A 56,803-nucleotide genomic window follows, 5' to 3' on the forward strand; every position below is an offset into this window, starting at 1 on the left:
ACCGGATCGCGCCTCGCGGCCGCCGCACCGCATCGCTGGTGCAGCGCCGATCAACACAAGGGAGACCGACCATGAACGCATCCGTACAACGCGCCCCGCGGACGGGCGAGCGCGACGCGGCGACGCCGACCGCAGCTGAGTATCATGCCCGGCTCGACGCGCTGCTGCCGCTGATCGAGGCGAAGGCAGCGGAGGCCGAAGCGCTCGGCCATCTCACCGACGACGCGGTCGCGGCGATGCGCAAGGCCGGCCTCTACACCATGCTTTTCCCCAAGGACGTCGGCGGCGCCGAGCTGTCGCCGTTCGACGCCATGACGGTGATCGAGCGGCTGTCCTACGCCCACGCCTCCGCCGGCTGGTGCGTGATCGGCGGCAACATGGAAGGCACCACCATGGCGATCTACATCGCCGACGAGGGCGTGCGCCAGGTGTTCGCCAACGGCCCCGACATCACCATCGCCGGCAACGGCGTGCCGCGCGGCTTCGCCCGCCCGGTCGAGGGCGGCTACATGATCCGCGGCAACTGGGCCTATGGCAGCGGCATCCAGCATGCCGAGTGGATCCACTCCGGCTGCTTCCTCACCGATGCGGGCGGCAAGGACATGGTGATGGGCCCGAACGGCCAGCCCAAGATCATCGTCACCCACCATCCGCGGTCGACCATCAAGCTGCTCGGCAACTGGGACGTGCTCGGCCTGCGCGGCACCGGCAGCTTCGACTACACCATCGCCGAGGGCGAAGAGCTGTTCGTGCCGACCGCGATGACCTACGACTTCGACATCGGCGCGCCGCGCCGCGGCGGCCCGCAGGGTGCGCTCGGCCTCGCCGGCTACAGCGCCTGGGCGCATTCGAGCTGGGCCATCGGCGTCGGCCGGCGGATGCTCGACGAGCTCGTCAAGGTCATCGTGCAGCGCCGCGATCCGTTCGGCTTCTCCCGCGACAGCGCCAGCTTCAAGTTCCAGTTCGCCCAGGCCGAAGCGCGCTTCCGCGCGGCGCGGGCGCTGGTCTACGAGACCTGGCGCGACGTCTCGGCGAGCTGTGCGCGCGGCGAGCAGCCCACGCTCGACCAGGTGACCGTGATCAAGCTGGCGCTGCGCCACATCCACGACGTCATCTCCGAGGTCGGCACGTTCGCGCATCGCGCCTCGCGCGGCGCCTCGCTGCACAACACCGCGATGCAGCGCACGTACCGCGACATCCATGCCGGCACCCAGCACATCCTGATGGCCGACCAGATCGTCGAGGAGTGCGGCCGCGCGCTGCTCGGCCTGCCCGCGAAGGACGCGCAATGGACCGTGTTCGGCATCAACGGCTGACCGCGCGGCAGGAGCACGCCATGCCGCCCCGCGTCATCGGCTTCTGCGGCACGAGCTGGCGCCCGGCGAAAGCGCGGGCGCTGGTGGAAGCCGCCAGCGCCGGGCTCGCCGCGCGCCATGGCGTGACGGTCCGCATCCTCGACCTCGTCGACGCCGGCGCGGGCCTTGCCGCCTTCACCCGCGACGGCCTCGGCCACGCCGCGCGCGGCGTGATCGAGGCGATCGAACAAGCCGATGGCCTCGTGATCGGATGCCCGGTGTTCCAGGGCTCGTACCCCGGGCTGTTCAAGCACGTGTTCGACCTGATCGGGCCGGGCGCGCTCAAGAACCGCCCGGTGCTGCTGACCGCGGTCGGCGGCGGCCTGCGCCACTCGCTGGTGGTCGAGCATCAGTTGCGGCCGCTGTTCGGCTTCTTCGAAGCCTGCACGGTATCGACGGCGGTCTATGCCGGCTCAGCCGAGATCGCCGACGGCACGCTGCCGCCGATGATCGCCGCGCGCCTCGCCGACGCCGTCGACCAGTTCGCCGCCCATCTCAACCGCGACTGCGCGGACGCCGCCTGAGGCGTCCGCGCGCATTTCCGTCTCGCATCCAACGACACAAGGGGGATTCACCACCATGCAGCCCAAACGTGCGCCGTCCGGTCCGGACATGACCGGCTTCACCCGCTCCAACCACGACATCAACGGCGTCACCACCGTGGTGCACAGCATCGGCAGCGGACCGGTCATCGTGTTCCTGCACGGCACCGGCACCTTCACCGGCTTCGAAATGGCGCGCGCCTGGGCGGCGCGCCACACGGTGATCATTCCCTATCATCCCGGCTTCGGCGATTCCGACGACGCGCCCGCGCTCACGACCATCGACGACTACGTGCTGCACTATCTCGACCTGTTCGACCAGCTCGCCCTCGGCACGTTCGATCTCGCCGGCTTCTCGCTCGGCGGCTGGCTCGCCGCGGAGATCGCGATCCGCCAGCCGCAGCGCGTGCGCCGCCTCGCTCTCGTCGCGCCCGCCGGCCTCGTGGTCGATGCCGCGCCCGCGCCGGGCCTGCTCGACATCACGCCGCCGGAGCTGCCGGGCTATCTCGCGTACGATCCCGCGGCAGCGCTGCGCTACTTCCCCACGGCGCCGGACGAGGCCTTCGACGCCCGCCTCGGCCGCGAGGTGATGGGCTACGCCAAACTCGTCCGCGACAACCCGCAGGGCAATCCGAAGCTCGCGCACTGGCTGCACCGCCTGACCATGCCGACGCTGGTGCTGTGGGGCGCGAACGACCGCCTGCGCCCGACCGCGCAGGGCAAGGCCTGGATCGCCGGCCTGCCGCGCGGCGAACTCGCGCTGGTGCCAAACACGGGCCACCTCGTGTTCGAGGAAACGCCCGCCGCCGCCGGCCGCGTCACCGACTTTCTCGCGACCTGACCTTTCCCCTTCCCTCACACCACAACAGGATACGCTCATGATCACCATGCCCGCAGGCGTCACGCCGGCCGACGCCGGCTTCGGCGACATCGTCTGGAACATTCTCGGCCAGACCTACACGCTCAAGCAGGAGTCCGAGGACTCGATGGCCTGGCACGCGGTGTTTCCCGACGGCACCTTCGTGCCGCCGCACATCCATCCCACCCAGGACGAGTTCATCTACGTGCTGAGCGGCCGCTACGACCTGTGGCTCGACGGCAGGAATTTCGTGGCCAACACCGGCGACCTCGTGCGCATGCCCAAGGGACTGGCGCACGGCATCTTCAACAAGTCGGGCGCGACCGCGACCAGCCTGTTCTGGGTGGCGCCGACGCGCTCGCTCAAGGGCCTGTTCGAACGCATCCACAACGTGCCGGATCCGGCCGAGGTGGTCCGCATCGCCGCCGAGCATGACGTGAACTTTCTGCCGCCGCCGGCCTGACGCCACCGTCGCCCGCCGCGAAGCCCACCCCGACATCGACGAGGACGCGCATGACCATCACCGCCACCGCGGCCACCGCGCCGCACGCCACCTGGACGACCGTTGCCGACGCCGACCGCCGCCGCATCATCACCTGGCAGCGCTGGATGCTGGTGCTCGCGATTCTCTGCGAGATCTTTCTCGCCGCCGACTGGTACGCTTTCGCGGCGGTGCTGCCGTTCATCTCGCAGACGCTGAACCTCGACCCGGCGCAGGCCGGCCTCGCCCAGGGCATCTTCGCCCTGACCTACGGCATCGGCATGGTGGTGTGGTCGCCGGTCAGCCGCACCATGTCGGCGCGCCGCATGCTGCTGATCGGCCTCGCCGGCACCGGCATCGGCATGGTGCTGCAGGTGTTCGTGCAGGGCTATGTCGAGCTGGTGCTGCTGCGCCTGGTCATCGGCTTCTTCGACGCCGGCATCTTCATCGGCAACATGAAGCTGATCTTCGGCTGGTTTCCGCAGAGCCGGCGCGGCGCCGTGGTCGGCATGATCCTCGCCGCCTACAGCCTCGCCATCACGCTCGACTTCGCGCTCGGCATCCCGCTGACGCTGGCGACGAGCTGGCGGGTGTTCTTCGCGGTGCTGGCGGTCGGCACGCTGATCGTCGCCGCGCTCGACGCCCTCGTGGTGCGCAACGGCCCCGAGGAGATCGGCGTCGCCGGCTTCCGCTGGGACAGCACACCGCCGCCGGCGGCGCTGCCGCTCGGCGAGATCTTCCGCTCCAAGTGGATCGCGGTCGGCGGCCTCGGCATCGCCGCCTGCACCTTCGCCATCGCCGGCACGGCGACCTGGGTGGTGCCGGCCTACATCGCCGTGCAGCACATGCCGCCGGACGCCGGCGCCATCATCGGCACGGTGATGGGGCTGTCGCAGGTCGTGTTCCTGGTGATCGGCGGCTACATGGCCGACCGCCTCGGCAAGCTGTTCATGATCAAGCTCAGTGCGCTGCTCGCGCTCGGCACCGCCATCCTGTTCCTGTGGAGCGTGGTGACGCCGATGGCATTCTCGACGCTGGTGCTGTGCGCGGCGCTGAGCGGCACCGCGGTGCTCGGCGGCGGCGCGATCTTCGCGCTGATGAGCGAGAAGTACTCGGACGTGCTGGCACCGGCCGCGATCGGCTATGCCGAGGTGTTCGGCATCCTCTCCAGCTTCGTCTCGCCCTGGCTGATGGGCGCGGTCATCTCCGCATCGGGCGGCGCCTTCAAGGAGGCGTTCGTGGTGTTCGCGGTGATCGAGGCCGCGTTCCTGGTGCTGCTGATGGTGCTGGCGCGCGAGTCCCGCGGTGCGCCGGCGGTCGTCCGCCTCGCCGAGTAAGTCCGGCCACGGCGCGGGCGGCGGCCTCTGCCACGCCGCCCGCGCCGGCGCCTTGCCAACGATGGCGCTAAACGAGGGAATTTCGCCCTTTTCGCCCCTTGGCGACGCACCGCCGGTCTGCGACAGTCCGCCCGGACCGATCAGACGGAGCTGGCGCATGGCCCTGCAGCTGCGACCGAACTGCGAACTCTGCGACAAGGACCTGCCGCCGCATTCGGCACAGGCCGTGATCTGTTCCTACGAGTGCACCTTCTGCGCCGACTGCGCCCGCGACAAGCTGCACAACGTCTGCCCGAACTGCGGCGGCGGTTTCGCACCCCGCCCGATCCGTCCCTCGCACGAATGGCGGCCGGGCGTCTGCCTCGACAAGCAGCCGGCCTCCGACAAGCGCGTGCGGGTGCGCTACACCCCAGAAGACCTCGCGGCCCACATCGCGCGCATCGAGGCGATCGATCCGGCGAAACGCTAGGCCGGCGCCGTTGATCCGTCCTGACCTGTCTTGACCTGGTCCACCCTGACTTGATCCACCCTGACTTGGCCATCTTGACTTGGCCGGCCCGATCCCGAACATGCCGCCTCCGGCTCCAGAGGCGACAATCGATGGCACGCGACATTCCCGATATCGAGATCGCCCCGCAGCCGCTGGAAAGCTACTTCCAGCGCACCGATCCGATCGTCGGCCTGCGGTTCGAAAAGGCTGATATCGTCGCCTTCACGCTCCATGAGCTGCAGTTCGAACACTGCGAATTCATCGACTGCGTGTTCGACGAATCCACTCTCCGCGGCAGCAGCTTCGCCAGCTGCCGGTTCGCCAAATGCAGTTTCAAGGAAACGCGCTTCATCGACTGCCGCTTCAGCGACAGCACCGAAGCCGGCGCCTGCGCCTGGGAGCTGTGCAATCTGTCGGAGGCCGTGTTCGAGAGCTGCAGCCTCGGCCTCAACAAGGTCACGCGATCCGTCGCCTACATGGCGACGTTCAAGGCCTGCGCCGCCATGGGCCTTGCCTTCGACGCCGACGTCCATCGCAAGGTCAGCAACCGCCTGATCATGGGCGGCGTCACCTTCCTCGACTGCCGCCTGCAATACGCCGTCTTCGCCGGCAAGGACCTGTCGGAGAGCAAGTTCGAAAACTGCGACCTGCGCGACGCCAGCTTCGCGCGCTCCAACCTCACGGCATGCTCGTTCGTCGGCTCGGCGATCAACAACATCGATGTCACGGAGGCCTCGCTCGACCGCGCCGTGCTGTCGCGCGCCACCTTCGACGCCTTCGATTTTGGCGCGCCGCGCTCCTACGCCGGCCTGTGCATCAGCCGGGACCAGCAGGACACCGTGCTGCGGGCGTTCGGCATCGAGGTGATGGGTTAGCGCGCGATATCTCCGTTTCCCCGGCGACGACCAGGACGGCTGTCGCGGAGATGAGCGCGGCGATATCCGGGGCGCCACCTTTCGCAGCGCCGGTCCCGGGTGTCGCTTCGCTCACCCGGGCCACGGATCCCACCCACTGAGTCATTGCCGGCTCGACCCGAGCAATCCAGCTTTCTCATAGCACGGCCAAGCCCCCGAAGTTGGATCACCGGGTCAAGCCCGGTGATGACGCGGAATATGACGAGCTGCGCCTCCGCCTCTCACCCCTTCTTCAGCGTCGAGAGAATCCGATCCGCCTCGGTGCGCCAGTCGGCGCTGCGAGCAAAACCTGTCTCCCCGCGCGTGCCGAACACGCCGGCGTCGGCGAGATCGGCGACCCAGCCCTGGCGCTCGGCGGTGCCCGCCGCCGACCACGGGTTAAGACCGGCTTCACGCACGGTCTCGGCGACCTCGCGCACCTCTTCGCTGCGGCGGCGGCCATGCTCGATGACGCGCTGGAAGAAATAGGCGCCCTGCTTCTCCCAGTCGATGCCGGGAAACGTTTCCTTCAGCGAGGCCAGCACCGCATCCTCGACGCCATAGGCGCGCGCGGTGGTGAAGCTCTCGATCACCATCGCCTCCAGCCCCTTGATCATGACACTGCGGCACATCTTCACCGCCGACGCCACGCCGAGCGTATCGCTCGACACCCTGGCATCGAAGCCGAGCGCGACCAGCAGCGGCGCAAGCTCCGCCGCGCCGGGGCCACCGAGCAGCAGCGGCACGCGGATGCGATAGGGCGGCACCGAAGTCATCACCGCACCCTCGACATAGCGCCCACCGGCACCATCGATCCGTGCCGCCGCGCGCTGCTTGGCGCCGGGCGAGGCGGAATTGAAGTCGAGGAACCAGGCGCCAGCCCGGATCGCCCCGGCACAGGCGTCCGCGACCCGCTCGGTCTGGCTCGCGGTCACCGCCGAGATCACGAGATCCGATCCCGCCGCCAGTTCTTCATGCGAGCCCGCGAGCCGCACGCCATGCTCGCGCGCATGGGCGCGCAGCGGATCGCCGGCCGCGCCCTCGAGCTTGATATCGTAGGCGCTGACGGCAATGCCCTCCTTGTGGAGATCTTCGGCGACAATGCGGCCGACCTCGCCGTAGCCGATCAGACCGACCTGCCACTGTTTCGGGTTCGCGGACACGGAATTGGAGGATTTCAGATCGGAGGACATGCGGCACATCACCATCGGAGAGCGAACGATCGTGCCGAACCTAGTCGCTCGCGCCGGATGAAGCCATACCCGGATCGGCGACGCGGTTGCGCCGGGGACATGGCCTCGTTCTCGCAGCCGCCTTCGGCTCACGCGGCTGTCCCTTCCCTCATGGTGAGGAGCGGCTCGCAGAGCCGCGTCTCGAACCATGAGGCCGAGGCGTTGCCAAGGCCGCGCGGGCCTCATCCTTCGAGACGCCCGCGATGCGGGCTCCTCAGGATGAGGAGAAGGGCTGGCCGGGGAATGCCAACGACGTTTCGTAGCCCGGATAAGCGCAGCGACATCCGGGTCTTCCGCACCAACCCGGAATCCCGGGTATCGCTTCGCTCACCCGGGCTACGATGCACCACCTCATTCGGCTCGCCCGATCACGCAGGGTCCTCACCACAAGACGTTGCACTACAGCTTCAACAGCCGCTGCCGGTCGATCTTGCCCGTGCCGGTCTTCGGCAGTTCGTCGACGAACACCACCTGCCGCGGGTACTTGTAGGGCAAGAGCTTGTCCTTGACGTAGTCCTGCAGCACGCGCGTTGCCGCCTCCGGCTCGGCGTCGCGGTCGTTGAGCACGACGATGGCTTTGAGCGTCATGCGGCGGTCAGGCAATTCCAGCGCCAGCACCGCGCATTCGCGCACCGCCGGATGTTCGGCGAGGCACAGCTCGACCTCCAGCGGATAGACCCACTGGCCCGAGATCTTGATGAGATCGTCGGCACGGCCGCGGAAAAAATGAAAGCCGTCGCCGTCGCGCACGAAGCGGTCGCCGGTGTAGATCCAGCCGCCGTCGCGGATGGTCTCGGCGGTCTTGTCCGGCCGGTTCCAGTACAGCGGCGTGTTGGAATCGCCGCGCACCCACAGGATGCCTTCTTCGCCATCACTGACCTCGCGGCCATCCTTGTCGCGCAGCATCACCTCGTAACCGGGCACGCGCAGGCCGGCCGATCCCAGCTTCTTCGCGGTGACGCGGTTGGACAGATAGATGTGCAGCACCTCGGTCGAGCCCAGGCCCTCGACGATCTCCAGCCCGCTCAGCGCCTTCCAGGCGTTGAACACCTCCGCAGACAGCACCTCCGCCGCCGACAGCGCAAGGCGCAGCGACGAGAAGTCCGCGCCGCGCGCGCCATCCGCCTTGGTCAGTGCGGTGTAGAGCGTCGGCAGGCCGAAGAACACGGTCGGGCGGAAGCGGCCGAGCGCGGCAAAGATCGCTTCGGGTTTCGGCTGACCCGGCAGCAGCAGCGTCGCCGCGCCCGCGGCAAACGGAAACGTGACGGAGTTGCCGAAGCCATAGGCGAAGAACATCTTCGGCACCGAGAAGCAGATGTCGCCGGGCTTCAGCCCGAGCACCGGCCGCCCGAACGCCGCATCGGTGTAGGCCATGTCGTGCTGGAGATGGACGATGCCCTTCGGCCGCCCGGTCGAGCCGGACGAGTACATCCAGAACGCCATCTCGTTGCGATGGGTATCGGCTTCCGCCAGCTCGGCCGGAAAGCCCCGCAGCCAGTCGTCGGCCTGCAGCGTGTGTCCGACCGCGTGCGCCGCCGGCGCACCGTTGACGACGATGAGCCTCGCAAGCTCGGTGCCGGCACACGCGACGGCGTCGAAGCGCGCGGTGAATTCGGCATCGGCGACCGCGACGCGCGCGCCGGAATCGGCGAGATAAAACTGCAGCAGGTCCGGCGGCGTCAGGGTGTTGATGAGCAGCGGCACGAAGCCGGCGCGCACCGCGCCGAAGAACGCCGCGGGATAAGCCGGCGTGTCGTCGAGGAACATCAGGATGCGGTCGCCGCGCGCGAGCCCAAGCGACGCAAAACCATGGCCCCAGCGCGCGGCGTCGGCGCACAATTCGGCGTAGGTGCGCGTGCCGGCAGGGCCGGTGAGCGCCAGCGCGTCGCCGCGCCCGGCGGCGAGATTGTCAAAGAGGATGCGGCTGGCGTTGTAGCGCTCCGGCATCTCGAAACCGATCTCACGGACACCGGCGCTGTCCGCCGGCACCTGGTCGGCGATGAGCGTGGGCGAGCTGGTCATCGATTGTCTCCCGCCTGTCGCGCGCCAGCGTGCGCCGCGTCGTAGCGCGCCATGAACTGCGGCGCCATCGCCCGCAGCCGCGCGTCGTCGATGCGGCCGGAACGCGTGATGTAGCTGTGGCCGAAATCCGCCAGCGGCAGCGCCATATGCTCGGGGAAGCGGTCGTACCAGTCGGCGCTGGCGCGCGCGGCGGTGACCAGCTTGTGCACGATCGGCTTGCGCGCGGCCTGATATTGCGACAGGCCCGCCGGTAGATCGCCGTCCGCCGCCTCCAGCGCCTTCATCAGCGCGATGGCGTCCTCGATCGCAAGGCGCGTACCGGAGCCGATGGAGAAGTGCGCCGAGTGCAGCGCGTCGCCGATCAGCACGATGTTGCGAAACGACCAGCGCTCGTTCCAGATCCATGGAAAATTGCGCCAGATCGAGCGGTTCGACACCAGCGGCTGGCCGTCGAGCACGGTCGCAAAGACCTGCTCGCAAATCGCCTGCGATTCCTCCACAGTCTTGTCGGCGAATCCGTAAGCGTCCCAGGTGGCGCGGTCGCATTCCACCAGGAACGTGCTCATGGTCGGCGAGTAGCGGTAGTGATGGGCGTTGAAATGGCCGCGATCCGTGGCGACGAAGGTCTGCGACAGCGTCTCGAACCGTTTCGTGGTGCCGTACCAGGCGAACTTGTTGGCCGAGTACGACAGCGACGTGCCGAAATCGCCTTCGAAGCCGCGACGCACCAGCGAGTTGAGGCCATCAGCGGCGACGATGAGATCGAAGCCTGCGAGCTCGTCGAGCGACTGCACCGTGTGCTGGTGACGCATCACGACGCCGGCTGCCGCCGCGCGCTGCTGCAGCAGCGTGAGCAGTTCCAGCCGGCCGATGGCGGAAAAGCCGACGCCGTCGATCTGAAGGCTCTCGCCGCGCAGCGTCAGGGTGATGTTGGACCAGCGCTCCATGCGCGGGGCGATGGCGTCGACCGTTTCGGGATCGTCGGCGCGCAGGAAATCGAGCGCCTGGTCGGAGAACACCACGCCGAAGCCCCAGGTAACCCCGGTCGGGTTCTGCTCGAACAGCACGACCTCGTCGCCGGGGTGCCGGCTCTTCCAGAGATAGGCGGCGTAGAGGCCTCCCGGCCCTCCGCCCAGCACCGCCATGCGCATGTGCGCCTCCCCAAATTTTTGACATTGTGAAATTAATTCCTCAATATACAAAAACACACACCGAGGCAAGCCGATGTTCAAGACCAGCCTGACGATCGAATGGGGCGACTGCGACGAAGCCGGAATCGTCTTCTATCCCAACTACTTCTATTGGCTGGACAGCAGCTTCCAGCGGCTGTTGCGGGCGCGCGGCCTGAGCCAGCGCGAGGTGCGCAAGCGCTTCGGCGCGGTGACGCCGATCGTGCAGGCCCATGCCGACTTCAAGTCGCCGGCGCGCTACGACGACGTCCTCGACATCGAGGTGACGGTGGCGCTGGACCGCGAGCGACGGTTCAAGGTGGACTATCGCTTCAGCACCGGCGGCCGCCTCGTCGGCACCGGTCACGAGGTGCGCGCCTGGGCGCTGATCGACGCCGAGGGCGGCCTCAAGGGCGCGGCGGTCGATCCGCAGTTCTGGGCGATGCTGACCGCGGAAGACGCCGTGCCGACGGAAAGCTAGAGAAGGCAGTGCACCGTCATCCCGGGGCGTCGCGTCAGCGACGAAACCGGGATCTCGGCGAAGAGTTCTGCTGCAGCCACGAGATTCCGGATCGCCGTTGCGCGGCGTCCGGAATGACGAGAAACAAAGCAGGATATCAGCCTGTTTCCGAAAGCCCGACCATGCGCCCACCGAAGACGAAAGACCTCGCCGAAACCGCTGCCGACGACACCGCGGGAGCCGAAGGCGACGACGCGCCGGCGGCGCGGCGCGGCATCCAGTCGGTCGAGATCGGCCTGCGCGTGCTCGCGGCACTCGCCGCCGAACCGCAGGCCGCCACGCTCGGCGCCGTAGCCAAGCGCGCCGATCTCTCCGCCTCGCAGGCCCATCGCTATCTCGCCAGCCTGATCGCATCCGGCATGGCGCGCCAAGACGAAGCGTCCGGCCGCTACGACCTCGGCGCCCAGGCGATCCAGATCGGCCTTGCGGCGCTGGCCCGCACCGATGTGTTCGCCGTCGCCGATCCCGCCATCGCCGAGTTCACCCGCGAGACCGGCCGCTCGACGCTGGTGGCGGCACGCGGCCCGCTCGGCCCGACCATCGTGCGCTGGCACGCCGGCCGCACCCCGGTGATCACCTCGCTCGCGGTCGGCTCGGTGCTGCCGCTGCTCGGCTCCGCCACCGGCCATGCCTTCCTCGCCTTCATGGGCGAGGAGGAACGCATCGGCGCAGTGGCGCAGGCCAAAGCCGACGATCCGCGCGCACCCGACATCGACGTCGCCGCGATCCGCGACAAGGTCCGCCGCACGATGTCAGCATCAGTCGACGAACTGCTCATCCCCGGCCTGCGCGCCACCGCCGTGCCGATCCTCGACATCCAGGGCCGCGCCGCACTGGTGGTGACGATGATGGCGACGCCGGCGTTCGACCGCAACGACGATGCCGCGATCCTCGGCAAGCTGCAGGCGACGTGCAAGGCGCTGACCGAACGCCTCGGCGCGCGCTGGCAGTGACGGCTTGCGTTATGGGCTGAACGTATCGGCCTCAGCTTTCGTCGAGGACATACCACGCCTCCACATTTACAGCGTCATCACCGGGCCGACGCGCAGCGTCGAGACCCGGTGATCCAGCTTCAAAGGCGACGATGCGTCGCGAGCAAGCTGGATTGCCGGGTCAAGCCCGGCAATGACGCACAGAATGTGGTAAGCGACAGCGAAACCGAACGGATGCGGACTACCGCGATCAGAACACGCTGTAGCCACCATCGATCACGATCGTATCCGCGGTGTGATACGCCGACGCGCGGCTCATCAGGTAGACGGCGACCCCTGCGAAATCGTCCGGCGTGCCGAAGCGGCGCACCGGAATGCGCGGCATGACGTTGGCCATGAACTTGTCGTTGGCCTGCAGGCCGCCCGTCATTTCGGTGTCGATCCAGCCCGGCAGGATGGCGTTGGCGGTGATGCCGAAGCGCGCGTGCTCGACCGCGAGCGCCTGGATCAGCGAATTGATCGCCGCCTTGGAGCCGGCGTAGTGCTCGTTGCGCGCGGTGCCGAACAGCGACGCCATGCTGGAGGTCGCGACCAGGCGACCGAACGCATCGCCCTGCCCCGCGCGCGCGATCATGTGGCGCACCACCGGCTGGAACGCGTGGAACACGCCGTCGAGATTGACCGCGAACATCCGCCGCCAGTCGTCCGCGGTGCGGTCGGCGAACGCCGTGCGGCCGCCGCCGCCGATACCGGCGTTCGCGAAACAGCCGTCGATGCGGCCGAACGCATCGAGCGTCGCGTCGGTGGCGGCGACCGCGGCATCGCGATCCGACACGTCGCAGATCTGCGCCTGCACCTTGTCGCCGAGCTTGCGCAGCCGCGCCAGCGCAGCAGTATTCTTCTCGGCATTGCGGCCCCAGATCGACACCGCGCAGCCATGCGCCAACAATGCCTCGGCGATGCCGAGCCCGATACCGCCGTTACCGCCGGTAACCACGGCGACGCGGCCCGAAAGATCAAACATCTTTGTCATGAACCTGTCCTGTTTCCTCTCCGGCCCGCTTTATCCCATTGCCGCGCCGTGGCCGGCAAGCCTTTGCAGCGGCGAGCGCCGCATCGTGATAGACTGCGCCGATCACGTCCCCCATTGCCGGGCTTCGCCATGACCCTTGCCGCGCGTGTCACTTCCATCCTGCAGAATTTCGGCGTTCCCGCCGACCGCATCGGGGGCGCCGGCCGCGCCGTGCACTCGCCGTTGACCGGCGCGGTGATCGGCCATGTCGCCGACGCCACCGCGACCGAAGTCGACGTCGCCATCGCCGCCGCGGAACAGGCGTTCCACGCCTGGCGCGAGGTGCCGGCGCCGCGGCGCGGCGAACTGGTGCGCCTGATCGGCGCGGAGCTGCGCGCGGCCAAGAGTGATCTCGGCGCGCTCGTCACCATCGAGGCGGGCAAGATCGCCTCCGAAGGCCAGGGCGAAGTGCAGGAGATGATCGACATCTGCGACTTCGCGGTCGGGCTGTCGCGCCAGCTCCACGGCCTGACCATCGCCAGCGAGCGCCCGAGCCACCGCATGATGGAGCAGTGGCACCCGCTCGGCCCGGTCGGCATCATCACGGCCTTCAACTTTCCTGTCGCGGTGTGGGCGTGGAACGCGGCGCTGGCGCTGGTCTGCGGCGATCCCGTGGTCTGGAAGCCATCGGAGAAGACGCCGCTGACCGCGCTCGCGGTGCAGGCGCTGGTCGAACGCGCGCTGAAACAGTTCGGCGACGCGCCGAAGGGACTGTCGGCGGTGCTGACGGGCGGGCGCGACGTCGGCGAGCGCCTCGTCGACGATGCCCGCGTGCCGCTGGTGTCGGCGACGGGATCGACCGCGATGGGCCGTGTCGTCGGCCCGCGCCTCGCGCAGCGTTTCGGCCGCGCCATCCTCGAGCTCGGCGGCAACAATGCCGCGATCGTCTGTCCGTCGGCGGATCTCGACCTCGCGCTGCGCGCCATCACCTTCGCCGCTGTCGGCACCGCAGGGCAGCGCTGCACCACGTTGCGGCGGCTGTTCGTGCATCGCAGCGTGCATGCGCAGCTGCTCGACAAGTTGAAGCGCGTCTATGCCGGCCTGCCGATCGGCAATCCGCTCGACAATGCACGGGTGCTGATCGGTCCGCTGATCGATGGCGACGCCTTCAGCCGCATGCAGGGCGCACTGACGCGCGCACGCCAGAGTGGCGGCACGGTGACCGGCGGCGCGCGCGTCGCCGGTGACCTCGGCGCGGAAGCCTATTATGTGACGCCGGCCCTCGTCGAAATGCCGCAGCAGACCGGCCCCGTGCTCGACGAGACCTTCGCGCCGATCCTCTATGTCATGCCTTACGACGATCTCGGCGAAGCCGTGCGGCTGCACAACGCGGTGCGCCAGGGCCTGTCGTCGTCGATCTTCACCAGCGACCTGCGCGAGGCCGAGGTGTTCGTCGCCGCCGCGGGCTCGGACTGCGGCATCGCCAATGTCAACATCGGCCCGTCAGGCGCGGAGATCGGCGGCGCATTCGGCGGCGAGAAGGACACCGGCGGCGGCCGCGAGGCCGGCTCCGACGCCTGGAAAGCCTATATGCGCCGGCAGACCAACACGGTGAACTACGGGCGTGACCTGCCGCTCGCCCAGGGCGTCACGTTCGACATCGGCTGAAGCGTGGCGTCAGCGCTGCGGCGGCGCGACACGCGCCACCGCGTCGCTCGCCAGCGCCTGGATCAGCGCGCATGCCGCCGCCGTCGAGCGGCCGTCCGCGGTCAGCGCGGCGAAGAAAGCATGCCCGGTGAGCGCGAACAGCACGTCGACGAGATCGCGCGCCGCGCGGGCGCCGCTGCGGCCGGCAATGCGGCCGACTAGCACCGCGAGCGCCTGACGCCGCCGCGCGTTGCGCGCCGCGAGGCTGTCCGCGAGTTCGGGATCGGCGACCGCCTCGGCCTCCAACCGCGCCATCGCCGCACGGCGAAAATCCCAGAACGCGCAGAAGATCGCAATCAGCCGGTCGAGCCCGGCGCGCGGATTGCCGTCCGCCATCGCTTCCGCCAACTGCGCCAGCCCGCCGCGTTGCGCGAGGTCGTCGAACACCGCTTCCAGCAGCGCCCGACGCGAGCCGAACTGATTGTAGACGGTGAGCCGCGTCACGCCGGCAGCCTTCGCCACGGCATCGAGCGACACCGGGCCGCTGTCCGCCGCCGCGAGCAGAGCGGTCGCGGCGGCGACAAGGCGCGCGCGGGTCTGCGCGGCGGCTTCGGTGCGCTGCGGGCTGCGATAGGTCCGCGATGCCAGGGCGGTTGACTCCTCAAATTGACTATACGATATGTATATCTAAATTTGTGCAGGTTCAATGTCGGTTGCGTGGAGTGTTCAGATGCTGCGGTACCCGATCTATCCCGATCTCGCCGGCAAGGTGGCGTTCGTCACCGGAGGTTCCGGCGGCATCGGCGCCGAGACCTGCCGCTGGCTCGCAGCCAATGGCGTGCGCATCGCGGTCGGCGGCCGCGACACCGCGGCGCTAGCGCGGGTGATCAACGAACTGACGCAAGACGGTGCCGAGGCGTTCGCAGTCGAGGCCGACTGCACCGACGCCGCCGCACTCGACCGCGCCCGCATCGCGATCACCGCGCGCTTGGGTGCAATCGACATCCTGATGGCGTTCGCCGGCGGCGGCACCGCACGACCGGCTCCCGTGCATGAGACGCGCGAGGAGGACTGGCGCTCGGCGCTCGACCACAATCTCACCGCGACCTTCCTGACGCTGAAGGCCTTCCTGCCGGCGATGCGCGAACGCCGTTCCGGCGCGATCGTGACCATGGCCTCCACCGCCGGCCGTGCAGCGTCAGCGGCATCCTCAGCCTATGCGTCGGCGAAAGCCGGCGTGATCATGCTGACGCGTCACCTCGCGCAGGAGGTCGGCCCGTTCACGATCCGTGTCAACTGCGTGTCGCCGTCGGCGATCCTCACCGAACGCACCGCGCGCCACATGCCCGAAGCGCAGCGCGCGACCATCGCCGCGCTGCATCCGCTGAACCGCCTGGGCACGCCAGCGGACGTCGCCGGCGCGGCGCTGTTTCTTGCCTCGGACAGCGCGGCCTGGATCACCGGCGCGACGCTCGACATCGCCGGTGGCCGCTTGATGCATTAGTACGTCATTCATAAGCGCCGAGGTGACACCCTCACGACATCAGCCGTATCGCGAAATACCATAAGGACGCGACCATGATAACCCAGGTGTACAGCGCAAGAGATAGGATATAGGCGCGACGGCGATACCAGAGCCCTGTTTCGGTAAGCTCGCTGCGTGGTATCAGAACCAGCCTCGTCCTTGTTTTAACGTTCAAGCTTGGCCACTTTGAATCGGGCTTCAGATTGTTGGCGGCCTGCAAGCCGCAATAGAGGCCGGACCAGCCGATCACAAGCGCTGGTACCGTCAGAAGCGGAATACCGATGACGGTCAGCGTCTGTTCCGTGAGATGCATTTACCACACTGCAGTTGAGGATCGCCGGCTGGTCCTCATCTTACATGTTTGGCCGCATGCGCGATATCGCGTACGGCATCATGGCCGATATAAATGCCGGTCACTTCGCCGGCGCGGCTTCGGTCACTGTCTGCGGCACCGCCGCGTCGAGCACCTCGGCAAGGCGGTCCACCGCCCAGTCGATCTGGCGTTCGTCGATGATCAGCGGCGGCGCGAAGCGGATGGTGTTGCGGTGGGTGTCCTTGGTCAGCACACCTGCCTGCAGCAGATTGCGCACCATGTCACCCGCGTCGACATCGCGGCGCAGCTCGAGGCCGACGAACAGGCCGCGACCGCGCACCTCCGCGACCAGCGGATTGTTGATCGCCTGCAGCCGTCGCATCAGGTGCGCGCCCATCCGCGCCGAGCGCTCGACCAGTTGCTCCTCGACCAGCAGATCGAGCGCGGCGAGGCCCACGGCGGCGGCGATCGGATTGCCGCCGAAGGTGCTGCCGTGGTCGCCAGGCGCGAACACGTCCATCACCTCGCGCCGCGCGAGGAACAGCGACACCGGCAGCAGGCCGCCGCCGAGCGCCTTGCCGAGCATCAGGCCATCCGGGGCGACGCCATCGTGCTGGCACGCCAGCAGCCGCCCGGTGCGGCCGAGCCCGCTCTGCACCTCGTCGCACAGCAGCAGCACGTTGTGGGCCCGGCAGATCGCGGCAACCTCGGCGAGATAGCCGTCCGGCGGCACGTTGATGCCGCCCTCGCCCTGCACCGGCTCGACCAGGAACGCAGCCGTGTTGGGCGTGATCGCCGCGGCGAGCGCGGTGGCATCGCCAAACGGCACATGACGAAAGCCCGCCGGGAACGGTCCGAAGCCGTCGCGATATTGCGGCACCGACGAGAAGCCGACGATGGTGATGGTGCGGCCGTGGAAATTGCCGTCGGCGACGATGATCTCGGCGCGGTCGGCGGGCACGCCCTTGACCTTGTAGGCCCATTTGCGCGCCGCCTTGAGCGCGGTCTCGACCGCCTCCGCGCCGCTGTTCATCGGCAGTGCCGCGTCCATGCCGGTGAGCGCACATGCCCGCGCCAGGAACGGCCCGAGCCGGTCGTTGAAATACGCCCGGGAGATGGTGTCGAGGCGCCTGGCCTGGCCGCTCAGCGCCGCGATCAGGCGCGGATGGCAGTGGCCGAACGAGACGGCCGAATACGCGCCCATCATGTCGATGTAGCGACGGCCCTGCTCATCGAAGAGATAGACGCCGTCGCCGCGCACGATGGTGACTGGCAGTGGTGCATAGTTCGTGGCGCCGAACCGCGCCTCGAGGCCCGCGAGATCATGCACGACACACCTCCTTGCCGGGAGCGGTCGCATGGGCAGCCGTTTCGGGAAACCGAATCAGCTGCGGCTCCCTGACATCACTTATAAAGGAAATATAGGCAGCATGGTGCCCGCTGCGAGAGGTGACACCCGGGATTTCGCCAGCTCCGCATGAGTGGTCTGCGGCAGTGCGATACCAGGCCGCGCAACCATTCCGCGCCAGGGCATCCGGACGTGATCGAAGGCTCTTCCCTCCGGTCCGGAACAGGCGCCGGAAGCCGTCCATAAAAGCCGAGACCCCTGCGCGCCGTCATTCATTTACAAGGCGGACGACACCCTTTAATCGCATATCCCTGACCTCGCGCCGGCGTCCCGGGAGAGCCATGGCCAAAATCGTCCTCGACCAGTTCGATCGTCGGATCATCGCCGAATTGCAGAAGGACGCCCGCATCACCAATGTCGCGCTGGCCGAGAAGATCGGGCTGTCGCCGCCGCCCTGCCTGCGCCGGGTCAAGCGGCTGGAGGACGAGGGCATCATCCGCGGCTGGCGTGTCGATCTCGACCGCAAGGCGCTGGATCTCGGGGTGACGGTGTTCGTCGGCGTCAAGTATGACCGTCCCCAGGAGATCGAGGCCAGCGCGTTCGTCGCGGCGATCGGCACCTGGCCGGAAGTGCTGTCCTGCCAGCTGGTGTCCGGCGACATGGATTTCCTGCTCGAGGTGGTGGTCGCCGACCAGGAGGCCTACCAGCGCTTCCTGTTCGAGAAGCTGCTCAAGCTCCCGCATGTCAGGGACGTGCGCTCCAACTTCGCGATCAAGACCTACAAGAACACCGGCCGGCTGCCGCTCGCGGAGTGAGGCGGTCGAAAACGACGCCCGCCGTCACGCCACCATGGCGCGAGCTTCACCGTCCGCGCGCGCCATCGCCGCCAGCAGATCGGTCTGCGTGACGACGCCGATCGCGTGGCGGTGACGATCGACCACGATCACCGCATGGGTGCGCCCGTCGGTCAGCGGCGCCAGCAGCCGCAGGGCCGGCGTCTGTGGCTGCGCGGTGCGGGCGTCCGCCATCAGCTCGCGCACCTGGCGGCCGGGCCGGGCGAGCTCACGCAGGCCAACGGCCCCGACCACCCGCCGCGCGCGATCCACCACCGGCAGCGACCACACGGCATGGTCCAGCAGCAGCGCGCGTGCCGCAGCCGGGTCGGCATCCTCGTCGATGCAGATGACATCGCGCGACATGATGTCGGCGCAGCTGAGCGCGCCATGGGCGCGCTCCAGCGCGCGCTGCTCCACCCGCCGCAGCAGGCGATCGAGATCGGCGCGATCGATGTCGAAGGCTTCGCCGAAATCGTGCAGCGCGCCATCGAGATCCTCGGCACGAAAGCCGGTGCGCAGCGCGGCCGGGCGATCCGCCGTGCCGTGCGTGTTCTCCGGCGTATCGACCCGGTGCGGATAGGCATGGCGGGTGAAGCGGTGGAACAGCCAGCCGAGCGCCACCAGCACCACGCAGTTGAGCGCGACCGGCACCAGCGGAAACATCCACCCCGAAGCCACCACCGCCGGCCCGCCGAACACGGCCGTGAGCGCCATGGCACCGCCCGGCGGATGCAGGCAGCGCGCCAGCGACATCACCGCGATCGCGAGCGCAGCTGCGACAGCGGCGGCGAGCAACGGATCGCCGATCGCCCGCGCCACCACGATGCCGACCAGCGCCGACACGCTGTTGCCGCCGATGATCGGCCAGGGCTGCGCCAGTGGGCTCGCGGGCACCGCAAACAGCAGCACCGCGGACGCGCCGATGGACGCCACCAGCAGCGGCGCGCGGGCGTCATGGCCGAAGCCGACTGTGCACAGCAGCCCGGTGAGACCGACCGCGACCAGCGCACCGAAGCAGGCGATCAGCCGGTCGCGCAGCGTGGCGCCCGGCAGAACCGGAGCGACGGTTTCGAGAAAGCGAAGCCAACGCGACAGGCGCGATGCGCGCGGGAGCGGATCAGACGACACGATGTTCCGGAAATGAGAAATGCCCAAGACACTCGGGCGACGACACTCAGGCGACGACACCACAAGGCACGACACCAGGGCGACACGAACGCGATGCGAAGCACGATGGCGCGCCCACGACATCACCCGCACACGGCATGAGCCCGTTGGACCAACCTTGCGGTCCCGGCCCGCGGACGCGCGCCACGCTGCGCGCGGCGGGACCCTCTCCTATCCGCGCCGGGAACGCAACCGCAAAAACCGCGGCCCGCCACGGACACTTCGCATGAAACCCCCGCGGGGCACACGACCGCGGAGCGGGCTTCGTTGACGGTATCCGGGTAGACATCGACGGCAATCCTGAGCCGAGCACGAGCTCGGTCGGCGACTGTCACCACGGCGTCCACATCTTGGCGCCAGACGGCGTACGCGCCGGCCAGATCCGCCCGCCGGAAATCTGTGCCCATGTCGGTGCCCCAGCCTGTTTCGGCCGGCTCAAGCGTCGACGCGTGTCACGTCTGGGCCGAGGGCGAGCATCGTCGCGGTTGCGGCGGCCTGCTGCACCGCGGCACTGGACCGGCTGCCTTAGCTACGATATCTGTAGCGCTCGAGCGGTGAGTGCGGCATGCGCGGCACACGATGGGGATCGGCCGGGCTGAATCAGACCGACGGGTGCCCCGGGGATCACCGGAGCACCCGCGGTGCTGAAAATTGTTTGGTGATGAAATCGATTTGGGCCGTCGCAATACGGCCGCCCCTTATTGGCATCGTCCGGAAGGCCGCCACTTGCCCTTCGGACTGCCCGCCGCCCTATGTCCGGCGAGTGCCTTACCTCAGCAGGACTCTTGTACCGCAACCGCGTCCGCAGATCGTGAGGCCGGCGTCGCCGAGCGTCGAAAAAAGCGTGATAAAACCGTGAAAAATGTTAACCTCCGCAAGGTTCTGGGGACCTAAGGGGTATGTCGCGTTCACAGTACCAGCTGAGCTTGTTGGGTCCCTTCCGGTTGTCCGCCCCCGGCGGCGAACGAGTCGGTATTTCCAGCAAGAAGGGCATGGCGCTGATCGCCATGCTGGCGACGGCACGCGACGGCGAACGCACCCGCGCCTGGCTGCAGGACCGCCTGTGGGGCAGCCGCCAGACCCAGGAAGCGCAGGGCAGCCTGCGGCGCGAGCTTCTCAATCTGCGCAAGCTGCTCAATCACGCCGATGATCCGCTGCTGATCTGTGAGCGCGACGTCATCCGCCTGCGGCTCGAGCGCATCGACATCGATACCCGCGCCTCCCGTCTGGCACCAGGCGACGCCGCGGGCGGTGATTTCCTCGAAGGCCTCGACATTTCCGGCGAAGCCGCCTTCGAGGAGTGGCTGCGCGAGCAGCGCCACGACCGCGCCAGCCTGTTCAAGAAGCGGACCGCGCGCGGCGCGGCGGGCAATGGCAGCGCGGCGCAGGAGCCGGCGACGAGAACGCAGAAATCGGCCGCGGTGCCGGCCGATCCGTTGCGCGGCACCTTCAAGGACCGCCCGGCCCTCGCGGTGCTGTCGTTCGAGAATCTCACCGGCGACGCCGCGAACGACTATATTTCCGAAGGTATCAGCGAGGACCTGATCGACCGCCTGTCGTGCCTGCGCTGGCTGCCGGTGATCGCCCGCGGCTCGAGCTTCAGCTTCGCCGGCCAGGACGATCGCAAGGGCATCAGCCAGCAGCTCGACGCACGCTACCTGCTCGACGGCCGGCTGCGCCGGTTCGGCGGCAAATTCATGCTGCATATCAGCCTGACGGACGCCACCAGCAACCTGACACTGTGGTCGCAGCGGCTCGGCCTGCCCTCACCGTGCGGCTTCGAGCACATCGAGCAGGTGGTCGCCGAGCTGGTCGCCGCCCTCGACAGCCGCATCGACCATGCCGAGCAGCTGCGCGCGCGCAACGGGCGGCGCGACTCCCTCGACGTCAACGACCTGGTGTGGCGCGGCCGCTGGCACCTCAACCGCTTCTCCCGGGACGACGCCGAGAAGGCGCGGCGGCTGTTCGCCGAAGCGCTGGTGCTCGACCCGGAATCCTCCGAAGCCTTGATTCAGCACACCTTCTACCTGAGCTGGTCGATCTGGACCGGCCGGCTGCCCGCCAGCAAGATCCAGGAGATGCGCCGCTACGCCCAGCATGCCATCCTCGCCGACTGCAACGACGGCCGCGGCCACATGCTCGCCGGCATGGCCGAGATGTGGCTGCGCCGCACCGATACCGCGGAAGACATGCTGCGCCGCGCGATCGACCTCAATCCGAGCCTGGCGCTCGCCCATGCCGAGCTCGGCAGCTGCCTGATCCTGTCCGGCCGGCCGAAGGAGGCGTTCGCGCCGCTCGAGATGGCGCTGCGGCTGAGCCCCAACGACATCCATGTTTTCTATCCGCTCGGCGAACTCGCCATCGCCCATTGCATGTGCCGCGAATGGCCGCAGGCTATCGGATTCGCCGATCGCGCCTTGATGCGCCGCCCCGGCTACTGGTATGCATGCATGATCAAGGTGACGGCCCTGTTCGAGCAGGGAGACCTTGCCGCGGCGAAACAGGCATTCGCCGAAATGATGATTGCCAAGCCCGACTTTTCGCGCAGCTATATTGAATGGCTTCCCTTCACCGACCGCACCTGGACGGACTACTTCGCCAAAGCGCTGGCGTCGGTCGCCCGTTCGGCATCCGGTGCGCCGGTGAATCAATTCGATCCTGCTTGACGACTGCTTTTTCCGATTTCGTTTCCATCCGCAAATTGCGAGCGGAGCCATGCCCGTTTTCAAATATTTCGACACCATCAATGCCCGCCTGACGCAGAACCGCACCGGGCAGCCGCAGATCCCCGACTTCGACATCGACGCGTACGCCAGCTCCTCGCTGGCGTCGCGGACCGCCTCCTGGCTGTTCGCCAAGGCGGTGCTGATCGCATTCGCGATCTTCCGCGCCCTGTGGCCGAACCCGAAGTTCGGCCGCCTCGTCGTCGTCACCCGCGACGCCGATGTGCGCCAGGTGCTCGGCGACAGCACGACGTTCGAGGTGCCGTTCGGCCCGGAGATGACCCAGCTCGCCGGCGTCAACCTCGTGCTCGGCATGGACGGTCCCGAGCAGCAGCAGCAGCACGCGATCCTCGCCAGCGTGGTCAGGCGCGGCGACGTCGACGCCATCCGCAGCCAGACGGCGGCGCTGTCGCAGCGTCTGCTCGCCGCCTCGGGCGGGCGCATCGACATCATGAAGGACCTCATCACCCGCGTGGCGGCGGAGGTCGGCGCCGACTATCTCGGCATCGAGGTCGACGACTATGACAGCTTCGCCGGCTACACCATCGCGATCTCGCTGCTGCTGTTCGCCGATCCGTTCGGCAACGAGGACACCTACCAGCGGGCGCTGCGTGCCGCCTTCGACGTCCGCCGCACCATCGACCGCTCGATCGCGCGGACCAAGACACGGATGGTGACCGGCGATCCGCCGCCGGCCGACAACCTGATGACCCGCCTGCTGGCCCTGCAGGGCAGCAACCCGCAGGTCACCGACGACATGATCCGCTCCAACCTGATGGGGCTTGCCACCGGCCTGATCCCGACGCTGACACTGGCGGCCGGCAAGGCCTTCGACGTGCTGCTCGGCGAGCCGAACGCGCTCGCCGGCGCCATTGCCGCCGCCAAGACCGGCGACAAGACCAAGCTCGGCGAGTACCTGCTGGAGGCCGCGCGCCTCAGCCCGGCGCTGTCGCCGGGGCAGTGGCGCTACGCCAAGCACGACGGCGTCATCGCGCCCGGCACCTGGCGCGCCCGCAGGGTACCGGCCGGCTCGATCCTGATGGTCGCGACGTCGTCAGCGCTGCGCGACCGCCGCCGCTTCGCCGCGCCGAACCGCTTCGAACTCGGCCGCGCCAACGAGCCCGACCTGATCTTCGGCGTCGGTCCTCACTGGTGCCTCGGCAAATACGTCGCGCTGACCCAGATGCAGGAGATTTTTGGCGCGCTGTTCCAGCAGAAGGACCTGCGCCGCAGCACCGACGCCGCCGGCCGTCCCGTCTCGGTCGGTCCGTTCCCGCGCCGCCTCGATGTCGAGTTCGCGCCCACCGCATCGCCGCGCAGCCAGACCATGCTGGTGGTGTGCGCGCCGGTGCCGGCGGCCCGCGCGCCGCAGGCACAGGCGCTGATCGACACCCTCGGCAATCCGGCCAGCGACGATGTCGCGCGGACGCTCACGGCCGCCGGCATCGTGCACTTCACCTCGCTGTCCATGGTCAATGTCGGCAGCGATGCCGCGCCCGTCCACACCCTCGTGCTCGAGCTCAACCTCGATGGCGATCGCGCCAGCGCGCTGCCGCGCTATGCCACTGCGGCCCAGCCCTGGCTCGGACCGATCTTCGCCCTCGCCGACGGCGCCGAGCAGCTCTCCCTCGCGGAAGCCCTCGACCGTTTCGCGATCCCATTCGAGACCAGGCCGTGGGGCGCGACCGGCCTCAACTTCAACGGCACGCCGGAGTTCGCCGTCGACGACATCGCCCGGCAGACCGAGCTTGCCGCGTTCGCCCGCGACGCGCTGCAGCACTACCAGGACAACCATCTCGGCCTCGGCAGCCGCGCCATGGTGGCGCTCGACTATGTCCGCGGCTTCATCCGGCAGAACCCGCGTTTCGTCGCCTATGCCAACACCCCGTCGGTGCCGGAAGCCGAGCGCGCCCGCGTGCGTGACCTGCTGGCGCGCGGCAAGGGCTTCGCCGACTTCATGATCCGCCCGAGCCGCCGCACGCTCGCGATTTCCGACTGGACCGGCCGCACCGGGCGCCAGGCGCTGGCGGCGTTCCTCACCTGTGGCGCGCTCAATCCGGTGTACTGGACCCTCGCCGGCCTCTTCGTCGCCAGCGCGCTGATCGTCTATCTGTCGCTCGGCGCGAGCTGGTCACCGGCATTGCTCGGACGGCTGACGGTCGCGGCCGGCGCCGCGCTGACCGTGACACTGGTACTGGCCGGCGCTGTCGTCGCCGGCTTCCTCGCACTGCTGCGCTGGCATGAAGACCACGACCTGCCCGACGATCGCGAGGCGGTGTTCGCGCATATCCAGGAGGTCTCCGCGCCCGAGAACGCCAGCGGCTATGTGCAGAACCACTTCACCGCGGTGACCCCGCTCAAGCCCGGCTGGTTCCGCAAGCTGACGCTGGCGCTGTCGTTGTGGGGCATCAAGCAGCTGGTGGTGAACGCCTATCGCCCCGGCTTCGTGCTCGACATGGGCACCATCCACTACGCCCGCTGGTTCCGCCTGCCGGGCACCGAGAAGCTGATCTTCCTGTCGAACTTCGACGGCAGCTGGGAGAGCTATCTCGAGGATTTCGTGATGAAGGCCCATGCCGGCCAGTCGGCGGCGTGGAGCAACGGCGTCGGCTTCCCGCGCACCCGGTTCCTGATCTATGGCGGTGCTGAGGACGGCGACCGCTTCAAGCGCTGGGTCCGCCGCCAGCAGGTGCGCTCGCAGTTCTGGTACAGCCGCTTCCCGCGCCTCACCACCGACCAGATCCGCGACAATGCCGTGATCCATGACGGCCTGATGCGCGCCCGCACCGAGACCGCGGCACGCGCCTGGCTCGACTGCTTCGCGTCGCTGCCGCGGCCGGACTATGCGATCGAGACCGACGAGGTGCAGTCGCTGGTGTTCCGCGGCCTCGGCGAGCTGCCATTCATGGGCTGCGCGCTGGTGCGCCTGCCGGACGACGCCGCGACCTGCCGCGGCTGGCTGAAGACGGTGATGCCCGACATCGGCTTCTCCACCGCCGACCAGCAGTCCCGCACGCCCGCGGCGCTCGCCTTCGGCGACAAGCGCTTCAGCGCCGCGGCGACGTTCGTCGGCTTCTCGGCGAGCGGTCTTGCCAAGCTCGGCCTGTCGGCCGCGGTCGCCGACGAAGGCCTCGCCTCGTTCCCGAGCGTTTTCAACTTCGGCATGGCACGGCGCAGCCGCGTGCTGGGCGATGCCGCCGCATCCGGCCCCGATCACTGGCTGTGGGCCGACCAGCCGCGCCCCGAGGGCGACGGCGCGCGTGAGGCGGCCGACGCCGTGCTGCTCGTCTATGGCCAGTCGCCGGACGAATGTGCGCAGCTGCTGGCGCAGCACGCCACCCATCTCGGCGGCCGCGAGCGCGCCTTCCTGCATGTCGTCGAGACGAGCCCGGTCGCGCCGGACAAGCCGAGCTACAATCACTTCGGCTTCCGCGAAGGCATCTCCCAGCCGGTGATCAAGGGCACGCAGCGCTTCAATCTCGGCGCGCTGCCGCGCGACACGGTCGAGCCCGGCGAATTCATCCTCGGCTACCGCAACAACCAGAACTACTTTCCGCCGACCCCGACCGTCGACCCGGAGAGCGATCACGTCGATGCGCTGCCGAACGTGCCGGCGAGCGCCTATGCCCGCTATCCGGCGTTCGCCACCAAGCCGCCCTACACCCGCGACTTCGGCCGCAACGGCTCCTTCCTGGCGATCCGCCAGTTCGCGCTCGACGCCGACGGCTTCGAGGCCTTCACCCAGCGCAAGGCGGACGAGCTGCGCACCCGCACGGGCCTGTCGACCATCGACGGCGCGCCGGTGACGGCGGACTGGGTGGCGGCGAAGCTGATGGGACGGCAGCGCAACGGCGTGCCGCTGATCGCCGGCTCGACCTCGCCCGACGACAACGACTTCAGCTACGGCGCCGACGATCCGCAGGGGCTGACCTGCCCGTTCGGCGCCCACATGCGCCGCGCCAACCCGCGCGACAGCCTCGAGCCGCTCGATCCGACGCAGCAGCAGATCACCAACCGCCATCGCCTGATGCGACGCGGCCGATCGTACACCACGACCGATGCCACCGGCCGCGAAGAAAAGGGCCTGCTGTTCATCGGCGTGTGTGCCGACATCGAACGCCAGTTCGAGTTCATCCAGCAGTCGTGGATCTCCTCGCCGGTGTTCCACGGCCTCACCGACGAACCCGACCCGATCACCGCCACCGCAGTGCCGGGCGAGCCCCGGGTCTTCACCATCCCGACCCATGCGGGCCCGGTGGCGCTCGGCGACATGCAGAGTTTTACGACGGTGCGCGGCGGCGGCTACTTCTTCTTGCCGAGCCGCTCGGCAATGCGCTATCTCGTCAACCTCAGGGATGCGGCCCAGCCACCCGCAGCCGCGGCGCCGGCCGCCGAACAGGCGCCTGTCAGCGTCGTCGCCGAGATGGAGGCTCCGGTGCCCGCCAAATAGCGGGCGCCGGACTGCTCATGTCGGGCATGATCCGACAGGGCGCATGCTACACGCCCGGCTGCTACCATTTCCATTGATGCGGGAATGCAGAACTATCGCAGCAAAAAGAACGCCGCGGCAATCAGGATCATCGCGGCGACCGCGATGACATGCGCGAACAATCCTCCGCTGATGGTGCGGATGGGCATAGTCCCCCCTCGCACCGGCCGTATCAAGCCGATGCCACGAGATTGAGCAGGCGTCGTCGCGGCCCGAGCGGACCGACGACCCGACATGTGCATGACGCGAAACACCCCAAAAGACGTTGCGCGCGATCGCCGTGGATCTGCGTCCCCACGCAACGGCAATCACTTGATGAACGGTCGATCATCAATGCGGCATCAATTTGTCGTGTCGGGTTCCCTCTTGTGAGGCATGCGTGCGTATTCGCACGTGTCGCTCGCACGCAAATAATCTGGATTGATTCAAAATGTCGGCAATCGTGAAGGATTTTTCTCGCTTGCCACCGACACGACCATCACGCGAGACCCGCACGCGCTCCATGATCGCGTGACGATTCGTCAACTTCTATCGTCCACGCTCGCCGCAGGGAGACGCCAATCATGACGATCGTGCTGGCCATCGCCTTCGCCGCTGTCCTCACCGGACTGCTCGTGCGCGCGCGCCGCAACAGCGCCCGGCATGCCGCGAGCGGCATGCTGCGTTCGCCGCTGTACTGGTTGACGAGCCTCCTCACCATGACGCTGCTCGGCCTCGCCATGTACATGGCCTATCTGCACCAGCGCGCACCGATCCCGATCCTGCTGTGGATCATCGTCGCCGCCCTCGTGCCCGCCACTCTGGTGCTGCTCCGCGCCTTGAAATGGCGCTATCCCGTCTGAGGGCGCGACGCATCGTCGTCGCGAATGCTACTGCCCGAGCTCGTCGAAGGCGGCGAGCGCGTGGCCGGCATAGACCGAGCTCGGGCCGCCGCCCATCTCGACCGCGACTGCAAGCACCTCGGCGAGTTCCTCACGGCTGGCGCCGTGATTGCGGGCGTTGGCGACGTGGAACAGGATGCAATCACTGCAGTTCTGGTGCACGGCGAGCGCCACTGCCACCAGCTCCTTGAACTTCGCCTGCAGCACGCCGTCCTTCGACGCCTCGATCATCAGGCTGCGAAACGCCCCCATCGGTTGCGGCGCCGCCTTTGCCAGCGCCGCATAGCGGGCGTTCATCGCCTTGAGGCGATCCTTCGCCGAACCTTCACTCATGACACTCTCTCCCGATTGTCGTGATGTCGAGCAGTTCATGTGAAGACCAGGCCGCCGTCAACCGGCTGCGCTGTCCGGTCATCACGTCGGCTCCCGGCGAAGCAACGCGGCCCGCCGGGTGCTGTCGCGTTCAGTGGCCGTGATCGCGCCTTCAACGCGCGATGTGCGCACGGACGAGATCGTTGACCCGCCCCGCCTTCTCCATTTGCACCATATGGCCGGCACCATCGATGATCTCGACGGTGGCATGGCCGGCAACGCCGTCCGCGTGGGATGCCGGAATGATGCGGTCACCCGCCCCCCAGATCACCAGGACCGGCTGCTGCAGCGCCGCCATATCGCCTGCCAGAACGCTCGCCTGCCGCCCGTCGGCAAACAGCGCACCGGACAGCGCCGACAGCGCAGCGCCGACACCGTCGAGCCGCTTGTACTTGAGAAGGTCGTCGACGAGCTGGCGGCTGACGAGACCGGGGTCCTCGAACAGCTGCTCCAGCACCGGCTTGAGATCACGCCGCGAGGCCGCGCCGACGAAACCGGAGATGTAGCCGCCGTTGATCTCCGGCCCAAGACCGGCTGAGGCGATCAGCGACAGCGACCGCACCCGTGCCGGCGCATCGAGCGCGGTGCGCAGCGCCACCGCACCGCCCATGGAATGGCCGACGAGATCAGCGCGCGCGATGCCGACCGCATCCATGAAGCCGACCAGTGCCCGTGACAGCCCGGCGAGCGACGGCTCGGCGATGGTCTTGATGGACTGGCCGTGCCCCGGCAGGTCGAGCGCGTAGACTGTGGCGTCCGCAGCCAGCGCATCGATGTTGAACAGCCAGTTGTCGAGGTCGCCACCAAAGCCGTGCACCAGCACCACGGTTCTCTCGCCCTCGCCGCGCTTGGCGTAGCGCAGCGTGCCGGCCGGCGTCTCCACGAATTCAGTCCGCGGACCGGCCTGCGCCTCGTCGTCCTCGTCGGCGGCCGGCGTGACATAGCCGGCGACATAGGCGTCGATGTCGGCGTCCGGCACCTCGTCATCGGCGATGACGCCGAGCAGCGCCTTGACCGGATAGACCGTTGCGGGCTCCCCGATCACCCGCCGCAGCGTGCCACCGTCACCGGCCTCGACGACGCCGGCGATCTTGTCGGTCTCCACTTCGAGAATCTCGTCGCCGACCGAAAGGCGGCTACCGACCGGCCTCAGCCAGCCTGTGACTTTTCCTTCCGACATCGACAGCCCCCATTTGGGCATGACGATCGGCTTGATGCGCTCGTTCAACATCGCTCCGGTATCCTGCTTGTAGGCGCCGCACGGGCGCACGCTCGTGAATGTGGGCCGCCCCCGGGCGCGCGGGTCCGGGAGGGGGATTGGACCGCCGCGCGGTCCGGGGGCGGCAGCCGGCGGCGGCCACGGCGCGAACGCCGCGCCGCCGTCCGGGCATCAGGCCGCGAGCGCGGCCTGCGTGGTCCTGGCCACCGCCGCAGCGATGCCGTCGGCGGAGGGGATGTAGAGATCCTCCAGCACCGGCGAGAACGGCACCGGCGTGTGCGGCGCCGTCACCATCTGCGGCGCCGCCTTGAGCGCGCCGAACGCATGCTGGGTGACGCTCGCGACGATGTCGGCGGCGATCGAGCAGCGCGGGTTGGCCTCGTCCACCACGACCAGGCGGCCGGTGGCCTCGACGCTCTCGATCACGGTGTCGAGATCGATCGGCGACAGCGTGCGCAGGTCGATGACCTCGGCCTCGATGCGGTTCTTGGCGAGCTTCTCGGCGGCTTCCAGCGCACGGTGCACCGTGAGGCCATAGCCGACGATGGTGACGTCCTTGCCCTCGCGCACCACATTGGCTTCGCCGAACGGGATCGTATACGACTCCAGGGGCACGTCGGTCTCGAGGCCATAGAGGTTCTTGTGCTCGCAGAAGATCACGGGATCGTCGTCCCGGATCGCCTGGATCAAGAGCCCCTTGGCGTCATAGGCGTTCGACGGGCACACCACCTTCAGCCCCGGCACGTGGGTGAAGATCGGGGTCAGCATCTGCGAGTGCTGCGCGGCGGCGCGGAAGCCGGCGCCGACCATGGCGCGGATCACCACCGGCGTGCGCGCCTTGCCGCCGAACATGTACTTGAACTTGGCCGCCTGGTTCATGATCTGGTCGAAGCACACGCCCATGAAGTCAAGGAACATCAGTTCGGCGACCGGGCGCATGCCGCAGGCGGCGGCGCCGATCGCGGCGCCGATATAGGCGGATTCCGACAGCGGCGTGTCGAGCAGCCGCCCGGTGTGCTTGGCGTTGAGCCCCTTGGTGACGCCGAGCACGCCGCCCCAGGCGTCGTCCTCGCCGGGCGCACCGGCGCCGCCGACGATATCCTCGCCCATCACGATGACGGTCGGGTCGCGGCGCATTTCGAGGTCGAGCGCCTCGTTGATCGCCTGCTTGAAGCTGATCTTGCGAGCCATGTTGTTTCCTCCGGATGATGATGTTGCGTCAGTAGGTGACGTAGACGTCGGTGAGCAGGTCGCGCGCGGTTGGCAGCGGCGCGCCCTTGGCGGTCGCGACGGCATCGTCGATCAGGCTGGCGACCTCGCGGTCGATCACCGCGAATTCGGCGGCGCTGACCACGCCCGCGTCGGTGACGCGCTGGGCAAACAACTTGATGCAGTCGCGCGTGGCGCGGTTATGCTCGTTCTCACCCTTGGCCTTGTAGGTCTGGGCGTCGCCCTCGAAATGGCCGAAGAAGCGGATCATCTTGCATTCCAGCAGTGACGGGCCGCCGCCCTCGCGCGCACGCCGGATCATCTCGCCGGCGGCTTCAAACACCGCGAAGAAGTCGGTGCCGTCCACGGTGACGCCGGGCAGGCCGAAACCGGAGGCGCGGTCGACATAGCTGTCGACGGCGGTGGCGTAGTCGACCGAGGTCGATTCCGCATAGCCGTTGTTCTCGACCACGAAGATCACCGGCAGATTCCACACCGCGGCGAGGTTCATGCTCTCCAGCACCGTGCCCTGGTTGGAGGCGCCGTCGCCGAAGAAGGTGATGCCGACGCCGCCATCGCCGCGGAATTTGGCCGCGAGCCCGGCGCCGCAGATCAGCGGCGCGCCGGCGCCGAGAATGCCGTTGGCGCCCATCATGCCCTTGGAGAGGTCGGCAATGTGCATCGAGCCGCCCTTGCCGCGGCACGAGCCGGTCTCCTTGCCGTAGATCTCCGCCATCATGCCATGGACATCGACGCCCTTGGCGATGCAGTGGCCGTGGCCGCGATGGGTCGAAGCGATGCGATCGATGTCGGTGAGATGCATCATGATGCCGGTGGCGCAGGCCTCCTCGCCGGCATAGAGGTGCACGAAGCCGGGGATGTCGCCCTTGGCGAACTCGACATGCAGCCGCTCCTCGAACTCGCGGATGGTACGCATGGTGCGGTAGGCGTCGAGCAATTGCGCCTTGGACAGCGGGAAGGGATTCTCAGACATGGCTTGGTATCCTCCGTTGGGTTTCTTCAGGCGAACGATGCGGCCGGCGCGGGCACAGCCTGCCGCAGCAGGCCGCCGAGCGCGGCGAACTTCATGACGGCGGCGACGTCGATGGTGTGGAACGCGCCGTCGCGCAGCGTCACCGACACCTCGTCGTGCGCGGCGAACGACAGTTCGCGCTCGCCGTCGAGCGCGATCGATCCGGACCGCAGCGTCGGCGCGAACGGCACCCGCGCCGGCATCAGCCGCCAGTCGTCGATCCCAACCGGCGCGATCACGCCCGGCGCGATTGGCGCGTGCAGCACGGTCGGCGCGGTCGTGACCGGAGCGAACCGCACCATCAGCCCGCCGGACTGGCGCCGCGACACCGGCTCGATCAGCCCGGCGATGGCGGCAAGGCCGATCACCTCGGGATCGGCGAAGGTGACGAACAGCTCGCGCAGCGTGTCCATGCGCCACACCGCGCGGGCGCCGACATAGCCGTCGGTAACGAAGGCGACATCGACCAATGCGATATCGGTGCTGCCGCCGACTGCGACCTCGAGGATCTTGTTGGCCACGAGCGCGGTCGCGCGCGGCACCTGCCCGGTGGCGGCAAGGCCGGCAGCGAGGCCGGTGATGGTCGGCTCACGGTGCTCGGGAAAGGCGTTGTTGGTGCCGGTGGAGATGCCGGCGATCGGCACGCTGCCGCATTGCGACACCACCGCACGATGGGTGCCGTCGCCGCCCAGCACCACGATCGCGGCGGCGCCCGCCTTACACATCAGCTGTGCGGCGCAGCGGCTGTCCTCGGCGGTGCCGGTCACCGGCATGTCGAGCCAGCTCACGGCCGGAAAATGCCCGCCCTGCAGGCGCGCCCGCGCGATGCCGCGCAGCACATGGCCGGCGATGCCGCCACGCTCCGGCATCATCAGCACCTGCGATACGCCGCAGGCCGCAAGCGCCGCCAGCACCCGCAGCAGGATGTTGGCGCGATCAGCGATCTGCAGGCTCGATGCGTTCGCCACCACGCGGCGGATGTCCCGTGCGGAGACCGGATTGGCGATGATGCCGACAATGGGCGTCACGCGGCTTCCTCCCAGAGTTTGTTTTGCCAAGGGAAGAGCAAGGTCGATGCCAACTCACGCTGGCGTCACAACGCAATGATCGGCAAGGAGTTTTCGAAAGCGCTGCGATCAGCGGGACCTGTGGCGCCGCCACACCTGCGGCGCGGCGGATGCAACAGGTGTGGCGGTTGGTGACCGTGCACGCTGCGCTTCGATTTCCGTCGTTGCCGGGCTTGACCCGGCAACCCAGCTTCCCCACCAGCGAAGAATAAGCTGGATCACCGGGTCTCGACGCTTCGCGTCGGCCCGGTGATGACGCATCACCTTGTCACACCAGCTTGTTCGGCGCGGTCAGGCCGAAGCGGCGGATCTGGCGGTGGATGGTGGTGCGGTCGACGCCGCGGGCACGGGCGACCTGCGACACGTTCCAGTGATGGGCGCGCAGTTCCGCGAGCAGTTCGGCGGCGGGATCCGCCGGGGCGCTCATTGGAACCGATGCCTCGGGCCGCACCAGGGATTGAGCCGAGGCGTTCACCAGGGGCTGTGGCCAGCCGTCGCCATGCTGCGCTCGCGTAATCGCCTCGGGCAGGTCGTCGATCCCGATCTCGCCGGCGGCGAGCGTACAGGCATAGTCGAGGCTGTTGACCAGTTCGCGGATGTTGCCGGGCCAGGCGTAGCCGCGCAGCGCATCGCGCGCCGCCGCCGACAGGGTGACGCTGGTGCCGCGTTCGACCGCCAGACGGTCGAGCAGCCGGCCGATCAGCCATTCGAGGTCGGTGCGCTGGCGCAGCGCCGGCAGGCGCAGGATGGCGCCGTTGAGGCGGAAATACAGGTCCTCGCGGAACTGGCCGGCTTTGACGAGGTCGACAAGGTCGCGGTGGGTGGCGGCGATGACGCGGAGGTTGACCGGCACCGGCCGGCTGCGGCCGACCGGGGTCACCTCGCGCTCGGCCAGCACGCGCAACAGGCGCGTCTGCGATGTCAGCGGCATGTCGCCGATCTCATCGAGGAACAGGGTGCCGCCATCAGCTTCGAGAATGAGGCCCTTACGCCCCTTGGCCCGCGCGCCGGTGAAGGCGCCGGCCTCGTAGCCGAACAGCTCGCTCTCGATCAGGCTCTCCGGCAGCGCCGCGCAATTGACCGCGATAAACGGCCGCCCGGCACGGGCGCTCGCGACATGCATCGCCTTGGCGAGATGCTCCTTGCCGGTGCCGGTTTCGCCCTGGATCAACAGGCTCATCTGGGCGTTGAGCAGCCGCGCCGCCCGGCTCGCGACGTCGCGCATGGTCGGATCGCCGTGGAACAGGTTCTGCAGCGCTTCCGGCAGCGCAGGCGCAGCGGCCTGCGGGGCTGGCGCCGCCGGCATCCGCGCCGGCGGCGGCAAGGTCTGGGCGAACAGCGTGGTGCCGCTGCGCTTCAGCCGCACCGTGCGCTGGCCGGCCGGCCGCGAATGGGCGAAACGCGGCAGGTCGTCGACGCTGCAGTCGAGGAGATCGGAGACGCGCAGGCCGCCCGGCCGCAGCGGCATGCCCTCGCACTCCCGCGCCAGCAGCTGCCGCGCGCGGTTGTTGAAGCCGATGATCCGCCCCGATCCGTCCACCGCCAGCATGAAGTCGGGATCGACGTCGGCGAACTCCGCCGAACCCGACAGCTTGACGATCCACTCGCGGCGGAAGCGGTTGAGCAGGTTGGCGTTCTCGATCTTGTGGGCGAACGACTTGACGAGTTGCAGCGCCAGGAACTGGCTCGCCTTTGGCTCCGGCGAGCGCAGCGCCGAGATGTCGAGCACCGCCGCGAGCGCCCCGCTGGAATCAAACACCGGCGCGGCGGTGCAGGTCAGCGGAATGTGGGTGGCATCGAAATGGTCGCTCTGATGCACGGTGAGCGCTTCGCCGGTGGCGATGCAGGTGCCGACCGCGCAGGTGCCGGCATTGGGCTCGTTCCAGTCGGCGCCGAGATAGAGCCCGGCGCGCCGCAGATTGTTGTCAAAGGTCGGATCGCCGATGAAATCCACCGTGACGCCCCTGGCATCGGTCAGCAGCAGCACGTAGCCGAGGCCGGCGACCTGGCGGTACAGCATCTCGACGCCGAACCGCGCGGTGTGCAGGAACTCGTCCATGGCGTCGCGGTGCTCGCGCAGCCGGCCGTCAGTGACAATGCAGGCGTCGCGCAGCACCTCCGGGTCGAGCTTGTGCTCGGAGACGCAGCGCCGCCAGGACTGATGGATGATGGGATCGCGCTGCGACGGCGCGCCGACCGCGACGCGGACGAGTTCGTCCACGTGCGCAACCTGATCCTCCCGCACGACGATCCTCCGAGATCGTGATTTTGGCCGGGAGTGTGACCCGATCGGCTGATGCGATCAAGCGCGGCAGAGGAAGGTCAGCAAGGCTGGCTAATTCAAGATGTCGGTAATCCAGCCCGCCAGCGCATCCAGCACCTCGGTCCGCACCTGCGGATCGGTGCGGCCGCTGCGCACCGGCACATGGAAGCTGTGATCGGCGTCGGCGAACAGGATCAGGCTGGCGCGCGGCCCGAGTGCTGCGCATTCCGGCTCGAGCTCGGACAGCACGGCGAGCTTGTCCTGGGTTCCCTGCAGGAACAGCATGGGAATGTCGATGTCAGCCAGATGCTTCGCCCGCTCGCGCGACGGTTTGCCGGCGAGATGCAGCGGAAAGCCGAGAAAGATCAGGCCGCGCACGCCACCGAGCGGCGCCGCCGCCTGCGCCTGCGATGTCATGCGGCCGCCGAACGACTTGCCGCCGGCGAACAGCGGCAGGCCCGGACGCAGCCGCGCCGCTTCCGCCACCGCGGCACGAACGGTGGCATGGGCCAGCGGCGGCGCATCTGGCCGGCGGCTGCCGCGCTCCATGTAAGGAAACTGGTAGCGCAGGGTGGCAACGCCGCGCTCCGCCAGCTCGGCCGCCACCGCCGCCATGAACGCATGGGTCATGCCGGCGCCGGCGCCATGCGCCAGCACATAGAGCGCGCGCGGCTGCGGCGGCGCCTGCAGCAGGCCGGACACGGTGGTGACGTCATCGACAGTGATGGACACGGGGGCAACTGAAGACGTCGGCACGGAAACTCCTCGGCAGATCGCACGGCGGCGGCTCACGCCACATACCGCATTCCCATCACCACGTCATGATCGTGTCATCAGCACGGCAGAGCCCGCTCCCTGGCAAGCTTCATCCATCCACGCGGCGCACGCGAGCAGAACCGCTGCGTCGTACCGCGAACTTCAAAATTCCGTTTTCTTGACCCCGCCCCCCGCCGCTCCAATCATGACGTCCGCTGCCGCAACCAGACGAGGACGACCGCCATGACCGCGCCGGGCCATCCCTATGACGAAGTGATCGCGGCCAACGCCGCCTACGCCGCAGAGTTCGGCGACAAGGGCAAGCTCGCGCTGCCGCCGGCGCGCGGCTTCGCCATCCTGACCTGCATGGATGCCCGCCTCGATCCGGCGAAATACGCTGGCCTTGCCGAGGGCGATGCTCATGTCATCCGCAATGCCGGCGGGCGCGCCAGCGACGACGCGATCCGCTCGCTGGTGATCTCGCACAAGCTGCTCGGCACGCGGGAGTGGTTCGTCATCCACCACTCCGACTGCGGCATGGAGCTGTTCACCGGAGAGGTCATCGGCGAACTGCTGGAGGACAATCTCGACACCGCTGAGTTCGACGGCAAGGCCTGGCACAATCCCCATCACGGCGGCGGCTCGGTGGCCGGACGCTACGTGCACTGGCACACCTTCTCCGACAACGCCCGTAGCGTGGTCGAGGATGTCCGCCGCATCCGCAACCACCCGCTGGTGCCGAAGACCATCCCGATCTACGGCTTCATCTACGATGTCAGGACAGGCCGGCTCGACGAGGTCGCAGAGGCGAACGCCGCGGGCAAGGCTGCCTGACCCGCGGCGCGACGGCCGTCATGCCGCCGGCTTCGGCTCGGCCGCGGGTGCCGGCGTCGCCTGCGTGTCGTCCGGCGCCTTGATGCGGAACCAGGCGACATAGAGCGCCGGCAGGAACAGCAGCGTCAGAACGGTGCCGACGATGATGCCGCCCATCATGGCATAGGCCATCGGGCCCCAGAACACCTCGCGGGCGATCGGGATCAGCGCCAGGCTCGCCGCCGCGGCGGTCAGCACGATCGGCCGCATGCGGTGCTCGGTCGCCTCCACCACCGCCTCCCAGGGCGGACGGCCTTCCTCGCGCAGCTCCTCGATCTGCACGATCAGGATCACCGAGTTGCGGATCAGGATGCCGATCAGCGCCAGCACGCCGAGGATGGCGACGAAGCCAAGCGGCGCGCCGCTCGGCAGCAGCGCCGCGACCACGCCGATCAGCGCCAGCGGCGCCACCGCGAACACCAGGAACAGGCGCTGGAAGCTCTGCAGCTGCAGCATCAGGATGGTCGCCATGATGAACAGCATCAGCGGCACCACCGCGACGATCGGCGCCTGGCTCTTGGCGCTTTCCTCGACGCTGCCGCCGATGGCGACGCTATAGCCGGGCGGCAGCTTGGCGTCGAATGCGGCGATCGCCGGCTTGAGCTGGTCGACCACGGTGTTGGGCTGCACCTCGTCGAGAATGCCGGCCTTCAGCGTGATGGTCGGCAGCCGCGAGCGACGCCAGATCGTCGGCTGTTCGATCTCGTAACGCAGCGTCGCCACCGCCGCGAGCGGCACCGCCACGCCGCCATTGCCCGACAGCTGCAGGTCACGCAGCGTCTCGATCGAATGACGCTCGGCGGCGTTGGCGCGGCCCAGCACATTGATGAGATAGATGTCGTCGCGCACCTGGGTGATCGCCATGCCGTCGAGCACGCTGTTGAGCGCCGAGGCGATGTCCTCGGAGGTGACGCCGAGCTGGCGCGCCTTGTCCTGCAGCACGTCGACCTTGACCACGCGCGCCGGCTCCATCCAGTCGAAAACCACGTCGCCGAGATGGGCGTTGCCGCGCATCACGCCGGCGAGCGACTGCGCATACTCGCGCACCTTGGTGATATCGGGCCCGCTGACGCGATACTGCACGGGGCGGCCGACCGGCGGGCCGATGTCGAGCAGCTTGACGAAGCCGTCGGTGCCCGGGAACGTCTTCTTGAGATAGGCCTGCAGCTCGGCCGCGACCTTGTCACGAACCTCCAGCCCCTTGGTGACGATGATGACCTGGCCGTAGGACACGTCGGCGGGCTGGACGTCGAACGACAGCACGAAGCGCGGCGCGGAAGAGCCGACATAGGTCGACCAGTGGTCGATGCCGGGATTACCCTTGAGTGCCTCGCGCTCGAACTGCGTCATCTGGGCATTGGTGTCGGCGATCGAGGCGTTCTGCGGCAGGTTGAAGTCGACGACCAGCTCATTGCGGTCGGACGCCGGGAAGAACTGCTGCTGCACGAACTGCAGGCCGCCGAGCGACAGCACGAAGATCGCCGCGGTGACGATGATGGTCATCCAGCGCCGGCGCATGCAGACGTCGAGCAGGCGCGAGAACGCCAGCGCAAAGCGCCCCTTGGTCTCCTGATGGTGCGGCATGCTCGCCGGCAGGATGGTGACGCCGAGCAGCGGCGTGAACAGCACCGCGACGATCCACGACACCACCAGCGATACCGCGATCACCACGAACAGCGTGAAGGTGAATTCGCCGGCGCTGCTGCTGTTGAGGCCGATCGGGATGAAGCCGGCGACCGTCACCAGCGTGCCCGTCAGCATCGGGAATGCGGTCGAGGTGTAGACATAGGTCGCCGCCTTGCGCAGCGAATCCCCCGCCTCCAGCCGCGCCACCATCATCTCGACGGCGATCATCGCATCATCGACGAGAAGACCGAGCGCGATGATCAGCGCGCCGAGCGAAATGCGCTGCAGCGAGATCCCGACATAGGCCATCACCACGAAGGTGATCGCCAGCACCAGGGGAATCGAGATCGCCACCACGAGGCCGGCGCGCATGCCGAGGCTGATGAAGGAGATGGCGAGCACGATGACGACGGCCTCGAACAGCGCCTTGGTGAAGCCCGACACCGCCTCGTCCACGATCACCGGCTGGTCCGACACGAGGTGCACGCCGACGCCGATCGGCAGGTCGGCGACGATGCGGGTCATCTCCTGCTTCAGCGCCGCGCCGAACTCCAGGAGGTTGGCGCCGCTCTTCATGCCGATGGCGAGGCCGATCGCCGGCTCACCGTTGAAGCGGAACAGCGCCGTCGGTGGATCGACATAGCCGCGGGTAATGGTGGCGACATCGGTGAGCGGAAAGAAGCGGTCGTTGACCCGCAGGTTGATCGCCTTGAGGCTCGCCTCCGAGGTGAACTGGCCGTTGACGCGCACGCTGATGCGCTCGGGGCCGGCCTGCAGCACGCCGGACGGCGCGATCGCATTCTGCGCCTGCAGCGACGCGACGATGGAGCGGGTGTCGAGCCCGAGCGCGGCGACCTTGCGGGTGGAGAATTCGAGATAGATCACCTCGTCCTGGGCGCCGACGATGTCGACGCGCCCGACATTGGGCACCGTGAGCACCTTGGCGCGGACGTCCTCAACCCGGTCACGCAGCTGGCGCGGCGTGAGGCCGTCGGCGGTGAAGGCATAGATGTTGCCGAACACGTCGCCGAAACGGTCGTTGAAGCCGGGCCCGATCACCCCTTGCGGGAAGTCGCCCTTGATGTCGGCGATCATGTTGCGCACGCGCACCCAGGTCGGCGTCACCTCGCTCGCCTTGGTGGTCTCGCGCAGGTTGACGAAGATGGTGGTCTGGCCGGCGATGGTGAGGCTCTTGGTGTAGTCGAGCGTCTCCAGCTCCTCGAGCTTCTTCTCGATGCGGTCGGTGACCTGGCGCGCCATCTCCTGCGCGGACGCGCCGGGCCATTGCGCCTGGATCACCATGGTCTTGATGGTGAAGGCGGGATCCTCCTCGCGGCCGAGGCTGAGATACGAGAACAGCCCCGCCGCCATGAAGGCGATCATGAAGTACCAGACGAGCGAGCGGTGATCGAGCGCCCAGTCGGAGAGATTGAAATTCTTCACGGCTGCGCTTCCTGATCGATACGGACCTTCTGGCCCTCCGTAAGACTGTGCACGCCGGCGGTGACCACCCGCGCGCCCGGCTCGACGCCGCCGGTGACTCGCAGGCCGCCGTCATCCGGCACGCCCAGCACCTCGCGCAGCGACACCGTGCGGCTCGTCACATCGACCAGCCACACATAGGTTTTGCCGTCCCGCGTCAGCACGGCCGAAGACGGCAGGCGCAGCATGCGCGCCTCGCCCCCCGCCAGCGTCGCGGTGACCGTGGTGCCGAGACGGAAAGGCTCGGGCGGCTTCTCCAGGGTGATGCGCACGCGACGCGTGCGCGTAACCTGGTCGGCCTGCGGCGCGATCTCGCGCACCCTGCCGTCCGCCTTGATCGCCGGATCGAGCTGCAGGCTGACCGTGAAGGCCTCACCGATGTGCAGGCTCGCGGCGGTGTCCTCGGACACGTCGACCACCGCTTCACGGATGTCGGGCCGCGCCACGGTCACCACACTTTGCCCGGGCGACACCACCTGGCCGACCTCGGCGCCGACCGCCGTGACCACGCCGGCGAAGTCGGCCTTGAGGCGGGCGTAGCCGAGCTGTTCGCGGGCCTTGGTAAGATTGGCCTGGGCCTGCACCACGGAGGCCTGCGCGGCGGCGCGGGCCTGCTCTGCGGTCTCGAAGGTGGCACGGCTGGTGGCGTCGGTCTCGAGCAGCGCGCGCTGGCGGCCTTCGGCGCCGGTGGCGTTGGTGAGCTGCGCCTGCGCGCTGGAGACGGCCGCGGCGGCGGAGCGCACCGCGAGCTCCAGCGCCGCCGGATCGACGGAGGCGACGATCTGATCCTTCTCGACCATGTCGCCGACATTGACAGGACGGGCGATCAGGCGGCCGAGCACGCGAAAGCCAAGATCCGTCTTGAACTGCGGCTGCACGGTGCCGACGATTGCCGCGCCGCCGGCCAGCCCCGGCTCGACCACCATCGACAGCACCGGCCGCACCGGCGCGGGCGCGGTGGCTTCTTCCTTGCAACCAGCAAGCAGGAGCGATGCGGCGCCCATGACGAGCGCGACAGCGGAACGCGATGTCATCATGATGCGCTCTCCCCATCAAACGTCACCGTCTGGCCGGTGCTGAGCAGCTTGCCGCCGTCGGTCACCACCCGCTCGCCGGGCTCGAGCCCGCTCTTCACCACGATCGTTCCGGTGCCGTACTCCTCGACAGCGATCGGCTTCAGCGCCACCGTCTTGCTCTTGCCGTCGATGACCCAGACCGCCGGCGTCGGGCCGGCGGCGGTGAGCGCGCCCCAGGGCAGGATGATGCGGCGATCCGGCGGCCCGTGGGCCGTGCCGGTGACCGGGCTGCCGAGCGTCATCGCCGCCGGCGGATTGGCTATGGCGACCTTGACGCGGACCGTGCCGGTCTTCGGATCGATGGTCGGCGACACCTCGCGGACGCGGCCGCGCGCGGTGACGGCGGGATCGGACACCAGGACGAGCGCGACGCTGTCGTCCGACGGCGGCTGCTTGAAGAACAGCGACTCATAGACGTCGAACACCGCATCACGGTCGCCGTCCTGTGCCAGCGAGAACGCCGGCTGCGTCGCCTCCGCCACCTGCCCGACCTCGATGCTGCGCACGGTGATGATGCCGGCGGCGCTGGCGCGCAGCTCGGTGTAGCCGAGCGCATCCCTGGCGGTGCCGAGCTGAGCCTTGGCGGATTCCAGAGAGCCTTCGGCGGTGCGCAGGCCCTCCTGCGCCTGGTCAAAGGCGGCGCGGGTGGTGAAGCCGTTGGACAGCAGCGTCTTCTGGCGATCGAAGGTGGCGGTCGCGACCCGCACCTGGGATTCCGCCGCGGTCACCGCCGCAGTCGCGGCATCGAGGTCCGCCTTCTGCTCCGCCGGATCGAGCCGCGCCAGCACCTGGCCTGCCGCGACATGGGCGCCGACATCGACCAGCCGCTCGATCACCCGGCCGCTGACGCGGAACGACAGCTCGGCCTGCACGCGGGCCCGCACGTCGCCGGTCAATGTCACGGACTCAACCCGCTCCTTGAGCGCCACCACCTCGCTGCGCACCAGCGTCGGCGGCTTGGCCGCGCCCTTGCGCTCGTCACAGCCGCCCAGAGCGGCCGCAACTGCCAGAAGGCAGCCTGCCTGAACGGCAAGGCGGGTTCGAAAGCTGACCATCATGACCACACGCTCACAACAAGAGAGGCAGACACACCGGCTGGCGCGCCATGGTGACACAGGAAAATGCTCCTGGGACGACAATTATTATTGACTGACTCGTAAGTCAATAATAATGATCAGGGACAAGATGCAGGGCTGGGATCCCGATGGCGGACACGCCGACGAAACGCAGAGAGCGCCGCAAGGCCGAGCGGCCGGGAGAGATCCTCGACGCCGCGTTCGAGGAGTTCGTCGCAAACGGCTATGCCGCCACCCGCCTCGAGGACGTCGCCAGGCGCGCCGGCGTCACCAAAGGCACGATCTACTTCTACTTCGACACCAAGGAACGCGTGTTCGACGAGATGATCCGGCATGTGTCGCGGCCGCAGTTCGACGAACTGACGGCCTTTCTCGCGACCCTCAACGGCCCGTACCGGACGCAGCTGCACGCCCTGATCGTCTATCTCTACAGCCGCTTCGGCGACGAGCGCGCCTCGCGCGAGACGTTGCGCTTCCTGATCGCCGAGGGCGCGCGCTTTCCCGACCTCGTCGAGCGCCACTATCAGGAGTTCATGGAGCCGCTCGTCGAACATGTGCGCGCGTTGGTGGAGGCCGGCATTGCCGCCGGCGAATTCCGCGACAGCACCGCGCGGCGCTTTCCCGAGCTGATCCTGAGCCCGTCGTTGCTGTTGGACGTGTGGCGCCTGGTCTTCGACAAGAATCGCCCGATCGACGTCGATGCGTTCGTCGACGCTCAACTCGACCTGCTGATGAACGGCCTTGCCACCTGACGCGCCCGGCGCATGGCACACAGTCCCGCGGGAACTACCCATCACGGCGAAGCTGGTCCATAACCGGCACACACAATCCCTCCCGCCGACGCAGCCATGCTATCGCCCGCCGCACCGCAACCGACCACCGGACTGAAGCTGTTCGCCCCGATCGTGGTGCTGGCGTGCGGCCACATGCTGTCCAACATGATCCGCACCCTGCCCGCGGTCTCGCTCGACCTGATCGCCGCCGACCTCAAGGCGGATCCGGCGACCATCGGCTCGCTGGCGGGCGCCTACCATTTCGCATTCGCAGCAAGCCAGATCCCGCTCGGGGTGGCGCTCGACCGCTTCAGCGTCCGCACCGTGTCGGTGACGCTGCTGCTGGCAACCATGCTCGGCGCCGCGTTCGCCGCGGTCACGCGAACACCGCTCAGCTTCTGCATCGCCCAGATTCTGCTCGGCATCGCCACCTCGGGCATGCTGCTGTGCCCGGTCACCTATGCGGCGCGGCGGCTGCCGGCCGCCAAGTTCGGGATGTGGACCGGCATCATCCTCAGCCTCGGCAATTGCGGCATGATCCTGTCGGCCAGTCCGCTGGCGTGGCTGGTGGACCACTATGGCTGGCGCGGCGGCTTCGTGCTCGCCGCCGCCCTGGCGATCGCGATCGCGCTTGCCGTCTTCACCGTCGTCCAGCCGGACCGCACCGACGCGGCACCGCGCCACCTCGCCGACGAAGTCCTCGGCGTGTTCCGCCTCGGCCTGTCGCGGCCGCTGCGCGGCGTCATCGTTCTGGCATTCTTCTCGGTTGCGGTCACGCTGGTGCTGCGCGGGGTGTGGGGCGGCCCATGGCTGATGGACATCAAAGGCCTCTCCCGCTTCGATGCCGGACAGATCCTGCTCGTCTTCACGCTGTCGATGATCGTCGGCCCGTTGCTGATCGGCCTGATCGATCGCCGGCTCGGCCGGCGGCGGGAACTGGTGATCGTCTGCCATGCGCTCGCCGCGCTCGCTCTGGTGGCGATGGCCTGCGGCGGCCCGGGTGGCCTGCTCTCGACCGCGTTCGGCGTCCCCTACCTCACGCCGACGACCGACGCGGCGCTGCTGGTCGCGATCGGCTTCTTCAGCTCGGCGCAGCCGCTGCTCTATGCGATCACGCGACAGGTGGTCCCGAGCGCGGACACCGGCAAGGCGCTGTCCGCGGCCAACCTGTCGTTCTTCTTCGGGACCGCGGTGCTGCAGGCGACCACAGGTCTTGTGGCCGCACAGGTCTCACTGCCCGCGGCGCTGCTGGTGCTCGGCCTCGGGCTGGTGTTCGGCGTCACGGTGTTCGCGCTGCTGACGCGCGCGCCGCGGAGCCCCGCAGGCGCTTGAGGCAGGTCAGATCCGGCTGCGGGTCTTCAGCGCCGCGTCGTAGATCTCGATGCGCAGCATCGGAAACCGGCGCAGCAGGTCGGCACCGGCCGTGCGCGCCGCCGCCGCATCGTCGTACTGGTTCTTGAAATGCCCGTCGACGACCAGCGTGAAGCCGGATGTCGGCGGAATGTCCGCACGCGGATGCGGCTTCGGCGGCATCGCCGGCGGCGTCTGCTTCCTCACCCCCGCCTCGGCAGCCGCCGGCCGGATGGCCGACTGTGGCATCGCCTGCGTCGAAGCCTGAGCTGCCGCAGCTTTGGGGAGGCTCAGGGGAGAGCGCGACGGCGCGGCCTGGGTTTCGTTGCTCATGCGTCCGCCTTTCGCATCGTTCGTCACCTCACTGCGTTGTCCGCTTGGTTGTCCGTTTGTCATGATCGTCAGAAGGTCCATCGGCTCGCCTGCCGGCGCGGCCGCGCCGACGGGCGTGCGCACTGCAGACTTCGCCGTCTCCGCGGCAGATGCCTTGGCCGCCTTGTCGGCGGCGCCGTCATTGACGCCAACGCCCGTGGTGCTGCCAGACTTGGTCGTTTCCGACTTCGCAGTCTCGGATTTGGCACCCGCCGCAGCGCCGGCCTTGGCAGTCTTCTTGGCGCTCGACCGGGGAGTCGTAGCCGTACTCGACCTCGGATTCGCCTTGGCGTCAATCTTGGCGTCAATCTTGGCTTCGGTCTTGGCGCTGCTCTTGGCTGATGTCGCGACCGTCCGAGCCGTCGAGCGTGATGCTGCCTTCTTCGCCGGCTTGGCAGCCTTCGGCGCGGCCGCTCTGCTGCCGGCCGTCTTCTTCACGCTACTGGTTTTGGATTTGGCACCCGCCCGTGCGGGCGCCTTTGTCACTTTGGCCAATCGTCCGCCCTCAAACTCGGCTGGCCTTGTAACACACGCGATCCATTACGCAACGCGAGATCACCACCATCCTCAGCAGCGTGAGCGACACACAGGTTCCCGTCCGCCGCCACACGAATTCGCCTTGACATGAGGCGGCGACAGCCTCGCCCTGATGCGTCATCACATCAGGCAACGACGCAGGCGGCACTCTGTTCCGTGCCGCGGCGAATCAAGCCGCGGGCCCATCGGTCGAACAGGATGAGCCCGGCACGAGGGCAAGCTCGTCCTGCAAGGCAAGCCCATCATACGCCTCTGCAGGACCGGCTGCGGCGAATCCCGCTGACGCCGCCATCGGCCGCCGATCCCAGCGACTTCAGCCAGTTTAAAGTGATTCCAGGTGGGACGCGCCTCCCACGCATCGAAAAGTGCCCAAAAATCGCAAAAAAACGGGTTTGAGACCCGAAAGCGCGCCGGAAATCATTGCCGGCACAATGTTCACGCAATCCTTGGCATCACAATGCAGCCGGGGGTCGAGGGGGTCTGCATGAGGCGGGACAATGCGATTGTTACTGGTGGAAGACGAAAATGAGATGGCAGCGGCGTTGAGCGAGGCGCTGCTCAAATTCGATGTCGTGGTCGATCGGGTGTTCTCGCTCGATCTGGCGCGGGAGGCCGTGGCGGACCCGGTGCACGATGCGATCATTCTCGACCGGCAGCTCCCCGACGGCGACGGGCTGAGCCTGCTGCCGCACCTGCGCGCCAACCAGTCGGGCGTGCCGGTCATCGTGCTGACCGCCCGCGGCGACGTCACCGACCGGGTGATGGGACTCGACGCCGGGGCGGACGATTACCTCGCCAAGCCCTTCGCCCTGGAGGAACTGCTGGCGCGGCTGCGCGCCGTGCTGCGGCGGCCGCCGGCGATGGCGCCGACGGTGGCGCGGGTCGGCCAGCTCATCCTCAACTTCGGTAACCGCGAGGTGACGGTCGGCGGCCAGCCGATCGAGCTGCGCCGCCGCGAGCTCCTGGTGCTGGAAACGCTGATGCGGCGCCATGGCCGCACCGTGCTGCGCTCGGCGCTCGAGGAAGCGGTCTACAGCTTCGACGACGAAATCCAGTCCAACGCGCTGGATTCCCATATCTCGCGGCTGCGCCGCAAGCTCGACAACCACGAGGCCGGGGTCGAGATTCACAACATTCGCGGCGTCGGCTACCTGCTGAAGGCCGTCGAATGAAGCTGTTCCGGCCAGCGTCGCTGAAGCGGCGGCTGATCTGGCAGTTGCTGGCGCTGCAATACGCCATCCTGACCGCGCTGGTCGCGGTCATCGTGATGCAGTTGATCCGCGCCGACCTCGGTGGCCAGTTGATGGACACCGACGCCATCGAGGTCATCGGCCGGGCGATCCAGCGCCAGCCCGACGGCAGGCTCGCCGTGACCGAGACGGCGGACCTGCGCGCACTCAAGGCGGATGCGCCGGGCCTGTGGTTCGTCGCCCGCAACGCGGCCGGCGACGAACTGTCCGGCGGCACGCTGCCCGAGGCCTATCGCTCGCTGGTCGGCGCCCTCGACCGCATCAGCTTCTCCGACATCCGCGACACCCAGCCGCCCTACAATCTCGCGGCCACCATTCGCAGCGTCGAGACCAGCGCCGGCACGTTCACGGTGCTGGCCGGCGCCGGCCGCATGGTCGGACTGACATTCGCCATCGTGTTCCTGTCGCAGCTGCTGCTGATTCCGATCCTCATCCTGCTGGCGCTGATCGCCCTGATCGCCATTCCGCTGATCATCGGGCGGGCGTTCTCGGGGATCGCGACGGTCGCCGCCCATGCGGAGGAGATCGACATCGACCGCCGCGGCACCCGCCTGTCGGTCGAACGCATCCCGGCCGAGGTCGGCCCGCTGGTACACGCCATCAACGGCGCGCTGCAGCGCCTCGACGAAGGCTATGAGCAGCATCAGCGTTTCCTCAGCGACGCCGCCCATGAACTGCGCACGCCGATCGCGATCCTGCAGACCCGTCTCGAACTGCTGCCGCCGGGAGCGATGCGCACCCGCCTGATGCTCGACACCAGCCGCATCGCCGCGCTTGCCGAGCAGTTGCTCGACATGCAGCGGCTCGACCGCAGCGACAGCTTCGCCACCGTCGACCTGTGCGATCTCTGCCGGAAGGTCGCCGCCGATCTCGCGCCGCTGGCGATCGCGTCCGGCTATCAGCTGACGCTCGATACCCCTCCGGATGCCGTCAAGGTGACGGGAGATTGTGGCGCGTTGACGCGCGCCATCACCAATCTGGTGCAGAACGCCATCGAGCACGCCGGCCGGCAAGGCGCCATCACCATCGCCGTCGGCCGCGATGGCAGCATCGATGTCATCGACGAAGGCCCGGGCATCCCCGAACAGGAGCGCGACAAGATCTTTGCGCCGTTCTACCGCCTGCAGCCGCAGGAGCGCGGCGCCGGCCTTGGGCTGAACCTCGTCCGCGACATCGTGCGCCGGCATGGCGGCCACGTCTCGGCGCTCGCGGCGGCGCCCGGCGGCGCCCGTTTTCGTCTGGTGCTGCCGCTGCGCGGCGGTCCTTCGCCGGTGATCGCCGGCGAATGAGCGATATTTTTCCGAAAATCATCGCCGGCCGCCGGTCTTTACAATGTAGGCGCAATGCTCGCCGGCAAAATTGGCCGCGTTCTCGCTGAAAACGGGGACATCAGGCGGAACGGAACGGCCGCGACTGCGGACAGTCCGATCCAGATGCAGCTTCGCGCGGCCCAGCCCGCGCCCAGTCCGGAGTCCTGCGATGCTGTCACGCACAGCCCTCGTGGTGGTGGCCCTGGCCGCAGCGCTCGCGCTGTTCAGCGCGAGCCTTGCCCGCGCCACCAAGGCGGCCTCACCGTGGCCAGCCGCAAAAATCGAGGCCGGCGGTCTCGACCATCGCCTCTGAGGCGCGGGCCGCGCCTTACGGCAGCACCTCGCCGCGATCCTTCAGGCGCTCGTCGAGCTCGGCACGCTTCTGCTCGAGCAGGCCGTCGTCGATCGCCTCGATCACGTCGAGCAGCTCGTACGCGTCGCCGAGGCGCGGCACGGTGACATAGTCGGCGCCGGCGGCATAGATATCGGCGACGTCGGCCAGCACGTCGGCGGTGGCGATGATCCGCGCGTCGGCGTTGAGCGAACGGACATGGCGCACCAGCTTCTCGTTGTTGGCGCCGACCAGCAGCGAGTCCGGCACGCTGAGAATGATGATCTCGGCATGACCGACCCCGGCATGGGTCAGGGTGTCGACATTGCTGATGTCGCCATAGGTGACGTTGAGGCCGCGCGCGCGCAGGTTGTTGAACACCACCGGATTGAAGTCGACGACCCCGATCTCGTCGAGCAGGGCCGCGTTCTTGCGCTCGATGTCGGCAAGCAGCGCGCTGGCGGCACGGAAGAAGCCGAGGATCACGATCCGCCGCCCGCCATGGCCGTCGCCATGGGCGCCGGCGTCGTCGCCGCCATGGTCGAGATCGCGCAAGCCGAGGCGCTTGAGGGTCGCCACCGACCAGCGGCTGATCGGGTCGCTCTTGGTGATGGCAAAGGTCGACAGCACCGCGAGGATGACGAAGGCGAACGACACCGCACTCGACGTCGCCGCCGTTAGATGCCCCGCGACCATGCCGACCTGGATCACCACCAGCGAGAACTCGCTGATCTGCGCCAGGTTGAGCGCCGGCAACAGGCTCGCCCGCAGCCCCTGCTTCATCAGGTAGAGCGGCAGGAAGGTGGTGACGAGCCGGCTCGCCACCGTGAACGCGGCGATGATCAGCGCGAAGCTGACCACCGAGAGGCTCGGCACCGGAATGGTCATGCCGAGCGACACGAAGAACAGCGTGATAAAGAAGTCGCGCAGGGTCGTCACCTTGGCGGTGACGTCGAGCGCGTAAGGAAAGGTCGACAGCGACACGCCGGCGACCAGCGAGCCCATTTCGCGCGACAGGTGCAGTTGCTCGGCGATCTCGCCGATCAGGAAGCACCAGGCGAGCGCGCCCAGCAGCACCAGCTCCGGCCGCCGCGCCACGCGCTGGAACAGCGGCGGCAGCACATAGCGGCTCAGCACCAGCGCCACCGCCACCAGCGCGCCGACCCGGGCGATCGACAGCAGCACGACCGTGACCTGGAGGTCGGCGAGGCTCGGCTGCACCGCGAGGAACAGGATCGCGAAGATGTCCTGCAGCACCAGGATGCCGAGGGTGATGCGGCCCGGCAGGGTGTCGAGCTCGCGCTTCTCGTACAGCACCTTGACGATGATCACGGTGCTGCTGAGCGCACAGGCGATGCTGAGATAGAGCGCGTCGAAGCCGCCCCTGCCGAGCGGCAGGCCGAGCGCCATGAAGAACAGCACGCCGATCAGGCAGCCGCCGATCAGTTGGCCGCCGGCGCCGAACAGGATGACCCGGCCGGCGCGCACGATCTTCTTGAGGTCGATCTCCAGCCCGATCATGAACAGCATGAAGATCAGGCCGAGCTCGGAAATGGTGTTGATCGATTCCCGCGCCTTGACCCAGCCCATGCCATAGGGGCCGATGGCGAAGCCGGCGAGCAGATAGGCGAGAATCAGCGGCTGGCGCAGGACATGCGCCACAAGGCCAAGCCCCCACGCGAACAGGATGCACAGCGTGATGTCGCGGATAAGTTCGGCCATGCCACCCCCGGGTTTCTCCCGGGGATAAAAGGCAAATCAGCCGGCCATTGCAAGCCGGATATGCCCTGGCCATGCGGCCAGGGCGGTGAAATCACCGCCCCGCCCGGCCCGGCCCGGCGGCCTCGCCCTCAATGACCGAACAGCAGGTAGCTGCGATCGCTGTCGCGATGGCTGCGCGTGGCATCGGTCCAGCCGACCGCGCGGCGATAGCTGCCGAGCACCTGCGCCTGCTTGAGCGCCGCCACATCGACCTGCTGCGGCGCGTCGGCGAATGGCGACACGAACAGCGCGTCCTCGGGGCAGTACAGCTCGCACAGGAAGCAGGTCTGGCAGTCCGACTGCCGGGCGATCACCGGCAGGCCGTCGGTCTTGTCGAACACATTGGTCGGGCACACCGTCACACAAATGTCGCAGGCTGTGCAGCGCTCGGCGTCGATAACCTCGATCATTCCGCCGCCTCCGCGAACGCCGCCTCGGCATGGGGCCGGCTTGCCGTCCAGACGTCGTCGAGGCCGCCGGTGGTGACGTAGTGACGCTGCCGCGGGTCGAGCTGCGGATAGTCGTCGCGGCGATGCATGCCGCGCGTCTCGGTGCGCGCCAGGGCGCTGCGGTACATCCAGCGTGCGGTCGCCAGCATCGCCGCCGCCTCGCGGGTGCGCAGCGCATCGGCCGGCACAGCCGCATCGGCCTCGGAGGCGTCACGCCACAGCGTATCCAGCCGCGCAAGCGCGCCATCGAGCCTGCCGGCGTCGCGGAAGTAGTTCAGCTCATAGGGAAACACCTCACGCTGCACGGCCCTGGCCAGCTCCGCAGGCGCCAACGCAGCGCGGGAACCGCGACGCAGGCCGACAGTGCCGGCCTGCGTCGCCGGGCGGTCGCGCGCGGGCCCGCGCTGTCGCGCAAAGTCCGCGGCCCCCTCCCCCGCCCAGAACCCGGACGACATCGCCCAGGCGGCATTGTGACTGCCGCCGCCGGTGAAGCCGCCGCAGATCAGTTCGCGCGTCGCCGCATCGCCCGCGGCATAGAGGCCGGGCACCGTGGTGGCGCAGCTGTCGTCGACGATGCGTAGCCCCCCGGTGCCGCGCACCGTGCCTTCGAGGCGTAGCGTCACCGCAAAGCGCTGGGTGAACGGATCGATGCCGGTGCGGTCGAGCGGCAGGAAGAAGTTGGGCTGCGACACCCGCATCGCCGCCTGCGTCGCCGCATCGGCCTTGTCGAGTTGGGCATAGACCGGCCCCTGCAGCAGCGCCCGCGCGATCGCCGCACGGCCGCCCTTCGACGCCGCGCCCGGCACCACGCTGCCGTCTTCATAGCTGAAGGTGGCCCAGCCGTAGAACAGCGTCTTGGTCACCGAGCCGAACGCCGGCGAGATCGCGTAGGGGTTGGAGAACTCCATGCTGGTCAGCTCCGCCCCCGCTTCGGCGCCAAGCAGATAGCCGTCGCCGGTGAGCACGTTGGAGCCCAGCGTCTTGCTGAGGAAGGCGCAGCCGCCGGTGGCGATCACCACCGCGCCGGCGCGCACCACCCAGCGGTCGTCCTTCTGCCGCCGCACGCCGGTGGCGCCCGCCACCGCGCCGTCGTCATCGATCAGCAATTCGAGCGCAGGGCTGTGATCGAGAATGGTGACGCCGGCCTGCTTCACGCGGCGGCGCATCAGGCGCATGTATTCCGGGCCCTGCAGCGAGTTGCGCTGCGGCCGGCCGTCGGCATCGGTCGGATAGGGATAGCCCCACGCCGCGAGCTGGTTGCTGAGCGCGTAGGTGCGGTCGAGCGTGCGCGCCATCCAGCGGCGGTCCTGCAGATAGCCGCCATTCTTCTCGCGGCTCGCCATCGCCGCGTCGCGCAGCGCCGGATCGGGATCGACGTACCACACGCCGGTGCCGGCCGCGGCCGTTGCCCCCGACGTACCGCAGAAGCCCTTGTCGGCGAGCACCACGCGCGCGCCGCGCGCCGCGGCGCTCACCGCCGCCCAGGCGCCGGCCGGGCCGCCGCCGAGCACCAGCACGTCGGCCTCGAATTCGATTGCTCCCGCCCCCGCCGAGACCTGCTCGGCGCGATTGATCCGTCCCGCCATGGACCGCGCTCTCCGCTCCGCACGCATCGAACCGGAGCGGTCCTGCCGTGCACCAACGCGCGCATGGTCGCCGACAGATGCGTCTGTGGCAATTTCAGAGTTCGCGCGGGTTTTGGATGAAGCTTTTATGCGGACGCGGTTGCGGAGAACGATCGTGCAGAAACGAAGCGCCCCCGCTTGTTGCTATGAACGGAATACAAGATCATGCCAAACGAGCAAGACACCTGTTGTCGAACTCGTCATGGCCGGGCTTGCCCCAGCCATCCCGCTTGGAAGGGCAGTGCTCACCTGATCGGGATGCCCGCGACAAGCGCGGACATCACCATGCAGGTCGGGAGTTTCACCGCCTCACAGCGTCTCCGGCGGCAGGATCGGCGCACGGCCGGAGGCGATGGCCTGCTCCAGCAGGTCGAGGCGATCCTGGCCCCAGAACGGCTCGCCGCGATAGAAGTAGAAGGGCGCGCCGAACAGCTTGCGGTCGATGGCGTCCGCCGTCAGCGCCTTCTCCTGCGCGACGAGATCGGCATCGTTCGCCTGCGCCAGCAGCGTCCGGCCATCGAGGCCGCTGGCGTCCGCCAGCCGCACCAGCGTATCCGGATCCTCGACATTGAGTTCGTCCGCCCACACCGCCTTGAGGCCGGCATGGGCGAACGCCATGACGTCCTGCCCGTCGCGCAGCGCGGCGAGCAGCATGCGGTGGCCGACCGTCGGATCGGCGGGATAGAACTTCGGCCACGTCACCAGCGGAATGTCGCGGATCGCCTTCCAGCGCTCCATCTCGACGAGACGATAGGCCTGCCGCCCGAGCGGCCTCTCACGCACCGGCTTGCCGCCGCCGGCGGAGAACAGCGCATAGAGGTCGATCGGCTTGAACACGACCTCGATGTCGCGGCGCGCCACGATGTCCTGGAAGGTCAGGCTGCCGATGTAGGACCACAGCGAGATGAAGCTGAAGTGGTATTCGACTTGAGGACGTTGGGTGGTCATTTGAGGACACTCACGAGATAGGAGATAGACATCGACGATAGCAGAGCGCGACACTCAAGCTGCAGCCCGGGCGTTCAATGAAGACAGAGAACCGGGCCTTCACCTCTTCATCAAGGTCGCACAGAACATCCGCTTTGCACCGTCCTGCCCGGCCATGACGAGTTTAACATGCGCGGCATCATGTCGCCGCGTCATAACCCGAGATACGCCGCACGCACGGCCGGGTCACGGCCGATGACCTCGGCGCTGCCGCCGGTCACCGTGCGACCCTGGTCGATGACATAGGCATGATCGGCGAATTCGAGGGCGGTGGCGACGTCCTGCTCGACGACCAGGAGACTGGTGCCGGACGCATTGACCTGGCGCAGCGCCGTGATCAGCTCATCCACCACCTTCGGCGCAAGACCGAGCGACAGCTCGTCGATCAGCAGCAGCCGCGGCGATGCCATCAGGCCGCGGCCGACGGCGCACATCTGCTGCTCGCCGCCGGACAATGTCGAGGCGTCCTGCCGCCGCCGCTCGCGCAGCCGCGGAAACAGCGCGAACACATGCTCGATGTCGCGGGCGATGGCCTCGCGATCGCTGCGCAGATAGGCTCCGAGCATCAGGTTGTCGTGCACCGAGAGGCTGGCGAACAGCCGCCGCCCTTCCGGCACATGGACGAGGCCACGGCGCACCATGTCGACCGGCGATGTCGCCTGCACGACCGCGCCATCAAGCCGGATCTCGCCGGCGGACGGCGTCAGCAGGCCGGACAATGCCCGCAGGATCGTGGTCTTGCCGGCGCCGTTGGAGCCGATCAATGCCACAACCGAGCCCTGCGCCACCGTGAGGTCGGCCTGCCACACCACCTGCACGTCGCCATAGCCGACGGCGAGGCCACGCACCTCCAACAGAGGATTGCTCATATGCCCGCTCCCTTCTGGCGTTCGGCGTAGCGGCGGCCGAGATAGGCCTCGATCACGCCCTCGTCGCGCATCACCGCCTCGGTCGGCCCGTCGGCGACGAGCCGGCCCTGGTGCAGCACCACGAGGCGGCTGCAGGCGCGCGCCACCACTTTCATGAGATGCTCGATCAGCAGCACGGTGATACCCTTGCCGGCAATCGCCTGGATCAGGCGCAATGCGTCGTCGACCTCGGCGCTGTTGAGGCCCGCATTGACCTCGTCGAGCAGCAGCAGCTTGGGCTGCGCGGCGAGGCTCTTGGCGAGCTCGAGCCGCTTGCGGCCGGCAAGCGTCAGCGATCCCGCCGGCTTGTCGGCCTCGCGCGTGAGGCCGCAGAACGCCAGATGGGTGTCCGCGGCGCGCGCCGCCTCGGCGGGCGTCGCAAGGCCACCGGCGAATAGCGCCGCCGCGGCGACGTTGTCCCGGACCGAGAGGCGCGGGAACGGCTGCACGATCTGGAAGGTGCGGGCGATGCCGGCGCGCGCCACGCGGTCCGGGCGCAGGCCGTCGATGCGATGGCCGTCGAACACGATGGTGCCGCGGCTCGGCTTGAGCACGCCGGTGACGACATTGACAAAGGTGGTCTTGCCGGCGCCGTTGGGGCCGATGAGACCGATCACCTCGCCCGCCTTGAGGCTCAGCGACACGCCGTCGAGGGCGACCAGGCCGCCGAAGCGGCGCGACACGTCGTCGAGGGTCAGCAGCGCGGTCATGGCGTGTCTCCCGTCTGAGCCTTTGCCGGCGGCGCGCGCCGCAGCCACGACCAGATGCCGCGCCCGCGCAGGTCGCGCAGGCCGCCCGGCAGGAACAGCACCAGCGCGACCACGAGGAGGCCGAGGATGCCGGCATGGAATTCCAGGCTGTTGCGCCAGATCAGCTCTTCGAGCCCCAGAAACACGAACGCGCCGATCACCGGCCCGATGATGGTGCCGACGCCGCCGAGCAGCGCCATGATGATCGGCTTGACCGACAGCGACACGTCGTAGACGTCGGTCGGATCGATATAGGTGGTCCACGACGCGTAGATCGCCCCGGCCGCGCCGATGAACAGGCTGGAGATCGCGAACGCCGTGACCTTGGCGCGGCGGGTGTCGACGCCGATCACCTGCGCTGCGTCCTCGTTCTGCTCGATGCAGCGCAGCGCGACGCCGAGCCGCGTGCCGCTGATCCACAGCGCCGCGAGCACCGCCAGCACCGCAACGGTGGCCATGGCGACGAGGAACAGCTGGGCCTGGGCCGTGCTGCTGCCGCCGACGAGCGGCACGTTGAGGCCCATGCCTCCGCCGGTCAGCGACGTCCATGAATTGGTGACCTCGCGCAGCACGTCGGCGACGACGAGGCTGCCGATGGCGAAGTAGTGGCCACGCAGGTGCAGGATGGCGAGGCCGAGCAGCAGCGCGAACAGCGCCGTGACGATGCCGGCGCCGGCCCACGCGGCGATCAGCGGCACGCCGTGGCTGAGCGCGATGCCACCGGCATAGGCGCCGAGACCGAAGAACGCCGCGGTAGCGAACGACGGATAGCCGGAGAAGCCGCCGACGATATTCCAGGCAGTCGCCAGCGCGACATACATCGCGACCGTGGTGGCGAGCCGCAGCAGGTAGTTGTCGCCGAACACGATGAGGCCGGCGACGACGACGGGAACGGCAAGGAATGCGAAAGTGCGGCCGGTCATCAGTTGAACCCCCGCCGCCCGAGCAGACCGGTCGGCCGCACGATCAGCAGCACGATCAGCAGCAGGAAGGAGATGGTCAGCGCATTCTCCGGTCCGAGCGCCAGCGCGCCAAAGCTCTCGATGACCCCGAGCGCGAAGCCGCCGACCACGACGCCGGGCATGCTGCCGAGGCCGCCGAGCACGCAGATCACGAACGCCTTGCCGAGATAGCCGCCGGACGACACCGGCGACACCGGCAGGATCGCCGCCAGCAGCGCGCCGGCCGAGCCCGCCATGAAGGTTCCCAGCGCGAACGCCAGCGCGTAGGTGGCGCGCACGTTGATGCCCATCAGCGCCGCGGCGTCGCGGTCCATGCGCACGGCGATGATGGCGCGGCCGAGCTGGGTGAAGCGCAGCACCAGCCACAGCGCGCCGACCAGCAGCAGGCCGACGCCGGCCGCATAGACGCGATCGACCGGCAGGATGATGCTGCCGAATTCGAGAACGCCGGGCGGCGGCTGCAGGTTGATCTTGCGGTAGTCGGCCTTGAACGCCGCCAGCATGGCGTTGTCGAGGACGAGATTCAGGCCAAAGGTCAGCACCAGCGTGATCAGCACCGGGCGCCCCATCACCGGATTGATCGCGACGCGCTGCAGGGCATAGCCGAGCGCAAACGTGACGAGGCCCGCCACCGGGGCGAACAGGAACGGACTGACGCCCCAGTAGTGATAGGCGAAGAACGCGAGATAGCCGCCCAGCACGATCAGCGAGCCGTGCAGGATGTTGATGATGTTGAGCACCCCCCACACCAGCGAAAAGCCGGCGGCGATGCAGGCATAGAGCCCGCCCAGCGCCAGGCCGTTCACCAGCACCTGTATCCAGAGCATTTCAGGACCTTCAAAAGATTTCGCCGCGCCAGCCTATCACCGGCGCGGCGTCATGAGGGAGCTGTCACCTCGTCCTGAGGAGCCCGCGCAGCGGGCGTCTCGAAGGATGAGGCCGAGGCGTTGCCGGCCGGGCCGGCCAGGCCTCATGGTTCGAGACGCGGCCTACGGGCCGCTCCTCACCATGAGGATTGCTGGCGCGGGACAGCCGCCCGTGTCAGTTCGCCGGCGCGGCGCGGAATTCGCCGGTGGCGATGTCGGCGGGGTAGACCACCTGCACCTTGCCCTGCTGGATCTGGTACACCGGCGGGACATAGGAATTGGCGATCCCGGTCGGACCGAACGACACCGGCGCGAAGAAGGTCTTGAAGCCGCCCTTGGCGAGCTGCTCACGCACCGCGGCGCGGTCCTTGCTGCCGGCGCGCTCGACGGCCTGCTGCAGGATGACGCCGACGGCGGCGCCCGAGGCCTGGGTGAAGTCCGGCTCGCTGCCGTACTTGGCCTTGAACTGGTCGACGAAGGCGCGGGTCGAGCCGAACACGTCCTCGCTCTTGTAGTTCAGCACCGGATGAAACCAGCTTGCCGTGGTGACATTCTCGGCGAGCGGACCGACGGCGTCGATCCACTCCTGATAGGCCGGGCCGTTGATCAGAGTGTAGATCTGGCCGCCGACCTTGAGCTCACCGGCCTGCTTGCGCACCAGGATGAGGTCGTTGATGTAGCCGGTCACCACCACCCAGTCGGGCTTGGCGGCGCGCAGCTGGGTCAGCGCCGAGGAATGGTCCAGCGT

The 56,803-nt window shown here is 68.3% G+C and carries 50 protein-coding genes (1 of these 50 cut by a window edge); 22 read left to right on the forward strand and 28 right to left on the reverse strand.

Annotation, left to right across the window (positions count from 1 at the left end; genetic code table 11):
* Positions 1-71 precede the first annotated feature (71 nt).
* The 7 genes from AB4Z37_RS08660 (at position 72) to AB4Z37_RS08690 (ending at position 5,939) form a co-directional block, all read left to right on the forward strand.
* The gene (locus tag AB4Z37_RS08660; RefSeq protein WP_441516301.1) at positions 72-1,316 is read left to right on the forward strand and encodes an acyl-CoA dehydrogenase family protein; all 1,245 of its coding nucleotides are present in this window, start codon (positions 72-74) and stop codon (positions 1,314-1,316) included.
* Positions 1,317-1,336: 20 nt separating this feature from the next.
* Positions 1,337-1,879 (forward strand): NAD(P)H-dependent oxidoreductase, encoded by a 543-nt coding sequence (locus tag AB4Z37_RS08665; protein WP_441516302.1) that lies wholly within the window; start codon positions 1,337-1,339, stop codon positions 1,877-1,879.
* 55 nt (positions 1,880-1,934) lie between these two features.
* On the forward strand, positions 1,935-2,738 hold the full coding sequence (locus tag AB4Z37_RS08670) for an alpha/beta fold hydrolase (protein WP_441516303.1): 804 nt from the start codon (positions 1,935-1,937) through the stop codon (positions 2,736-2,738).
* Between the two features lie 37 nt (positions 2,739-2,775).
* Positions 2,776-3,219: a cupin domain-containing protein gene (locus tag AB4Z37_RS08675; protein ID WP_441516304.1), complete on the forward strand. Its 444-nt coding sequence runs from the start codon at positions 2,776-2,778 to the stop codon at positions 3,217-3,219.
* 50 nt (positions 3,220-3,269) lie between these two features.
* Positions 3,270-4,574, forward strand: a complete 1,305-nt coding sequence (locus tag AB4Z37_RS08680) for an MFS transporter (protein WP_441516305.1) — start codon at positions 3,270-3,272, stop codon at positions 4,572-4,574.
* A 157-nt stretch (positions 4,575-4,731) separates the two neighbouring features.
* Entirely contained in the window at positions 4,732-5,043 is a 312-nt protein-coding gene (locus tag AB4Z37_RS08685; protein WP_211962469.1) for a DUF1272 domain-containing protein, read from the forward strand.
* A gap of 131 nt (positions 5,044-5,174) precedes the next feature.
* Positions 5,175-5,939, forward strand: coding sequence for a pentapeptide repeat-containing protein (locus AB4Z37_RS08690; protein WP_441516306.1), 765 nt, complete (start codon positions 5,175-5,177; stop codon positions 5,937-5,939).
* Between the two features lie 260 nt (positions 5,940-6,199).
* Here the strand turns inward: AB4Z37_RS08690 and AB4Z37_RS08695 are convergent, their stop codons facing one another.
* From AB4Z37_RS08695 to AB4Z37_RS08705, 3 genes are all read right to left on the reverse strand, one after another.
* The gene (locus AB4Z37_RS08695) at positions 6,200-7,150 is read right to left on the reverse strand and encodes a DUF1932 domain-containing protein (RefSeq protein ID WP_441516307.1); all 951 of its coding nucleotides are present in this window, start codon (positions 7,148-7,150) and stop codon (positions 6,200-6,202) included.
* A 438-nt stretch (positions 7,151-7,588) separates the two neighbouring features.
* Complete coding sequence (locus AB4Z37_RS08700; RefSeq protein WP_441516308.1) at positions 7,589-9,211, reverse strand: benzoate-CoA ligase family protein; 1,623 nt, start codon at positions 9,209-9,211, stop codon at positions 7,589-7,591.
* The gene (locus AB4Z37_RS08705) at positions 9,208-10,362 is read right to left on the reverse strand and encodes an FAD-dependent monooxygenase (RefSeq protein WP_441516309.1); all 1,155 of its coding nucleotides are present in this window, start codon (positions 10,360-10,362) and stop codon (positions 9,208-9,210) included. Before AB4Z37_RS08705 ends, AB4Z37_RS08700 begins: the two co-directional genes overlap by 4 nt.
* A gap of 73 nt (positions 10,363-10,435) precedes the next feature.
* On the opposite strand from AB4Z37_RS08705, the gene AB4Z37_RS08710 reads away from it, so the two are divergent.
* Together AB4Z37_RS08710 and AB4Z37_RS08715 are read left to right on the forward strand one after the other, a co-directional pair.
* The gene (locus AB4Z37_RS08710) at positions 10,436-10,861 is read left to right on the forward strand and encodes an acyl-CoA thioesterase (RefSeq protein ID WP_441516310.1); all 426 of its coding nucleotides are present in this window, start codon (positions 10,436-10,438) and stop codon (positions 10,859-10,861) included.
* Positions 10,862-11,022: 161 nt separating this feature from the next.
* Positions 11,023-11,853 (forward strand): IclR family transcriptional regulator, encoded by an 831-nt coding sequence (locus AB4Z37_RS08715; protein WP_441516311.1) that lies wholly within the window; start codon positions 11,023-11,025, stop codon positions 11,851-11,853.
* Between the two features lie 229 nt (positions 11,854-12,082).
* Here the strand turns inward: AB4Z37_RS08715 and AB4Z37_RS08720 are convergent, their stop codons facing one another.
* Positions 12,083-12,865: an SDR family NAD(P)-dependent oxidoreductase gene (locus tag AB4Z37_RS08720; RefSeq protein ID WP_441516312.1), complete on the reverse strand. Its 783-nt coding sequence runs from the start codon at positions 12,863-12,865 to the stop codon at positions 12,083-12,085.
* Between the two features lie 129 nt (positions 12,866-12,994).
* On the opposite strand from AB4Z37_RS08720, the gene amaB reads away from it, so the two are divergent.
* Positions 12,995-14,512: an L-piperidine-6-carboxylate dehydrogenase gene (gene amaB / locus AB4Z37_RS08725; RefSeq protein ID WP_441516313.1), complete on the forward strand. Its 1,518-nt coding sequence runs from the start codon at positions 12,995-12,997 to the stop codon at positions 14,510-14,512.
* A gap of 9 nt (positions 14,513-14,521) precedes the next feature.
* On the opposite strand, the gene AB4Z37_RS08730 is transcribed toward amaB, so the two are convergent.
* Positions 14,522-15,178, reverse strand: coding sequence for a TetR/AcrR family transcriptional regulator (locus AB4Z37_RS08730; protein ID WP_441516477.1), 657 nt, complete (start codon positions 15,176-15,178; stop codon positions 14,522-14,524).
* A 43-nt stretch (positions 15,179-15,221) separates the two neighbouring features.
* Here AB4Z37_RS08730 and AB4Z37_RS08735 point away from each other — a divergent pair, with 43 nt between their 5' ends.
* The gene (locus AB4Z37_RS08735) at positions 15,222-15,995 is read left to right on the forward strand and encodes an SDR family NAD(P)-dependent oxidoreductase (RefSeq protein WP_441516314.1); all 774 of its coding nucleotides are present in this window, start codon (positions 15,222-15,224) and stop codon (positions 15,993-15,995) included.
* Between the two features lie 31 nt (positions 15,996-16,026).
* Here AB4Z37_RS08735 and AB4Z37_RS08740 read toward each other — a convergent pair whose 3' ends face one another.
* Together AB4Z37_RS08740 and rocD are read right to left on the reverse strand one after the other, a co-directional pair.
* Complete coding sequence (locus AB4Z37_RS08740; protein WP_441516315.1) at positions 16,027-16,329, reverse strand: hypothetical protein; 303 nt, start codon at positions 16,327-16,329, stop codon at positions 16,027-16,029.
* A gap of 100 nt (positions 16,330-16,429) precedes the next feature.
* Positions 16,430-17,659 (reverse strand): ornithine--oxo-acid transaminase, encoded by a 1,230-nt coding sequence (gene rocD / locus AB4Z37_RS08745; RefSeq protein ID WP_441516316.1) that lies wholly within the window; start codon positions 17,657-17,659, stop codon positions 16,430-16,432.
* Positions 17,660-18,018: 359 nt separating this feature from the next.
* Between rocD and AB4Z37_RS08750 the strand changes: the two genes are divergently transcribed.
* On the forward strand, positions 18,019-18,492 hold the full coding sequence (locus AB4Z37_RS08750; RefSeq protein WP_441516317.1) for an Lrp/AsnC family transcriptional regulator: 474 nt from the start codon (positions 18,019-18,021) through the stop codon (positions 18,490-18,492).
* Positions 18,493-18,516: 24 nt separating this feature from the next.
* On the opposite strand, the gene AB4Z37_RS08755 is transcribed toward AB4Z37_RS08750, so the two are convergent.
* Positions 18,517-19,641: an HPP family protein gene (locus AB4Z37_RS08755; RefSeq protein WP_441516318.1), complete on the reverse strand. Its 1,125-nt coding sequence runs from the start codon at positions 19,639-19,641 to the stop codon at positions 18,517-18,519.
* Between the two features lie 938 nt (positions 19,642-20,579).
* On the opposite strand from AB4Z37_RS08755, the gene AB4Z37_RS08760 reads away from it, so the two are divergent.
* From AB4Z37_RS08760 to AB4Z37_RS08775, 4 genes are all read left to right on the forward strand, one after another.
* The gene (locus AB4Z37_RS08760) at positions 20,580-22,346 is read left to right on the forward strand and encodes a tetratricopeptide repeat protein (protein ID WP_441516319.1); all 1,767 of its coding nucleotides are present in this window, start codon (positions 20,580-20,582) and stop codon (positions 22,344-22,346) included.
* Positions 22,347-22,395: 49 nt separating this feature from the next.
* Entirely contained in the window at positions 22,396-26,853 is a 4,458-nt protein-coding gene (locus AB4Z37_RS08765; protein WP_441516320.1) for a cytochrome P450, read from the forward strand.
* 84 nt (positions 26,854-26,937) lie between these two features.
* On the forward strand, positions 26,938-27,087 hold the full coding sequence (locus AB4Z37_RS08770) for a hypothetical protein (protein ID WP_441516321.1): 150 nt from the start codon (positions 26,938-26,940) through the stop codon (positions 27,085-27,087).
* A 368-nt stretch (positions 27,088-27,455) separates the two neighbouring features.
* On the forward strand, positions 27,456-27,734 hold the full coding sequence (locus AB4Z37_RS08775) for a hypothetical protein (protein ID WP_441516322.1): 279 nt from the start codon (positions 27,456-27,458) through the stop codon (positions 27,732-27,734).
* 27 nt (positions 27,735-27,761) lie between these two features.
* On the opposite strand, the gene AB4Z37_RS08780 is transcribed toward AB4Z37_RS08775, so the two are convergent.
* The 7 genes from AB4Z37_RS08780 to AB4Z37_RS08810 all read right to left on the reverse strand — a co-directional run bounded on the left by AB4Z37_RS08780 (position 27,762) and on the right by AB4Z37_RS08810 (position 35,692).
* Entirely contained in the window at positions 27,762-28,106 is a 345-nt protein-coding gene (locus AB4Z37_RS08780; protein WP_441516323.1) for a carboxymuconolactone decarboxylase family protein, read from the reverse strand.
* A gap of 151 nt (positions 28,107-28,257) precedes the next feature.
* A complete protein-coding gene (locus tag AB4Z37_RS08785) occupies positions 28,258-29,376 on the reverse strand; it encodes an acetoin dehydrogenase dihydrolipoyllysine-residue acetyltransferase subunit (protein WP_441516324.1) in 1,119 nt (372 codons plus the stop codon).
* Positions 29,377-29,535: 159 nt separating this feature from the next.
* Positions 29,536-30,555: an alpha-ketoacid dehydrogenase subunit beta gene (locus tag AB4Z37_RS08790; RefSeq protein ID WP_441516325.1), complete on the reverse strand. Its 1,020-nt coding sequence runs from the start codon at positions 30,553-30,555 to the stop codon at positions 29,536-29,538.
* A gap of 28 nt (positions 30,556-30,583) precedes the next feature.
* Positions 30,584-31,567 carry a thiamine pyrophosphate-dependent dehydrogenase E1 component subunit alpha gene (locus tag AB4Z37_RS08795; protein ID WP_441516326.1) on the reverse strand — a complete coding sequence of 328 codons (984 nt, stop codon included), beginning with the start codon at positions 31,565-31,567 and terminating at the stop codon, positions 30,584-30,586.
* A 26-nt stretch (positions 31,568-31,593) separates the two neighbouring features.
* Positions 31,594-32,634 (reverse strand): ATP-NAD kinase family protein, encoded by a 1,041-nt coding sequence (locus AB4Z37_RS08800; protein ID WP_441516327.1) that lies wholly within the window; start codon positions 32,632-32,634, stop codon positions 31,594-31,596.
* Between the two features lie 307 nt (positions 32,635-32,941).
* Positions 32,942-34,918, reverse strand: coding sequence for a sigma-54-dependent Fis family transcriptional regulator (locus tag AB4Z37_RS08805; RefSeq protein WP_441516328.1), 1,977 nt, complete (start codon positions 34,916-34,918; stop codon positions 32,942-32,944).
* A 90-nt stretch (positions 34,919-35,008) separates the two neighbouring features.
* Positions 35,009-35,692, reverse strand: a complete 684-nt coding sequence (locus AB4Z37_RS08810; RefSeq protein ID WP_441516329.1) for an alpha/beta hydrolase family protein — start codon at positions 35,690-35,692, stop codon at positions 35,009-35,011.
* Between the two features lie 243 nt (positions 35,693-35,935).
* Between AB4Z37_RS08810 and AB4Z37_RS08815 the strand changes: the two genes are divergently transcribed.
* The gene (locus tag AB4Z37_RS08815) at positions 35,936-36,526 is read left to right on the forward strand and encodes a beta-class carbonic anhydrase (protein ID WP_441516330.1); all 591 of its coding nucleotides are present in this window, start codon (positions 35,936-35,938) and stop codon (positions 36,524-36,526) included.
* A gap of 18 nt (positions 36,527-36,544) precedes the next feature.
* Here the strand turns inward: AB4Z37_RS08815 and AB4Z37_RS08820 are convergent, their stop codons facing one another.
* From AB4Z37_RS08820 to AB4Z37_RS08830, 3 genes are read right to left on the reverse strand one after another with little or no spacing between them, the layout of a single operon-like run.
* Positions 36,545-39,634, reverse strand: a complete 3,090-nt coding sequence (locus AB4Z37_RS08820) for an efflux RND transporter permease subunit (RefSeq protein ID WP_441516331.1) — start codon at positions 39,632-39,634, stop codon at positions 36,545-36,547.
* A complete protein-coding gene (locus AB4Z37_RS08825) occupies positions 39,631-40,710 on the reverse strand; it encodes an efflux RND transporter periplasmic adaptor subunit (RefSeq protein WP_441516332.1) in 1,080 nt (359 codons plus the stop codon). Before AB4Z37_RS08825 ends, AB4Z37_RS08820 begins: the two co-directional genes overlap by 4 nt.
* On the reverse strand, positions 40,707-41,807 hold the full coding sequence (locus AB4Z37_RS08830; protein ID WP_441516333.1) for an efflux RND transporter periplasmic adaptor subunit: 1,101 nt from the start codon (positions 41,805-41,807) through the stop codon (positions 40,707-40,709). Before AB4Z37_RS08830 ends, AB4Z37_RS08825 begins: the two co-directional genes overlap by 4 nt.
* A 146-nt stretch (positions 41,808-41,953) precedes the next feature.
* On the opposite strand from AB4Z37_RS08830, the gene AB4Z37_RS08835 reads away from it, so the two are divergent.
* Both AB4Z37_RS08835 and AB4Z37_RS08840 read left to right on the forward strand, forming a co-directional pair.
* A complete protein-coding gene (locus AB4Z37_RS08835) occupies positions 41,954-42,577 on the forward strand; it encodes a TetR/AcrR family transcriptional regulator (RefSeq protein ID WP_441516334.1) in 624 nt (207 codons plus the stop codon).
* 96 nt (positions 42,578-42,673) lie between these two features.
* A complete protein-coding gene (locus AB4Z37_RS08840) occupies positions 42,674-43,930 on the forward strand; it encodes an MFS transporter (protein ID WP_441516335.1) in 1,257 nt (418 codons plus the stop codon).
* 6 nt (positions 43,931-43,936) lie between these two features.
* Here the strand turns inward: AB4Z37_RS08840 and AB4Z37_RS08845 are convergent, their stop codons facing one another.
* On the reverse strand, positions 43,937-44,815 hold the full coding sequence (locus AB4Z37_RS08845; RefSeq protein WP_441516336.1) for a hypothetical protein: 879 nt from the start codon (positions 44,813-44,815) through the stop codon (positions 43,937-43,939).
* A gap of 539 nt (positions 44,816-45,354) precedes the next feature.
* Between AB4Z37_RS08845 and AB4Z37_RS08850 the strand changes: the two genes are divergently transcribed.
* From AB4Z37_RS08850 to AB4Z37_RS08860, 3 genes are all read left to right on the forward strand, one after another.
* The gene (locus AB4Z37_RS08850) at positions 45,355-46,029 is read left to right on the forward strand and encodes a response regulator transcription factor (RefSeq protein WP_441516337.1); all 675 of its coding nucleotides are present in this window, start codon (positions 45,355-45,357) and stop codon (positions 46,027-46,029) included.
* On the forward strand, positions 46,026-47,396 hold the full coding sequence (locus tag AB4Z37_RS08855; protein WP_441516338.1) for a sensor histidine kinase: 1,371 nt from the start codon (positions 46,026-46,028) through the stop codon (positions 47,394-47,396). Before AB4Z37_RS08850 ends, AB4Z37_RS08855 begins: the two co-directional genes overlap by 4 nt.
* A gap of 190 nt (positions 47,397-47,586) precedes the next feature.
* On the forward strand, positions 47,587-47,730 hold the full coding sequence (locus AB4Z37_RS08860) for a hypothetical protein (RefSeq protein WP_441516339.1): 144 nt from the start codon (positions 47,587-47,589) through the stop codon (positions 47,728-47,730).
* Positions 47,731-47,745: 15 nt separating this feature from the next.
* Here the strand turns inward: AB4Z37_RS08860 and AB4Z37_RS08865 are convergent, their stop codons facing one another.
* The 9 genes from AB4Z37_RS08865 to AB4Z37_RS08905 all read right to left on the reverse strand — a co-directional run.
* Positions 47,746-49,470: a cation:proton antiporter gene (locus AB4Z37_RS08865; protein ID WP_441516340.1), complete on the reverse strand. Its 1,725-nt coding sequence runs from the start codon at positions 49,468-49,470 to the stop codon at positions 47,746-47,748.
* Between the two features lie 128 nt (positions 49,471-49,598).
* Positions 49,599-49,919, reverse strand: coding sequence for a 4Fe-4S binding protein (locus tag AB4Z37_RS08870; RefSeq protein ID WP_441516341.1), 321 nt, complete (start codon positions 49,917-49,919; stop codon positions 49,599-49,601).
* Positions 49,916-51,544, reverse strand: coding sequence for an FAD-dependent oxidoreductase (locus tag AB4Z37_RS08875; RefSeq protein ID WP_441516342.1), 1,629 nt, complete (start codon positions 51,542-51,544; stop codon positions 49,916-49,918). Before AB4Z37_RS08875 ends, AB4Z37_RS08870 begins: the two co-directional genes overlap by 4 nt.
* A gap of 348 nt (positions 51,545-51,892) precedes the next feature.
* Positions 51,893-52,531 (reverse strand): 2-hydroxychromene-2-carboxylate isomerase, encoded by a 639-nt coding sequence (locus AB4Z37_RS08880; RefSeq protein ID WP_441516343.1) that lies wholly within the window; start codon positions 52,529-52,531, stop codon positions 51,893-51,895.
* A 191-nt stretch (positions 52,532-52,722) separates the two neighbouring features.
* Positions 52,723-53,439, reverse strand: coding sequence for an ABC transporter ATP-binding protein (locus AB4Z37_RS08885; protein ID WP_441516344.1), 717 nt, complete (start codon positions 53,437-53,439; stop codon positions 52,723-52,725).
* Entirely contained in the window at positions 53,436-54,188 is a 753-nt protein-coding gene (locus tag AB4Z37_RS08890; protein ID WP_441516345.1) for an ABC transporter ATP-binding protein, read from the reverse strand. The genes AB4Z37_RS08885 and AB4Z37_RS08890 overlap by 4 nt, the downstream gene beginning before the upstream one ends.
* Positions 54,185-55,150 carry a branched-chain amino acid ABC transporter permease gene (locus tag AB4Z37_RS08895; RefSeq protein ID WP_441516346.1) on the reverse strand — a complete coding sequence of 322 codons (966 nt, stop codon included), beginning with the start codon at positions 55,148-55,150 and terminating at the stop codon, positions 54,185-54,187. The genes AB4Z37_RS08890 and AB4Z37_RS08895 overlap by 4 nt, the downstream gene beginning before the upstream one ends.
* On the reverse strand, positions 55,150-56,016 hold the full coding sequence (locus tag AB4Z37_RS08900; RefSeq protein ID WP_441516347.1) for a branched-chain amino acid ABC transporter permease: 867 nt from the start codon (positions 56,014-56,016) through the stop codon (positions 55,150-55,152). The genes AB4Z37_RS08895 and AB4Z37_RS08900 overlap by 1 nt, the downstream gene beginning before the upstream one ends.
* 214 nt (positions 56,017-56,230) lie before the next feature.
* A protein-coding gene (locus tag AB4Z37_RS08905; RefSeq protein ID WP_441516348.1) for an amino acid ABC transporter substrate-binding protein crosses the window boundary here: on the reverse strand, positions 56,231-56,803 show its 3' portion. It continues 627 nt past the right edge of the window; 573 of the gene's 1,200 nt are visible here — the last part of the coding sequence; its start codon lies beyond the right edge, outside the window; its stop codon occupies positions 56,231-56,233.

Source organism: Bradyrhizobium sp. 2TAF24 (assembly GCF_052115025.1).
Classification (GTDB): domain Bacteria; phylum Pseudomonadota; class Alphaproteobacteria; order Rhizobiales; family Xanthobacteraceae; genus Bradyrhizobium_A.

What these genes read in the sequence shown, in the direction of transcription:
- AB4Z37_RS08735 (WP_441516314.1), top strand. Translation starts at nt 15,222, where the DNA reads ATGCTGCGGTACCCGATCTATCCCGATCTCGCCGGCAAGGTGGCGTTC.
- AB4Z37_RS08830 (WP_441516333.1), bottom strand. Translation starts at nt 41,807, where the DNA reads ATGATGGTCAGCTTTCGAACCCGCCTTGCCGTTCAGGCAGGCTGCCTT.
- AB4Z37_RS08850 (WP_441516337.1), top strand. Translation starts at nt 45,355, where the DNA reads ATGCGATTGTTACTGGTGGAAGACGAAAATGAGATGGCAGCGGCGTTG.
- AB4Z37_RS08660 (WP_441516301.1), top strand. Translation starts at nt 72, where the DNA reads ATGAACGCATCCGTACAACGCGCCCCGCGGACGGGCGAGCGCGACGCG.
- AB4Z37_RS08840 (WP_441516335.1), top strand. Translation starts at nt 42,674, where the DNA reads ATGCTATCGCCCGCCGCACCGCAACCGACCACCGGACTGAAGCTGTTC.
- AB4Z37_RS08795 (WP_441516326.1), bottom strand. Translation starts at nt 31,567, where the DNA reads ATGTCTGAGAATCCCTTCCCGCTGTCCAAGGCGCAATTGCTCGACGCC.
- AB4Z37_RS08785 (WP_441516324.1), bottom strand. Translation starts at nt 29,376, where the DNA reads ATGTTGAACGAGCGCATCAAGCCGATCGTCATGCCCAAATGGGGGCTG.
- AB4Z37_RS08740 (WP_441516315.1), bottom strand. Translation starts at nt 16,329, where the DNA reads ATGCATCTCACGGAACAGACGCTGACCGTCATCGGTATTCCGCTTCTG.
- AB4Z37_RS08835 (WP_441516334.1), top strand. Translation starts at nt 41,954, where the DNA reads ATGGCGGACACGCCGACGAAACGCAGAGAGCGCCGCAAGGCCGAGCGG.
- AB4Z37_RS08860 (WP_441516339.1), top strand. Translation starts at nt 47,587, where the DNA reads ATGCTGTCACGCACAGCCCTCGTGGTGGTGGCCCTGGCCGCAGCGCTC.
- AB4Z37_RS08700 (WP_441516308.1), bottom strand. Translation starts at nt 9,211, where the DNA reads ATGACCAGCTCGCCCACGCTCATCGCCGACCAGGTGCCGGCGGACAGC.
- AB4Z37_RS08890 (WP_441516345.1), bottom strand. Translation starts at nt 54,188, where the DNA reads ATGACCGCGCTGCTGACCCTCGACGACGTGTCGCGCCGCTTCGGCGGC.
- AB4Z37_RS08895 (WP_441516346.1), bottom strand. Translation starts at nt 55,150, where the DNA reads ATGACCGGCCGCACTTTCGCATTCCTTGCCGTTCCCGTCGTCGTCGCC.
- AB4Z37_RS08855 (WP_441516338.1), top strand. Translation starts at nt 46,026, where the DNA reads ATGAAGCTGTTCCGGCCAGCGTCGCTGAAGCGGCGGCTGATCTGGCAG.
- AB4Z37_RS08900 (WP_441516347.1), bottom strand. Translation starts at nt 56,016, where the DNA reads ATGCTCTGGATACAGGTGCTGGTGAACGGCCTGGCGCTGGGCGGGCTC.
- AB4Z37_RS08720 (WP_441516312.1), bottom strand. Translation starts at nt 12,865, where the DNA reads ATGACAAAGATGTTTGATCTTTCGGGCCGCGTCGCCGTGGTTACCGGC.
- AB4Z37_RS08880 (WP_441516343.1), bottom strand. Translation starts at nt 52,531, where the DNA reads ATGACCACCCAACGTCCTCAAGTCGAATACCACTTCAGCTTCATCTCG.
- AB4Z37_RS08790 (WP_441516325.1), bottom strand. Translation starts at nt 30,555, where the DNA reads ATGGCTCGCAAGATCAGCTTCAAGCAGGCGATCAACGAGGCGCTCGAC.
- AB4Z37_RS08710 (WP_441516310.1), top strand. Translation starts at nt 10,436, where the DNA reads ATGTTCAAGACCAGCCTGACGATCGAATGGGGCGACTGCGACGAAGCC.
- AB4Z37_RS08690 (WP_441516306.1), top strand. Translation starts at nt 5,175, where the DNA reads ATGGCACGCGACATTCCCGATATCGAGATCGCCCCGCAGCCGCTGGAA.
- AB4Z37_RS08780 (WP_441516323.1), bottom strand. Translation starts at nt 28,106, where the DNA reads ATGAGTGAAGGTTCGGCGAAGGATCGCCTCAAGGCGATGAACGCCCGC.
- AB4Z37_RS08675 (WP_441516304.1), top strand. Translation starts at nt 2,776, where the DNA reads ATGATCACCATGCCCGCAGGCGTCACGCCGGCCGACGCCGGCTTCGGC.
- AB4Z37_RS08715 (WP_441516311.1), top strand. Translation starts at nt 11,023, where the DNA reads ATGCGCCCACCGAAGACGAAAGACCTCGCCGAAACCGCTGCCGACGAC.
- AB4Z37_RS08815 (WP_441516330.1), top strand. Translation starts at nt 35,936, where the DNA reads ATGACCGCGCCGGGCCATCCCTATGACGAAGTGATCGCGGCCAACGCC.
- AB4Z37_RS08875 (WP_441516342.1), bottom strand. Translation starts at nt 51,544, where the DNA reads ATGGCGGGACGGATCAATCGCGCCGAGCAGGTCTCGGCGGGGGCGGGA.
- AB4Z37_RS08705 (WP_441516309.1), bottom strand. Translation starts at nt 10,362, where the DNA reads ATGCGCATGGCGGTGCTGGGCGGAGGGCCGGGAGGCCTCTACGCCGCC.
- AB4Z37_RS08695 (WP_441516307.1), bottom strand. Translation starts at nt 7,150, where the DNA reads ATGTCCTCCGATCTGAAATCCTCCAATTCCGTGTCCGCGAACCCGAAA.
- AB4Z37_RS08665 (WP_441516302.1), top strand. Translation starts at nt 1,337, where the DNA reads ATGCCGCCCCGCGTCATCGGCTTCTGCGGCACGAGCTGGCGCCCGGCG.
- AB4Z37_RS08825 (WP_441516332.1), bottom strand. Translation starts at nt 40,710, where the DNA reads ATGATGACATCGCGTTCCGCTGTCGCGCTCGTCATGGGCGCCGCATCG.
- AB4Z37_RS08870 (WP_441516341.1), bottom strand. Translation starts at nt 49,919, where the DNA reads ATGATCGAGGTTATCGACGCCGAGCGCTGCACAGCCTGCGACATTTGT.
- AB4Z37_RS08775 (WP_441516322.1), top strand. Translation starts at nt 27,456, where the DNA reads ATGACGATCGTGCTGGCCATCGCCTTCGCCGCTGTCCTCACCGGACTG.
- AB4Z37_RS08865 (WP_441516340.1), bottom strand. Translation starts at nt 49,470, where the DNA reads ATGGCCGAACTTATCCGCGACATCACGCTGTGCATCCTGTTCGCGTGG.
- AB4Z37_RS08685 (WP_211962469.1), top strand. Translation starts at nt 4,732, where the DNA reads ATGGCCCTGCAGCTGCGACCGAACTGCGAACTCTGCGACAAGGACCTG.
- AB4Z37_RS08770 (WP_441516321.1), top strand. Translation starts at nt 26,938, where the DNA reads ATGCAGAACTATCGCAGCAAAAAGAACGCCGCGGCAATCAGGATCATC.
- AB4Z37_RS08765 (WP_441516320.1), top strand. Translation starts at nt 22,396, where the DNA reads ATGCCCGTTTTCAAATATTTCGACACCATCAATGCCCGCCTGACGCAG.
- AB4Z37_RS08750 (WP_441516317.1), top strand. Translation starts at nt 18,019, where the DNA reads ATGGCCAAAATCGTCCTCGACCAGTTCGATCGTCGGATCATCGCCGAA.
- AB4Z37_RS08680 (WP_441516305.1), top strand. Translation starts at nt 3,270, where the DNA reads ATGACCATCACCGCCACCGCGGCCACCGCGCCGCACGCCACCTGGACG.
- AB4Z37_RS08760 (WP_441516319.1), top strand. Translation starts at nt 20,580, where the DNA reads ATGTCGCGTTCACAGTACCAGCTGAGCTTGTTGGGTCCCTTCCGGTTG.
- amaB (WP_441516313.1), top strand. Translation starts at nt 12,995, where the DNA reads ATGACCCTTGCCGCGCGTGTCACTTCCATCCTGCAGAATTTCGGCGTT.
- AB4Z37_RS08670 (WP_441516303.1), top strand. Translation starts at nt 1,935, where the DNA reads ATGCAGCCCAAACGTGCGCCGTCCGGTCCGGACATGACCGGCTTCACC.
- AB4Z37_RS08885 (WP_441516344.1), bottom strand. Translation starts at nt 53,439, where the DNA reads ATGAGCAATCCTCTGTTGGAGGTGCGTGGCCTCGCCGTCGGCTATGGC.